The sequence below is a fragment of the Pseudomonas sp. PAMC 26793 genome (assembly GCF_000313235.1).
Taxonomy (GTDB): Bacteria; Pseudomonadota; Gammaproteobacteria; order Pseudomonadales; family Pseudomonadaceae; genus Aquipseudomonas; species Aquipseudomonas yamanorum.
Map to the genome: position 1 here is coordinate 170,345 of NZ_AMXG01000015.1, position 54,940 is coordinate 225,284.

Here is a 54,940-nt window from a genome sequence, read left to right on the forward strand (position 1 = left end):
CCCGGGGTGATTTCGATCAGGGTCTGGTTAGCCCGCAAGCCAAAGAATTCCAGGGTCTGTTGCGGATGGCGATAAACATCCCGTGCGCTGTTGGCCGGCAAGCGCCAACTGCCGGCGAGCACGCTTGCGTACTGCTCGGCGGAAACCGGCGTTTCGGCTGCCTGGCTTAAGGCCGGGGCGAGGAGGGCTGCAAGGGATAAGGCTGCAAGGGTCGCTTTCATGATCATCCTGTAATGGGCCGCTGGTGCCGTCGAGGCTAGCATGGGGCCCACAACGGCTGATCACACTTTATTGAAGGTCGTCCTCACCAACGGTTCTAAGCCCATCGCAATCATTGGCTTGTTACGTTTGTAACGCACCAAGCGCTCGGACAGCGACTGCGGCAGCAGCGTGTCCTGGGTAAAACCCAGGCGTTGGTAAAAGCCTTCCAGGTCCGGATGGCACAGCAGCCACACCGTCCCTTCAACGCCGGCCACCGAGGCTCGAATCAACTGCGCCGCCAGCCCCTGGCCACGCATCGCCGGGTCGACAAACAGCCCGGTCAACCATTGCCCGCCCACCACGGGCGTCAGGCACAGGCCCGCGACGATCTCGCTGCCTTTGGCCACCCACAACTGGCCGCCCTTGAGGGCCTTCATCGGTGAGTTATGGCTGCGGTAGAACTTGTTCAGCAGCGGCCACAGAGGCTCTGCCAGTCGGTCGATGTGCAACTCGGGCATGGTTTTCAAACACGCGAATTCAGGGGGCGAAGATTATAAGTCGGGCAAAGCGCCTTCTGTTGGGCAATCGGTGTTATACCCAGTGTTACATCCCCTGTAAGTGGAGCACGCATCATGGCCAAAGGTCTGAATTCCAAGAAAGCTGACAAGAAGAAACCGGCAAAGACCGCCGATGAAAAACGCGCCGAGAAAAAGGCCAAGAAAACCGACAGCAATCTGTTCGGCCACTAACGTTCTAAGCTAAGCACCAAACGATCTGCAAGATTTCCCCGCCTCATTGCACAGAGCAGGATGAAGCCGACTTTTTCGTCGGCCACGCCTGCCCTGAGCTGCCGATGTCCAACTACCTTGATGAAACCCACAGCCTCGAAATCGAAGCCCTGGCCCAGACCTTTACCGCTCGCACCGAGTGGCCGACCTGGCTGCTGTTGATCGGCGTGTATGCCGGCTGGTTTGCGGTGATGTTTGGCAGCCACTGGCTCGGCCCGTGGCTGAGTACTGCACTGTTGATTCCGCTCGTGGCGCTGTGGATGTCCCTGCAACACGAACTCCTGCACGGCCATCCCACCCGCTTCACTGCCCTGAACAAAGTCCTCGGCTACGCGCCGTTTGCCGTCTGGTACCCCTACACCCTGTACCGCAACTGCCACCTTGTTCATCACAATGACGAAGACCTGACGGTGCCCGGTGTTGATCCGGAAAGCCGCTACCTGAATCAGCGACAGTGGGACGCCAGTTCGCTGTTCGAGCGCACCTTGCATTGGCTGACCAAGACCGTCCTCGGGCGCTTCCTGCTGGGTTCGCCGATGGCGCTGTGGAAACTGGCCCGCAACGAATTCAGGCGCCTGCGCCAAGGCCAGCGCCAAGCCTGGTTGATGTGGCTGAGCCATGGCACCGTGACCGTGCTGATGCTGACCTTCATCGCCCACTACAGCGTGCTGCCGGTGTGGCACTACGTGGTGCTGGTCAGCGTGCCGGCCTTGTCGGTGGCGGCGATCCGTTCCTACTATGAACACCGCCCGCACCCACACCCGGAACAGCGCACGGTGCTCAATGAAGCCGCCTGGCCATGGACCTGGCTGTTCCTCAACAACAACCTGCACCTGGTGCATCACGACCTGCCGAAGTTGCCGTGGTACTTGTTGCCCACCGTGTACCGCGCGCGCCGGGAACAATGGGTGGCGCGCAGCGGCGGGTTCCTGGTGCAGGGTTACGGTCAGTTGATCGGGCGTCACGGCCTCAGGCCCATCGACAGCCCACGGCATCCCTTTGCTTGAGAGACGACCATGAGTGACCGCTACGCCGAACTGCTGATGTACGTGGCGCCACAAGAGGTGCAACAGGCCAATGAGTGTTGGCTTTCGCGCACCTTGGAACACCTGGGCCTGACCCGCCGCAATGCCGAACATCTCGACCTTCGCAGCCTGTGGCGCGCCCCCGAATTGCTGCTGACGCAAACCTGCGGCTACCCGCTGATGACCGAGCTGCGCGGGCAAGTCCAGGTGATCGGCCGCCCGCGCTACGAGCTGCCCCACAGCAGCGGCGGCCAGCATTGCAGCCTGCTGCTGACCCGCGACGACAATCCACGCAGCGCCTTGGCCGACTTCCACAACAGCCGCGGCGTGATCAACGGCCATGACTCCAACAGCGGCATGAACCTGCTGCGCGAACGCCTGGCGCCGCTGCAGGAGGGCGGCCGGTTCTTTGCGCAGGTCGGCATCAGTGGTGCTCATCGTGAAAGTCTGCGCTGGCTGCGGGAAGACCGCGCCGACCTGGCCGCCATTGACAGCGTGACCTTCGACTACCTCGCGCGTTTTGCGCCGCAGGAAGTGGCCGGGCTGCGGATCGTCACCCGCAGTGCGCCCAGCCCCACGTTGCCGTACATCACCGCGCCCGGCTCTAGTGAACCCCTGCGTGAAGCCATGAACCTTGCCTTGCAGGACCTGCCCGACGTGGTGCAAACCCTCGGCGTACACGAAGTGCTGCCGGCCACCGAAGCTGATTACCAGGTGCTGCTGGATTACCGGCAGCAGGCCGAAGCCCTGGGTTATCCAAGCCTCCAATGATCGTTCCCACGCTCCGCGTGTGAACGATCGGTTATATAAAAATGCTTTTTAAATATTATTAAAGAATAAGCAGCCTTGCTAGGATCGCTCCACCGGAACACCGGACATAACGCGCAACCTACTCAGATGGAGCCACTATGTCCGGCGCCGACACTTCTCACAGCGACTACGTGGGCGGATTATTCCGCAGTCATTACGACTGGCTGTGCAGCCGTTTGCACCGCCACCTCGATTCCCGCGCCCACGCCGAAGACATCGCCGCCGACACCTTCGTCCAGCTTCTGAGTTCCCCGGGCGTGGCGCCGATCCGCCAGCCTCGCGCCTTGCTCACCACCATTGCCCAACGCCTGATGTACCAGCTGTGGCGCCGCCGTGACCTGGAGCGCGCCTACCTCGACGCCCTCGATCAGGACGAAACCTCGCCCGCGCCATCCCCGGAATACCTGGCTCAGATGCTCGAAGCCCTGCAGGCCATCGACCAATTGCTCGACGGCTTGCCGGCCAAGGTCAAGGCGACCTTTCTGCTGTCGCAGCTCAACGGCCTGACCTACCCGCAAATCGCAGCTGAACTGGGCATTTCCCCGCGTTCGGTCAGCAACTACATGAGCCGTTTGCGCCAGACCCCGGGCCAGCAATACAGCTACCTGTCGCCGACGGCGCCTTTACTGCACGCGGCTCAGTGATGACTTTTAAACCCCCTACCGATCGTTCCCACGCAGAGCGTGGGAACGATCATCTCCAAGAGGCTATTGATGAGAACACTCAAAAACCTGCTCGGTGGCTCGCTACTGGCACTGACGGTCCTGGCACAGTCCGCCACAGCCGCCGAACCTGCCAAACCGATTCACTTCGGTGACATCACCTGGGAAAGCGGCAGCCTCATCACCGAAGTGCTGCGCCTGATCGTCGAGAAAGGCTATGGCCTGCCCACCGACACCTTGCCCGGCAGCACTGTGAGCCTGGAGGCCGCCCTGGCCAAGGACGATATCCAGGTAATCGGCGAGGAATGGGCCGGGCGCAGTCCGGCGTGGGTCAAGGCCGAAAGCGAAGGCAAGGTGTTCGGCCTGGGCGACACCGTCAAAGGCGCCACCGAAGGCTGGTGGGTGCCGGAATACGTGATCAAGGGCGACGCCGAGCGCGGTATCAAACCCCTGGCCCCGGAGCTTAAATCCGTGGCCGACCTGGCCCGCTACAAAGACGTGTTCCGCGACCCCGAAGACCCGACCCGCGGGCGCTTCCTCAACAGCCCCACCGGCTGGACCTCGGAGATCGTCAACAGCCAGAAACTCAAGGCCTACGGCCTGACCGACACCTTCGTCAACTTCCGCACCGGCTCCAGCGCGGCGCTGGATGCCGAGGTCGCTTCGTCGATCCGACGCGGCAAGCCGGTGCTGTTCTACTACTGGTCGCCGACGCCACTGTTGGGGCGCTTCAAGCTGATCAAACTGGAAGAGCCACCGTTCAACGCCGAAGCCTGGAAGACCCTGGCCGACGCCAACAACCCACACCCCATCGGCACCCGCTCGATGCCGGCACACCTGGCGATTGGCGTGTCGGCGCCGTTCAAGGCGCAGTACCCGCAACTGGTGACGTTCTTTGAAAAGGTCGACCTGCCGATTGACCTGCTCAACGGCATCCTCGCGCAAATGGCCGAGAAACGCACCGCGCCGCGCCAAGTGGCCGAAGCCTTCCTGAAAGAACAACCGCAGGTCTGGCAGCAATGGGTGCCGGCGGACGTCGCGGCCAAAGTCAAAGGGAGTCTCTGATGCGCAAACTCATCGCAGCCACACTGTTGGCGCTGTGCGCCGGGCCTCTGCTGGCGGCAGACCCGGCCATCCTGCGCATCGGGTACCAGAAAGGCTCGGTGAGCATGGTGCTCGCCCGTGAGCATCACCTGTTCGAAGAAGGGCTGCCGGGCACCAAGGTCGAGTGGATCGAATTTCTTGGCGGCCCGCCGCTGATCGAGGCCTTGAACGGCGGCAGTATCGACATCGGCAATATCGGTGACATCCCGCCGATCTTCGCCCAGGCCGCCGGCATCGACATTCGCTACATCGGCGTCGAACCCAATGACGGGCGCACCGAAGCGATCCTGCTGCCCAAGGACAGCACCGTGCAGAGCGTGGCCGAACTCAAGGGCAAGCGCGTGGCGCTGCTCAAGGGTTCCAGCGCCCACAACCTGTTCCTCAAAAGCCTGCTGCGTGCGGGCTTGCAGTGGAAGGATGTGAACGTGGTGTACCTGTCGCCCTCCGACGGTCGTGCCGCGTTTGAACAAGGCAAGGTCGACGCCTGGGTCGTATGGGACCCGTACTACTCGGCGGCGGTGGTGGACGGTTCGGCGAAGATGTTGGGGGATGGCCAGGGGCTGAACCCGGCGGGCAGTTTCTTCATCGCCAGCGGCCCGTTTGCCAAGCAGCATCCCCAGGCGATTGCCGCGATTCTCAAGGTGTTTGCCCAGGCCCAGCGGCTGTCCCTGGACCAACACGACGAAAGCGTCGCGCTCATGGCCAAGACCTTGGGCTTGCAGCCGGCGGTGGTGGACAGCTACTTCAAGCACCGCTCGCCGACCCCGAGCCGGCCACTGAACGCGACGGACATCGCCACCCAACAAGGCACGGCCGACGCGTTTTTTGCCAATGGCCTGATCCCGAAAAAGGTCGATGTGCAGCAAGTGGTGTTCAAGGCCCCGTAACGTTATCCCTGTGGTGAGGGAGTTACTGTGGGGGGGCTTGCTGTGGCGAGGGAGCTTGCTCCCGCTGGAGTGCGCAGCGCTCCCGCTTTTTTTGGGGCCGCTGCGCAGCCCAGCGGGAGCAAGCTCCCTCGCCACAGCAAGCCCCCCCCACCAGGAAGGCTATCCAGCGCGTTCAGCGCATTGGCGGCAAGCCATACGCCGCCAAATCAAACTCCGCCAGCTTGCGAATAATCTGGTCCGCATGGTGATACTTGCTGTCCGCCATCGCCTCATCCGGCACCGCAATCGCAGTCATGTGCGCAGCCTTGGCCGCCGTCACGCCAAACGGCGAATCCTCAAACACCAGGCAATCCTCCGGCGCCACACCCAAGCGCCGCGCCGCCGTGAGGAAGATATCCGGCGCAGGTTTGGCCGCCCCCACTTCCGGGTCATCCGCCGTCACGATAGTGTCGAACAGCCCAAACCACTCACGGTGCAGCGTGGTCTTGTGCCCAAACGAATTGCGCGACGAACTGGTGCCCACGGCAATCGGAATGTTATGCGCCTTCAAGTGCCGCACCAACGCTTCAGCGCCCGGCATGCCCAAGGCCTTGGGGAAACGCTCGCTCATCAGCGGCTCGCGGATCACCAGGAATTCTGCAGGCGTAATCGGCAGGTCCAAAGCCTTGACCACGTAATCCGCCAGGTCCTGGGCGCCGCGACCAATGATGTGCTGCTTGATCCCCCAGTCATAGATACGGCCGTAGCGTTCGGCGATGATCTGCGTGACTTCGGTGTAGATGCCTTCGGTGTCCAGCAACAACCCGTCCATATCGAAAATGACAGCCTTGATCGGGACAGCGGTACGCGGTGCATTCATCACTACAGATCCGTGGGCAAAAGGACTAAAAGGATTCAGCACAATAACGGCCAGCGTTGCCTGCAAGCAACCGTTAAGCTTCCGACCGGCAACACTGCCCTTTAGAATATTTACCTTCTCCCTGGAAGTGCCCCCAATGTTCTACCGCCTTTGCGCCGACGGCCTGGTGCTGTTTCATTTGTCGTTCATTCTGTTCGTGCTGTTTGGCGGTTTGCTCGCCCTCAAATGGCGGCCCGTGATGTGGCTGCATTTGCCCGCTGCTGCCTGGGGCGTTGCGGTGGAAGTGTTCCACCTGCCCTGCCCGCTGACCCGCTGGGAAAACCTGTTTCGTCATTTGGCCGGGCAGGAGGGTTACGGCGGTGGATTCATCGAGCACTACATCCTGACCCTGATTTATCCGGCCGGGCTGACGCCGCAGATTCAGTTGGGACTGGGCGCGTTGGTGTTGCTGATCAATATCGCGGTGTATGTGCGGTTGATCAGGCGCTCTTAGGCAAGCAGCCGATACCAGCCAATGTGGCCTCAACTGCCTCATCCAACGGTGTGTGGGGTTCGCTGCCCAACACCTGCACCAGACGACGGTTATCCATGCGTACTTCGGTTTGCCACAGGTAGCGCATTTCCTGCATCTCACGGAAGGTGGTGACAAAGGGCGCGGCCAGTTTCAGCAGCCACCATGGGAACGCCCTGACAGAAGGCTGGCGGCCGGTCCTGCGTGACACCACCCGCTGAATCGCCTGGCTCATCTGCCGACCATCGGCATCTATGTGCCCCGCCATATGAAAGCGGGCGAAGGCATCAAGGCTGTCGCGGCGTGCAATCAACTCGACCATGGTTCTCGCCACGTCAGGCAGGTAAGCCCACTGATGCCCCACGCCTGGCGCTCCTGGATAGCTCACGTTGGCCACCGGCTTTGCGGGCTTGACCAAGCCTTGGGAAAACCAGCTGCTGCCGGCCTTGGCGCCGAAAAAATCGCCCGCCCGCACGATCAGCGCCCGCGCGCCCTGCCGGGTCGCCTCAAGCAAACGCTGCTCCATCTCCACCCGGATCGCGCCCTTGCGGGTAAGTGGGTGCTGCGGCGAATCTTCCTCCAACCGCGTAAAGGCATCCGGCCCGAAGTTGTACACCGTGCCCGGCAGGACAATCGTCGCCCCTTCAGCGATAGCTGCTGCAACGCTGTTGTCGATCATCGGCAGCACCAGTTCCGCCCATCGCTGGTAACCGGGCGGATTGACCGCATGCACGATCACCGAACAACCCTTGGCCGCCGCGACGACTTCCTCACGGTTCAGCGCATCACCTTTTATCCAGGTGAAATCGGCGTTCTGCTTGTGAGCCTTATCCACATCCCTTGTCAGGACGCACACCTGCCAGCCCGCAGCAGACAACTGCCGTGCCACCTCACCACCAATCCCGCCCGTCGCACCCAACACCAGAACCTTGTTCATGCTTTTTCCCCTGACGGTTGTTTGATGGGGCGATTCTGTTCGTCGGCGAGCTATAGAGGAATTGCCGAAGATGATCCAGACGCTATACATTTATGCATGGCATCAAATATTGGTTGGGAGCTTTACCGGTCATTCCTCGGGGTACTCAAGGAAGGATCGTTGTCGGGAGCCGCACGGCAGCTCGGCATCACCCAGCCAACGGTCGGGCGGCACATCGCTGCGCTGGAGAAATCCCTGAACGTGGTGCTGTTCACCCGTTCCGCCAGCGGCCTGCTGCCTACGGCCGTCGCCCTCACCCTGCGCACCCATGCCGAAACCATGGAAACCACCGCCGCCGCACTCGAACGTGCAGCCTCGCCCCAAGGCCCGGAAGTAAGCGGCGTGGTGCGGGTGTCTGCAAGCGAAGTGATCGGCGTGGAAGTCCTGCCGCCGATCATCACCCGCCTGCGCCAGCAGCACCCGCACCTCAAGGTCGAACTGGTGCTGAGCAACCGTCTGCTGGACCTGCTGCAACTGGAAGCCGACATCGCGGTGCGAATGGTCCGACCCAGCCAGGAACAACTGCTGGCGAAGCGCATCGGCGTTATCGAAGTCGGCCTGCACGCGCGCAACGACTACCTGCAACAACACGGCACGCCCCAGAGCCTGAATGACCTGACAACCCACTCAGTCATCGGCTACGACCAGGAAAGCGCGTTCATCCGCAGCCTGGCCGTCAAAGGCTTCGACCGCAGCGCCTTTTCCCTCAGCAGCGATAGCGACCTCGCACAACTGGCCCTGATCCGCGCCGGCGCCGGTATCGGAGGTTGCCAGGTCAAACTGGCCCGGCAAGACACCCGCCTGAGCCGGGTCCTGCCGGACGCATTTGCCCTGCAACTGGACACCTGGGTCACCATGCACGAAGACCTGCGTAATAGCCCACGCTGCCGCGTCACCTTTGATGCCCTGGCGGCCGGTTTGCAGCATTACGTACAGGATTGAGACAGCTTCGCTGGTGAAGAATCAGAGTCCCTCAATCCCTTCATAGACGCCCCCATGTCCGAAGCCTTCGAAGTTCCCAGCCCCCACGAAAAACACGTTGAACATGCCACCGAACATGCCCACCGCAGCGGGGACAATTTCGCCAGCCGCATTGCCGTGATGACCGCCATCATGGCCACCGTCGGCGCCATGCTCAGCTACCAGGCTGGCTCCACCGAAAGCGAAGCGGCGATGGACAAAAACAACGCCGCCATCTTCAAGACCGAAGCCGCCAACCAGTGGAACTACTACCAGGCCAAATCCAGCCGGCAGAACCTCGCCGAGCTGGCGACCCATATTCCAGGGGTTGATGCCAAGCACTACACCGACGAGATCCAGCGCTATAAAACCCAGAAGGAAGACGTGCGCAAACAGGCCGAAAAGCTCGAAGCCACCTCGAAGGAATGGGATGAAAAGTCAGAGCAGGCGCTGCACCAGCATCACCGCTGGGCGCAGGCGATGACCGCGATTCAGATCGCGATTTCATTGGCGGCGATCACGTTGCTGACAAGGAAGGAATGGTTGAAGCGCATGGCGTATACCGCCGGTGGGGTGAGTGTGGTGTTGGGCGGGATGGCGTGGTTGCATATTTGAGAGCTGGATTTTCATCGCCCTTCGAACGTGGAGCGCGGAAAAAGCAGAAACACGACGTTACGTCACGTCGCGTTTCGCTGGTAGCTATCCCTAAACCAAACCGACTATAAAACTCGCCATCGCTCGCAACGTGCCGGAGGTACGAAATGCTTATTACGACTTCGCAAACAAAACCTTCCGAGACACTGCGGGCCGACAGCTTCTGGATGGAAATCTGGCAAAGTGGAGCTTTGAGCATCCAGGAAGCCGAAAGGCGGGCGCAGGGCTCGCGACGCTTAAAAGAGGCCTACTCGTCGGTACCCTTCTACGCGAAGAAGGCAGCTCGAGACTCTCAATTCTGGAGCAAATTTTACGCGAGCCGCGTGAATTCGTAGAAAAGGGCAATCTTGCGGGAATCTTCTACTGACCATCTGATACCCCCTCCTCCTAGACTCACTCATATTCACCAGACCCCTCGCGTCAGAAAACATCGGCATATTCCGGCATATCCGCTTGGGGTCCTACACCTACTCGCTATATAGTAAAACGCATAACGCCTGACACTATAAAGCCGAGGAAAAGCCGGTGACCGCACAATCATCCAAGGAAGCTGTGGGCTTCGCCTACAGCATCGACTCAATGCGGTACGCCCAGGCCATGACCTGGCGCGCCATCGAAGCACTGTCCAAACTCATCCGCCCCGGCATGCTCGAATCCGAAGCCCGCGAACTCGGCAAAAAAGTCCTCGCCGACCTCGACATGCAGCGCATCTGGCACCCGCTGCTGGTGCGCTTTGGCGCCAACACCCTCAAGACCTTCGAGGAACGCTCCGACGGCGACCCGGTGCTGGGGGAAAACGACATCTACTTCATCGACATGGGCGCCGTGTGGCAAGGCCATGAAGGTGATGCGGGGGCGACATTCAGCACCGGTAACGACCCCGAGATGAAGGCATGTGCGAGCGCGGCAAAAGCGCTGTTTGATCGGGTTGAGCGGCGCTGGAGGAACGACAAAGTCGTCGGCCTGGAGCTGTATCGTTTTGCCGAAGAGCAAGCGAAGGAAATGGGTTGGGTGCTGAACCTGGACATCAAAGGGCACCGCGTCAGCGATTTCCCCCATGCGATTTATCGTGGCGGTGACCTTGGGGATTTTGACCAGTATCCCAATGAAGGGCTGTGGATTCTGGAGATACAGATCGCGCACCCGAGCGGGGCTTATGGTGCGTTTTACGAAGATTTGCTGGCTTAATTTTTCAAGGAATAAAGATGGAACGCTCGACCGAATTTCCCGTGCTGTTGTTTTCCTACGGCACGTTGCAGGACAAGGCTGTGCAGTTGGCCAACTTTGGTCGGGAGTTGGTGGGCCAGCGGGATGCGATGCTGGGGTATTCGACAAGCTGGGTGGAGATTACCGATCCTGAAGTGTTGGCTGCGAGTGGCAAGACCCATCATCCGATTGTTTCGCCGAGCGGGCGGAATGAGGACAGTGTTGAGGGGATGGTGTTTCAGATTACCGAGCAGGAACTGGCGGCGGCGGACGCGTATGAAGTGTCGGACTATAAGCGGGTTTCGGTGGGGTTGGCTTCGGGGTTGACGGCTTGGGTGTATGTGCAGGCTTGAGGGGGTGCAGTTGGTCAGTCGGAGTGATTTCCTACAGATCAATCGGAAGGCATGCCCTGCCGGGTTTGTGAGGTGGGGCATATAGTTCGCCGGTCGCCTACATGGCGACCGGGTTTGGCGACTCGACTACTAAGACGGCAGAAGCTTCCCGGCTAATTTGCGGGATGCTCCTGCGCGCAATAAGCTACCCAATGGTAGCTGTGCGTGGGAGACCTTCGGGTCTGCCGGCATTGTCCGTCTTGTTCCGGTTCGCCAACCCGCGTACGGCTGCCACCTTTTGTTTGGCGACAAATGTGTGGCTGCTCTCCTCCATTAAGAGAACGGACATCACATATGAACCAATACATGGCCCTCACCAGCAACGATTGCGAGACACCTGCCCTTTTTGTAGATACCACTGCGCCGCTGGACGTTTTGCTGGACGCTGCTGGTTATCGAATTCGTGCTGTTACTCAAGTTCTTGAAAATCTGGCACTGCGTGCGGAAATCAGCAGCGATACGGTTGTGCTTAGCGATTTTTCGCTGCTGTGTTCGATTCCTTTGCGCGATGGTTGTGATTTGCTGGATGTTATTGGGCGACGTATGGCTACGCAGTGCTCCTAAACCCATTGGCTTAATTTTCCCTGGCACAACCACCTATTCAAACCCCAGAAACCACAAAACCCCTGATTTCTCTCGAAACCAGGGGTTTTGTTTACATCGAATTTGGCGGTGAAGGAGAGATTCGAACTCTCGATACAATTTCTTGTATACACACTTTCCAGGCGTGCTCCTTAAGCCACTCGGACACTTCACCGTATCTCGTCAAACTGATTCAGTCTGTCGAGGCGCGCTAATGTAGTCGAAAGCTTTTCCGATGGCAAAGGTTTTTTTCAGAATTTTCATGCGCTTAGGCGGTTATGCCGTTCCAGACCTCTGCGGCGCCATGCACACCACGGCGATTCTGCCATTCTCGGGCACTCGCGGCGCTTGTCTATAGTAGCTGCTGCGCCTTGCCGAAGGCCGCCTGCGGGCGGGCATGGGGGAAAAGTCTGACTGGGTAGTCAGTCATGGCGCTTTACCGGGGCGGGCGCGGTGGGTAACGTCTGCCGTCTGTCCTTCTATTACAAGCATTACAAGGAATCGCGTCATGAGTGAGTTGATTGCCTACCACCTCCAAGACGGTATCGCGACCCTGACCCTGAGCAACGGCAAGGTGAATGCCATTTCGCCGGCAGTGGTCAGTGCGTTTAATGAAGCGCTGGATCAGGCCGAGAAAGATCGGGCGGTGGTGATCATCACGGGCACGCCGGGGATTTTGTCCGGTGGCTATGATTTGAAGGTGATGACCGCCGGCCCTAAAGAAGCGGTGAGCCTTGTGACGTCGGGTTCTACCCTGGCCCGCCGCCTGTTGTCGCACCCGTTTCCGGTGATCGTGGCGTGCCCTGGGCACGCGGTGGCCAAGGGCGCGTTCCTGTTGTTGTCGGCGGATTACCGGATCGGTGTGGACGGGCCTTTCAGCATTGGCCTGAATGAAGTGATGATCGGCATGACCATGCACCACGCCGGGATCGAGCTGGCGCGGGATCGTCTGCGTAAGTCGGCCTTCCACCGTTCGGTGATCAATGCCGAGATGTTTAACCCGCAGGACGCGTTGAGCGCCGGGTTCCTGGATAAGGTGGTCGCGCCGGAAGAATTGCAGGCAGCCGCGCTGGAAGCCGCTCGCCAATTGAAGAAGATCAATATGAATGCCCACAAGCACACCAAGCTGAAGGTGCGCAAGGCGCTGCTGGAAGCCCTGGATGACGCGATCATTCAGGATCAGGGCCACTTGGGTTAAATCGAACCTACGCCTGCTGAATCGAAGCCCGACCTTGAGTCGGGCTTTTTCTTACAAAGAATTCCGGATTGCCTACAACCGCTCTAGGCGGTGTCTGTCACGGCGCGTTGAAACATGCGCTTAAACATCGCCTATCTTCCGACTCTATAGGGGCAATTGCCGAATACAGTGCACATCCGTACACTGCGCCACCTTTTGTCCCGATGGGCTGTGTCGATGCTTTTTTTGTTACGCATGTTGTTGATGGGCCTGCATTTTATGATTGCGGGCGTCCTGGGCGTGCTACTGGGGATCTGTCGGCCGTTCAATCCGGACAACAGCCGTTACTGTGCGCGTCTGTATGCCGTGCCGGCGATGTGGCTGTTGCGCCTGCGGGTGAAGGCTGAGGTCGACTCGCTGCGCAACAAGCCCAGCAGTTGCGTGATCATCGCCAACCATCAGTCCAACTATGACCTGTTTGTGTTCGGCACGGTGGTGCCCTACCGCACGGTGTGTATCGGCAAGAAGAGCCTGAAGTGGGTGCCGTTGTTTGGGCAACTGTTCTGGCTGGCGGGCAATGTGTTGATTGACCGGGGCAACGCCCACAAGGCGCGGCGCTCGATGCTGACCACCACACACACCTTGCAGCATGCAGACACCTCGATCTGGGTGTTCCCGGAAGGCACGCGCAATTTCGGCGAAACCCTGCTGCCGTTCAAGAAAGGCGCGTTCCAGATGGCGATCGCCGCGGGCGTGCCGATTGTGCAGGTGTGTGTCAGCACCTATGTGAAGCAGATGAAGCTCAACCGCTGGAACAGTGGCGATATTCTGATTCGCTCGCTGCCACCAATTCCTACGAAGGGGCTGACGATGGATGACATGCCGCTGTTAATGCAGACCTGCCGCGAGCAAATGAAAGATTGTATTGAAGCAATGGACCGAGAGTTGGAAATCGCCCCCTGTAGGAGCGAGCTTGCTCGCGAAGGACGTTAACGATTACGCGTTCATTCTGGATTAACCCGTCGCTCTCAGGTTTTTCGCGAGCAAGCTCGCTCCTACAGAGGGCGCGTTCAAGCTAAGCTGCGCAACAACTGTCATCCAATAAAGAAGCGATCAGCACTATGGGTAGAGTTGTTGCGGCCGCCGTCTATAGCGCCGGAAAGAAAGTCACCGATATCACCCTCGACGAAGGCGCTGCCTGGGCCGCCAAGCCCGACCACTTTGTGTGGATCGGCCTGGAAGAGCCCAGCGCCCTGGAGCTGGCCAACCTGCAACGCCAGTTCAACCTGCATGAATTGGCCATCGAAGACGCCCTGGAAAAACACAGCCGCCCCAAGCTTGAAACCTTCGGCGACGCGCTGTTTATCGTGACCTATTCGCCGGTGCGCGATAACGGCAAGCTGGAGTTTATCGAAACCCATATTTTTGCCGGCAGCGGCTACATCATCACCGCCCGCAACGGCCACTCGGCGTCCTATGGTTACGTGCGCCAGCGTTGTGAGGCGCGGCCTCTGTTACTGGAGCATGGGGAAGATTTCGTACTCTATGCGCTGCTGGACTTTGTTACCGAGAACTACCAGCCAGTGAGCGAGGCGATTCATGCCGAGGTCGATGAGCTGGAGCGCAACGTGTTGTGCAACTCCCTGAGCGAAGCGGATATCCAGAAGCTCCACGGCCTGCGCCGCGATGTGCTGCGGCTGAAGCGCTACGTGGCGCCGATGGTGGAGATCAGTCAGGAGTTGCAGAAACTGAGCTTCCCGTTTATCGACAAGAACATGCGTCCGTACTTTCGCGATGTGCAGATTCACGTCACCCGGCAGATGGAAGACCTGACCACCCTGCGGGATATCGCCAGCCAGACCATCGAGATAGGGGTGTTGCTGGAAGCGTCGCGCCAGAGTGTGGTGCAACGCAAGTTTGCCGCATGGGCAGCGATTCTGGCGTTCCCGACGGCGGTGGCCGGGATCTACGGGATGAACTTCCAGAACATGCCGGAGCTGCAATGGCACTACGGCTATTTTGCGGTGCTGGGGTTTATTGCGGTGGGGTGTACGAGTTTGTGGGCCAGCTTCAAGCGTTCAGGCTGGCTATAGGAAAACTGCTGTTGTGGCGAGGGAGCTTGCTCCCGCTGGGGTGCGAAGCGCCCCCAAGGCTTGCGACTGCTGCGCAGCCGAACGGGAGCAAGCTCCCTCGCCACAAAAAGCTCGTCAATCAACCCGATTCGTTAGGCCACGTCCGCTTTTGGTTTGTGCGCCACAAACCGCATCATCCATTCCGCCACGGTCACGCCGTGGTGATCTCTTTCCAGACTGGCCACACCATTGGTGTAGACCTTCTCCCCCAGGGTTGTCTGAAGAATCTCCAGCAGTTCGCGGGAATAGTCGTGGATAAATTCCGGGTGGCCCTGGAAGCACAGCACCTGGTCTTCGATGTGATACGCCGCATACGGGCAAAATTCGCTGGAAGCGATCACTGTGGCGTTTTCCGGCAGGGTGGTGACCTGGTCCTGGTGGCTGATCAACAGCGTCAACTCTTCCACCACCGGGCTCATCCACGGTGCCTTGGCGTTCAGTTTGTAGTCATGGATGCCCATGCCCCAGCCCTTGGTCGCCCGCTCGGTCTTGCCGCCCAACAGCAGCGCCAGCAACTGGTGGCCGAAGCAGATGCCGATCAGTTTGTCGCCGCGGGCATGGCGGTCCAGCAGGTAGGTCTTGAGGGTCTGGATCCAGGGATCGGTGCCGAAAGAGTCAGCTTTGCTGCCCGTCACGAGGTACGCGTCGAACACTTCTTCATCCGCCGGGTATTCGCCCTGCACCACGTTATAGATGACGAATTCGGCGGCAATCGGCTGTTTGGAAAACAGGCGCTTGAACATCTGCCCGTACCCTTGGTACTGATCGATCAGTCCAGGACGCAGGATATCGGTTTCCAGGATGCACACGCGTAACGACATAAAAAATACCTGACACGGCGATGGGAATAATGAACACCCCAGAGCCTGCCTTGAAATACCCTTCCAAGGCAAGCCCGCTCCCACATTTTGATCACCGAAACGCTTCAGCCTTTGCGGCTTTCTCCAACAGCAGCGCCGGTGGTGTGAAGCGCTCACCGTATTGCTCGGCCAGGTAACGGGCGCGGGCGATGAAGTCGTTCAGGCCGTACTGGTTGATGAATTGCAGCGCCCCGCCACTCCAGGCGGCAAAACCGATACCGAAGATCGAGCCGACGTTGGCATCCGCCGTCGACATCAACACGCCCTCTTCCACACAGCGCACGGTTTCAATGGCCTGGATGAACAGCAAGCGGTCACGTACGTCCTGGGCCGAGATCCGTTGCTCAGGCTTTTCAAAGCGGTTTTTCAGCTCAGGCCACAGGTGTTTCTGCCCGCCCGCCGGGTAATCGTAGAAGCCACCCCCCGCGGCCTTGCCCGGGCGTTTGTATTCGTTGAGCAACAGGTCGATCACGGCAAATGCCGGATGCTGGGGTAACGGCTTGCCCTCGGCCTGTAGGTCCTTGGCCGTCTGTTGGCGGATATGGCTCATCAGGCTGAGGGAAACTTCGTCAGAGACCGCCAACGGTCCCACAGGCATGCCGGCCTTGCGTGCCTCGGTCTCGATCATCGGCGCCGCCACGCCTTCGTCGAGCATGGCGATGCCTTCGTTGGTGAAGGTGCCGAACACCCGTGAGGTGAAGAAGCCGCGACTGTCGTTGACCACAATCGGGGTTTTCTTGATTTGCAGGACGAAATCGAAACCTCGGGCCAGGGTTTCGTCGCTGGTTTGGGTACCTTTGATGATTTCCACCAAGGGCATTTTGTCCACCGGGCTGAAGAAGTGCAGTCCGATAAACTTGCTCTGGTCGGGCACCGCCGTGGCCAACCCGCTGATGGGCAAGGTGGAAGTGTTGGAGGCGATCACCGCGTCGGCACCCACCACGCGTTGCGCGGCCGCCGAGACCTTGGCCTTGAGGTCCCGGTCTTCGAAGACGGCTTCGATGATCAGGTCGCAGCCGGCGAGGTCGGCATCGGATTCGGTAGGAATAATCCGCGCGAGGATGGTTTCCCGCTGCTCAGTGGTCAATTGCCCACGGCCGACCTTCTTGTCGAGCAACGTTGCCGAGTGGGCCTTGCCCTTCTCCGCCGCCGCCAGGTTGACGTCCTTCAGCACCACCTCAACGCCCGCCGAGGCGCTGACATAAGCAATGCCCGCGCCCATCATCCCGGCGCCAAGCACGCCGATCCTGTGTGTCACGTACGGCGCAAAACCCTTGGGTCGCGAGCTGCCGGCGTTGATTTCATTAAGTTGGAACCAGAAGGTACCCATCATGTTTTTCGCCACTTGCCCGGTAACCAGCTCGGTGAAGTAGCGGGTCTCGATCAGGTGGGCGGTGTCGAAATCCACCTGGGCACCTTCCACGGCGGCGCAGAGGATTTTCTCCGGAGCCGGGAAGCAGCCGTTGGTTTTGGCGCGCAGGATCGATGGCGCAATGGCGAGCATTTGCGCGACTTTCGGGTTGGACGGCGTGCCACCTGGGATCTGATAACCCTTGATGTCCCAACGCTGTTTCGCCTCGGGGTTGGCCAGAATCCACGCCCGGGACTTGGCCAGCAGCTCGTCTCGATCTGTCGCCAGCTCATCAACCAACCCGGCTTGCAGCGCCTGTTGCGGCGTAATCTTTTTGCCTTCCAGCAAGTAGGGCAAGGCCTTTTCCAGGCCCAGCATCCGCACCATGCGCACCACACCGCCGCCACCCGGCAGCAGGCCAAGGGTGACTTCCGGCAGGCCGATCTGTACCGACTTGTGGTCCAGCGCCACGCGGTGCTGGCACGCCAGGCAAATCTCCCAGCCACCGCCCAGTGCCGCGCCGTTGATGGCGGCCACCACCGGTTTGCCGAGGGTTTCCAGGGTGCGCAGTTGCGCCTTCAGCACCAGCACGCTGTCGTAGAAGTCCTTGGCGTGGGGCTGGTCGACCTTGATCAGTTCATTGAGGTCACCGCCGGCAAAGAAGGTCTTTTTCGCCGAGGTGATGATCACGCCCGCTATCGAATCCTTTTCGGCGTCCAGGCGGGCGACGGTGGCCGCCATGGCCTCGCGGTACACCCCGTTCATGGTGTTGGCGCTCTGGCCGGGCATGTCGATGGTCAGCACCACGATCTGGTCCTGGCCTTTTTCGTAACGAATGGCATCGGTCATGACTGATTCCTTAGGCTCAGAGGCGTTCGATGATGGTGGCGATACCCATGCCGCCGCCGACACACAGGGTGGCCAGGCCATACCGCTGCTGGCGCACCTCCAGTTCGTCGAGCAAGGTGCCGAGAATCGCGCAGCCGGTAGCGCCCAGCGGGTGGCCCATGGCGATGGAACCGCCGTTGACGTTGACCCGGGCGGCGTCGATGCCCATGTCCTTGATGAACTTGAGCACCACCGACGCAAACGCTTCGTTGACCTCGAACAGGTCGATGTCTTCAACCCGCAGGCCAGCCTTGGCCAGGGCCTTGCGGGTGGCCGGTGCAGGGCCGGTGAGCATGATGGTGGGGTCAGTGCTGGTGACCGCCGTAGCGACGATGCGCGCCCGGGGTTGCAGGCCGAGTTCGCGGCCACGGGCGGAAGAGCCGATCAGCATCAACGCCGCGCCGTCGACGATCCCGGAACTGTTGCCCGGTGTGTGCACGTGGTTGATACGCTCGACGTGGCTGTAGACCCGCAAGGCGGTGGCATCGAAGCCCATCTGGCCCATCATCTCGAAGCTGGGCTTGAGCTTGCCCAGGCCTTCGAGGGTGGAGTCGGCCCGGATGAACTCGTCCTGATCCAGCAGCACGATGCCGTTCTGGTCCTGCACGGCGATCAGCGACTTGCTGAAGGAACCGTCTGATCTGGCCCGCGCGGCTTTCTGCTGTGAGTGCAGGGCAAAGGCGTCGACGTCCTGACGGGTGAAGCCTTCCAGCGTGGCAATCAGGTCGGCGCCGATGCCCTGTGGGGTGAAGTGGCTGTGCATATTGGTTTGCGGGTCGAGTACCCAGGCGCCGCCGTCGCTACCCATGGGCACGCGGGACATGGACTCGACGCCGCCGACCACCACCAGGTCTTCAAAGCCGGAGCGCACTTTCATCGCGCCGAGGTTCACGGCCTCCAGGCCCGACGCGCAAAACCGGTTGATCTGCACACCGGCGACGCTGATATCCCAGTCCGCCACCAATGCGGCGGTCTTGGCGATGTCGGCACCTTGGTCGCCAATCGGTGTGACACAGCCGAGGACGATGTCATCCACTTGCCGGGTATCGAGGTCAGTGCGCTGTTGCAGCGCAGTCAACAACCCGGCCACCAGGTTCACCGGCTTGACGCTGTGCAAGGCGCCATCCGGCTTGCCTTTGCCACGGGGCGTGCGTATCGCATCAAAGATCAAAGCTTGGGTCATGACGTCCTCGAATTACTGGGCAACGGATCGTGCCCTTACCTTAGGCGCCGGGGCGGCGGATTCAATGACCGAACCGCTCATTGACCTTGACGCACACGCTCAGACGAACGGTAGGAGGCTACGGGATTCGGCTGATTAATCGTTTTAGCTGTCTAGCCCTAGGGCTGGCGTCTGGCTGGCAATTGGCCTCATGCCTTTTTAATAAGTTTTCTCCAGGTAATGAGATGAAATGGATCTAAGTCAAGCAGAACGAGGGCTCTAAGGTTGAATCTGTAGGAGAAGTAAATGGTTGCCGCCGGGTTTTGCTGGGGCACCTGTAAGAACTGTAAGAAAAGAGTCATGTAGCACCGTCATAGTTGAATCGACCGGCACGCATTTGACGCTCAGAAATAACAACAAAAGGCAGTCAGCCATGTTCAAGCATTCGAAAGTTCGTCAGGCGGGACTTATTCTTTTCGCCACCACACTGATTCTGATCTTGCCCAACCTCACCAAGGTCATTGGGTGACCTCTCACACCCCACGTTCTGCGCAGACACAGCGCCAGGATCGCAGCCTTTGGCAGCACCTTTCGGGATATTGCGCATAGCGATCCCGTCAGGGGCTGCCGTTTTGCGTGCCGGTTTCAGCTAGTTTTGCGGTATCGTGAACCCGCATCGCCACTCAAACACGGGCCCTTCCTTGAAACAGATCATCGTCCTCATGAGCCTGCTGCTCGCCTTGCCGGCGTCTGCCGCACAGCTGACCATCGAGTTGGATCACACCCGTAAAACCTGGGAAACCGCCGAGCTGCTCAAGCGCCCGGATGCACAGACGGTGCAGATCGTTGATGACGTTTCCTACAAGCGCAACATGACGTATCGCGCGGTACCGTTGGCAGCGCTGTTGCCGGGCATCACGCCGGAAAATCATCTGCAGGCGGTGGCGCTTGACGGCTTTGCCGCGGAACTGACGGCGGCGCCGCTGTTGTCAAAACGCGGCGCGCAGGCCTGGTTGGCGGTGGAAGACCCGGCGCATCCGTGGCCGCCACTGGCAGACGGCAAGCCCAGTGCCGGGCCGTTTTATCTGGTGTGGACGGACCCGCAGGCCGGGCCTATCAGCCCTGAGCAATGGCCGTTTCAGATCTCCGGCATCAAACAGATGAAGACGGTGGCGGAGCGCTTTCCGGCGTTGTTACCGGACCCCAAACTGGCGGCGGACGATCCGGTGAATCAAGGCTTCGCGCTGTTCCAGAAGAACTGCCTGGCGTGTCATCGCCTCAACGGTGCTGGCGATGCGCAGGTGGGGCCGGACTTGAATATTCCCTACAACCCCACTGAATATTTCGCCGGGGATTTCCTCAAGCGCTACATCCGCGATCCGCAAAGCATGCGGCATTGGCCACAGGCGAAGATGCCGGCGTTTGCGGCCAGCGTGCTGCCGGATGCGGACCTGGATCTGCTGGTGGGGTACTTGAAGCATATGGCAGGCAGAAAGCAGCCTTAAGGCTCGGGTAAACCTGTGGCGAGGGAGCTTGCTCCCTCGCCACAAAAAGCTTTCCTGCCACAGAGAGCTTTCCTGCTACACACAGCTCCCTCTCTCCCGGAATCCTACTGCTGCTGCACCGAAATCACCGGTGTCGGTGCCACAAATACCTTGGCATGCATCTGCTCATGCCCTCCCCCACGGCGCATGCCCCGCACCGGGCAGGCGTCCAGGTAATCCAGGCCCACCGCCAGCTTCAGATGCCGCTCCGGCCGGGCCAGTTGGTTAGTCACATCAAAGCTGTACCAGGCGTCATCCAGCCAGGCTTCGGCCCAGGCGTGGCTGGCCAGGTGCTCGCAGTCTTCGCTGTACAAATACCCCGAGACATACCGCGCCGGAATCCCCAGGCTACGGGCACAGGCGAGGAAGGCGTGGGTGTGGTCCTGGCACACCCCGGCACGCCCGGCAAACGCCTTGGCCGCACAGGTGTCGACTTCGGTAGAGCCGGGCGAGTAGGTCATGTACTGGTTCAGCGCATGCATCAGATCAATCAACGCACTGCGGTCGCGGCGCTGGTGGCAATGCTTTTCGGCAAAGCTGCGCAGGGCATCGTCCGGCTCAGTCAAACGGGTGCAGCGCAGGAACGGAAATGCCGACTGGCTTTCATGTTCCGCCTCGCGCAATTCATCGATATCCACCTGGCCACGGGCGCCGATGATGATGGCTTCGTGGGGCTCATCCAGGGTCAGCACGTGCAGGATGTTGCCGAAGGGGTCCAGTTGCGCCCGCACCGGCCGGGGCAGGTCCAGCTGCCAACTGAGGACGTGCTGGCGCTCGCTGTCGTGGGGCGTGAGACGCAGGTACTGGATGCTGGCACGCACCTGGTCTTCGTAGTGGTAGGTGGTTTCGTGGCTGATGGAAAGTCTCATGCCGCCTCCAGGTAGGAACTGTAAATAGCATCGCCCAGCTCGCGCACGAGCGGGATGAAGTCGGTCAGCCAAGCGTGCAGGCCTTCCTCGAGAATTTCGTCGATGGCGGTATAACGCAGCCGTGCGTCCATCTCGGCTGCCAGGCGCTGGGCCGGGCGACCGTTGATGCCGGGCAGGCTGCCAAGGATCTGATCAATCTCCTCACTGCACGCCCGCAGCGAACGCGGGACGTCGGCGCGCAGCAGCAACAGCTCGGCGACTTGCCGAGCGCCCGGGGCGTCACGGTAGATCTCGGTGTAGGCCTCGAACGACGACAAGGCGCGCAGCAACGCACTCCACTGATAGTAGGCGTGGGCGGTGCCATCGGTGACCGCTTTGGCCTGGTCACCGGCCATTTCATAGCGGGCATCCAGCAGGCGCAGAGTGTTGTCGGCCCGTTCGATAAAAGTGCCGAGGCGGATAAAACGAAAAGCGTCATTACGCATGATGGTGCCGTAGGTGGCGCCACGGAACAGGTGGGAGCGTTCCTTGACCCACTCGCAGAACCGGCTCATGCCATAACGGCTCAGGCCCTGCTGGGCGATGTCGCGAATTTCCAGCCAGGTGGCGTTGATGTTTTCCCACATGTCGGCGGTGATTCGCCCACGTACGGCGTGGGCACTGGCCCGGGCCGCACCGAGGCAGCTGTAGATGCTGGCGGGGTTGGCCGCCTCCAGGGCGAAGAAGTGCAGCAGGCGCTCGGCGTGCAGCTCACCGTGACGCTCGCGGTAATCGTCGAGGGTGCCGGTGATCAACAGCGGCATCGCCAGTTCATGCAGGCCATCGCCACGCCCGTCCTGGGGCATCAGCGACAGCGAATAACTGACATCGAGCATCCGCGCGAGGTTTTCCGCACGCTCCAGATAGCGCGACATCCAATACAAATCCGAGGCAGTTCTACTCAACATATTTCAATCCTCAACCACCCAGGTGTCTTTGGTGCCGCCGCCCTGGGACGAGTTGACCACCAGAGAACCCTCCCGCAGCGCCACGCGGGTCAGGCCACCGGGCACCACACGGGTTTCCTTGCCTTGCAGCACGAACGGGCGCAGGTCGATGTGGCGTGGGGCGATGCCGTTTTCGACGAAGGTCGGGCAGGTGGACAGGCACAGGGTTGGCTGCGCGATATAGGCGTGGGGCTTGGCCTTGATGCGTGCGCGGAAGGCTTCGATTTCCGCCGCCGAGGCCGCCGGGCCGACCAACATGCCGTAGCCACCGGAGCCCTGGGTTTCCTTCACCACCAGCTCCGGAAGGTTGGCCAGCACGTGAGACAGTTCACTGGGATTACGGCACTGGAACGTCGGAACATTCTTCAGGATCGGTTCTTCATCCAGGTAAAAACGGATCATCTCGGTGACGAAGGGATACACCGACTTGTCATCCGCCACCCCGGTACCGATGGCATTCGCCAGCACCACATTGCCCGAGCGGTACGCCGCCAGCAGGCCTGGCACCCCGAGCATGGAGTCCGGATTGAACGCCAGCGGGTCGAGGAAGGCGTCGTCGAGGCGGCGGTAGATCACATCCACCGCCTTGGGGCCGTCCGTAGTGCGCATGAACACTCGGTCATCACGCACAAAGAGGTCGGCGCCTTCCACCAGTTCCACGCCCATTTCCCGGGCCAGAAACGCATGCTCGAAGAACGCACTGTTGAAACGTCCCGGGGTGAGTACCACCACGCTGGGGTTATCCAGCGGGCTGGAGCTTTTCAGGGTGTCGAGCAATAGGTTGGGGTAGTGGTCGATGGGCGCGATGCGCTGGGCGGCGAACAGTTCGGGGAACAGGCGCATCATCATCTTGCGGTCTTCGAGCATGTAGCTGACACCGCTGGGGGTGCGCAGGTTGTCTTCGAGGACGTAGTAAGTACCGTCGCCATCGCGTACGAGGTCGACGCCGGAGATGTGGGAATAGATATCGCGGTGCAGGTCCAGGCCCTGCATCGCCAACTGGTATTGCTCGTTGGCCAGCACTTGCTCGGCGGGGATGATCCCGGCCTTGATGATCCGTTGTTCGTGGTACAGGTCGGCGAGGAACATGTTCAGCGCCTTGACCCGCTGGATGCAGCCGCGCTCGACGATCCGCCACTCACTGGCCGGAATGCTGCGGGGAATCGTGTCGAAGGGAATCAGGCGTTCGGTGCCTTGCTCATCGCCATACAGCGTGAAGGTGATGCCGGCACGGTGAAACAGCAAATCGGCTTCACGGCGGCGCTGAGCCAGCAGCTCGGCAGGCGTCTCGGCCAACCAGCGGGCGAACTCGCGGTAATGGGGGCGCACCTGCCCTGCCCCGTCGTACATCTCATCGTAATAAGTGCGGATCATGCCGTACTCCTTGTCACCCGGACGCCAGAACCATCGCAAGGCCCGTGCCAGCGGCATAAACACTTAAGTATCAATCAGTTGGAGATAGGCGCAGGTCTCACCGCACCGTCCCGGTGCAGCAAATGCCCGCTGTCATGGGCGGCGCCTCATTGCAATGCAGGCCATGACTATCACCAGCATAGTCAGAGTTGATTTCATCGCGCGGCAAACCCTGCGGATAATCACCTCCATCGGCTGAACAGGACATGTCCTACAGCCTGAACCTTTGCTTGATGGGTAACGTGATACGGCATGTACCGATCGGTTCCCCTTCGCTCCGATCTTCCCTTTGGCCACCCTGCTCGGGTGGTTTTTTTTGCGTCGGATTTTTCCTGCACCAGAAACAAAAACGGCCGACCCAAAGGTCAGCCGATACGCTGTGTTATTGCTCATGCCGCTACATGGGTAACCCACGCACCTCCTGTTTCACGCCCCATCCCTCGATGATCCCGCCCAAGGGCTCGACCACTGCCTCAAAGTCCTGCTCGAAGTCTCCTATGCCGTCGTAGGTGGCGAACATGATTTTGCTCAGTTCCAGGTACCAGGCGCCGTCATCCCGCGCGCTGACCTGGGCATTCAGGGATTCCCCACGAAACCGACCCGCAGCCCGGCGCGCACGTTCCTCATCCGGGAAAATGGCGTAGAACTCGATGGGGTGGAAACGTGAGAAGTCAAAGCCGCCCTCTTTCATGCGGCGCAACACGTTGGTGCTGACGTCTTCTTGATAGGCTGTGCTCATGAAACGTCCTCCTCACACCGATGGATAGACTTTCCGTGCTTCCCAAGCCCGCGCTGTAACGGCGCGGGTGTTACGGCAATGACGTCGCCGCTGGGAGACAAGCATGTAGCTGACAAGACCAGACCTTAGCGATTCATTCGCTGATCTCCGTTGCAGAGTAACGCGAAGTTTTCAGCTCCACCAGAGTCTGTTTAAGGGTATACAGGGAATGTTCAGGCGGCGGGGTCGACCTTGAGGTCTTTAATGCTGTTTTGATCTTTCAGGATCTTCACTGTGGGTTCGGCAACACGCCCTTCGAGATCGTTGAGATCCAATTCCTTCAGCACCGGGGACACGCGAGCGCGAACCAGGCGCGCAGCCTCTTCAAGGGTCGGTTTTTGCTCACATTCGAATTGCTCGACTACCGACTCACCATGATCATCAGTGAAGGAAACGTTCCACTTTGGCATCAGAGCCTCCTCGATAAAACCCATGGGTGGGCTTACCTCTATCTGGACCTTGAGGGCTAGGAAATCGTTCCACTCGAGGAAGGAGGCACCGGATGAATTGCGCTTACTGCTCGGCGCGTTCGCGCAAGGCTTTCAACGTATTGAAGGGAGCCTCCACCACGAACTTGTTGGCCAACCACGAAGGCACGCTGCCGCCTGGCTCGGTGTGGACCTGGTAAGTGACTTCGGTCTGGTTATCGCCCTTGGGCACCAGTTTCCAGAAGCCGTCGACCTGGGCGACGCGAACGAAGCCCTTCTCTTCCGGCAAGTAAGTCGGCACTTCTTCCAGCTTGCGGGTGACCGTACCGTCCGCCGCCTTGCTGGTGGTGATATGCAGGATCGAATCACGGTTAGACACCGGGAACGGAGCGTTAAACTGGGTGTAGGTCCAGTTCTGGTCACCGTCCTGCTTCAGTGATTTTTGTGATTTGCACTCGTGGATCCATTTGCAGGCCCCGGCAGCATCCTCTTGCAAGGCCAGCACCTTGGCGATTGGCGCCTTGATCACGGTAACGCCGCGATAGGCTTTGTACTTGGAGCCTGCGATGTCACTCAAGGAGACTTTGATGCCGTCCTCATCCTTGGCAATCTGCCAATCTTCAGCGTGCGCTGCGCCGGCAAACAACACGGTAAAACCGCACAACACCGCAATTCGTTTCAGTGAACCCATGGTCTTATTCCTTATTGTTGAAGTTCAGTACTTTGAACAGCCCACTAAGCCGCCGTCATCTGTTCCCACCAGCCGATCAATTTGATCGCTTCTGCCTGGCTGTTGCCACACACCTCGATATCCGGCTGGAACGAACTGCACACCGCTGGCCGCTCAGGCTGGCCAAACAACTGGCACAGTTGTTCGACCGAAAGATGCAAGCAGCGTTCGCCCGCCGGTTTGCCGGCAGGCATTCCCGGCAACGGAGAACTGATGGATGGGGCAATGCAGCAAGCGCCACAGCCTTCACGGCATTTCATGACGAACGGATCCTCGACAGCTCAGTGTTGATGGCCACGTAAGACTACGCGCTTAAACAGACGTTTTAAATTGGCCTAATAGGGGTTTTTCACCGAAAACAAAAGTGACTGACCAGTCTGCGACAGAAGGTCAGGGGGGCACGTCACTTTCAGTCGCCGGGTTTATTGCTTGAACTGGAAATCCAGCGCCGCGCCTTCTACCTCGCGGCGCTCTTCGTTGCGCAGTTGCAGCTGCATTTCATTGCTGAGCAGGCGCCCGTTGATCTGGAACGCACTGTTATCGGTGGGCTTCTCGGCAAACATCGGCGGCAGCAGCGGCACGTTCTTCGGCTGCGGCATGGTGCCGAGGGGTTGCAGGTGGCGAACCATGTTCGACGGCAGGCTCAAATCCAATTCGGCGGGCGGCAATTGGGTCTTGGCCACTTCGTGGGCCGATTTTGATTTACTGGCGATAGGCGCACGTTTTTTCACGGGTGCTGCTTTCTTCACGGGTGCTTTCTTCGCCACCGGTGTCTTCTTTACCGCAGCGGCTTTCTTCGCCGGTGCCTTCTGCTGGGTGCTGGCAGCAGGTGCCGTTTCACCGGCGGAAGCCGCCAGGACGGCGCCAGCGTTACACAGGCTTAACACGCAGATCAGCAGCGCAGCAGGAAAGGTATAAGTCATATCGCCAGCAGCATTAACGGCAGAAGGCCATATGCTCGCTTGTTGAGGGCGGTATGACAAGCATGGTAATTAGCCAGCTACCCTTCGTGTCCCCTTTCCATGCCTCAGAAACCCGCCGCAGTCTCATGACACAGCTGGCTCGCTAGCATACCGAGGGTCATCAGCGCGCGCTCCGCCTCGCGGTTCCACGGCGTGCCGCAGTTCAGGCGAATACAGTGGTTGAACTGTTCCGTATTACTGAAGATCAGCCCCGGTGCAATGCTGATGCCCTGCTGCAAAGCGCGCACGTGCAGTTCCTGGGTATTGACCCGTCCCGGCAAACTGACCCACAGGATAAAACCGCCGGTCGGCCGGGTCATCTGGGTGCCTTCGGGGAAATACTGTTGCACTGCCAGTTGGAACGCGCTGAGGTTCTTGCGGTATTCCTGGCGGATATAGCGCAAGTGCCGGTCGTAACCGCCGTTTTCCAGGTATGCCGCCGTGCCCATCTGGGTCACGCTGCACGCAGAATGGGTGCTGAACATTTGCAGGCGCTGGATTTCCTGCTGGTACTTGCCGGCGATCATCCAGCCGATGCGGATGCCCGGTGACAAGGTCTTGGAAAAACTGGAGCAATAGATGACACGGTCCAGGCGGTCGTAGGCTTTGAGTGCCTTGGTGCGACCCAGTTCGAACATCAGTTCGCCGTAGATATCGTCCTCGACCACCTGGATATCGAAATCCGACGCCAAGCGCAGCAACTGTTTCTGCCGCTCTTCGGGCATGGTGCCGCCCAGGGGGTTGCTCAGGCGCGTGGTCAGCACCAGGGCCTTGATCGACCATTGGTTGGCCGCCAGTTGCAAGGCCTCCAGGCTCATGCCGGTGGCCGGGTCGCTGGGGATTTCGATGACCTTCAGGCCGAGCAAATCCGCCAGTTGCAGCAAGCCGTAATAGGTCGGCGATTCGGCGGCGATCAAGTCGCCGGGACGGGTCAGGACCCGTAGCGACATCTGCAATGCGTCGACACACCCGTGGGTGATCACCACTTCGGACGGGTCCACCACCACCCCAGCATCCCGCATACGGATCGCCACCTGGCGCCGCAGCGGTTCAAAACCCGGGCTGAACATGTAACTGAACGCCCGCGGGCTCTGGAAGCGCGTGACCTTGGCCAGTTGCTGGTGCAATGCACGCACCGGCAAGTAGTCGACACTCGGCACGGCGGCCCCCAACGGGAACACGCCCTCGCGACGGGATTCGACCAACACCTGTTGAATAATGCTGCTGCGGGTGACCAACCCTGGACGCTCGACCCGGGCAATGTCTGGCGTAGGCGCGGTGAGCGCCGGCGTCTGGTGCACGTAATACCCGGACTGCGGCCGCGCGCGAATCAAACCCTGGTCTTCCAGGTTCGCGTAGGCCTGCAACACGGTGGCGTGGCTGACATTGAGCTGGGAGCTCATTTTGCGCACCGAAGGCACGCGCTCGCCCGGTTGATAGACACCGCGGCGGATATCCTCAGCCAGTTGCTGGGCGATACGTTGGTAAAGCAACAGATTGGTCATGACGCAGCACTCGATTTCACGGGTATTTTATTTTTGTGTGAAACATACCGGCACAGTTTAGAAGTGTACGGGGACAGTTGCCACAATAGTCGAGCGCGGGCGGCAGTGATAGAAAAAACTGTAAGGGTGGCGCACTGAGTGGCGGGCATAAAAAAACCCGATCACTGATCGGGCTTTTGTGGGAGCTGTTGAGCTTCAGCGAGGCTGCGATGCAGGCGCCGCGATCTCGCAGGTCCACCGAGGCGATCCTATCGCAGCCTCGCTGGGGCTCGACAGCTCCCACAGGAATCGCCTTTTAGCTTGAGTACCTGGTTTAGCGAGCAGCGCCCAGTTGGCCTTTCTCGTCGGAGAACACAATCTCGACCCGACGGTTCTGCGCCCGGCCACGCTCCGAAGCGTTGACGTCAACCGGGTACTGATCGCCGTAGCCTTCGACCTGGATGCGTTTTTCATCGATACCCAGGTCGCTCAGTACATCGGCCACCGCTTGGGCGCGGTCCCGAGACAGTTTGAGGTTTTCCTGCTGGCCACCGGTATTGTCGGTGTAACCCTCGATACGCACCACGCGCTTGGGGTTCAACTGCAGGAACTGTACGACTTTGAGCACCGTGCGGTTGGCCGAGTTTTGCAGCTCTGCCTCGCCAGTGTCGAACAGCACGTCACCCAGCGTCATCACCAACCCGCGATCAGGCTGGACGGTGGTCAGGCTGGAAATCTGCGCCTCAATCCATTTGCCCTGTTGCTGCACGCTGGCCAGCTTGGCTTCACGCAGGGCCAGTTGCAGACGCTGGCGTTCCAGCTCCAGCTTGACCCCGCGCTCCTGATTGAGCGCCTGCTCGGTGTGTTCCCGGGCAATCGCGCTGTAGCGCTGGCTCAGGTAGGCGTAATGCGCTACATCGGCGCCGCTGCCCCAGAAGCTGGAGAACCGGTCGGCGCGGGCCAGGGACTCACCCGCACGGATTACGTCTTTGGGCGCGATACGCAGCACATTCGAGTCTTCCTTGACCTTCTGGAAGTCAGTGCTGGCCTGTTGCAAGGCGAGGTTACTGTCGGGATGGGTCGCACAACCACCGAGCGCACTGCCCAGCAACACCACACAGCTCAACCCACGCATCAACCGGCTCATTGGGCGTCTCCCAACTGCAACTGCTTGCGCAGGCGGGTGATACGGGTGTTGAGCACGTTCAGTTGCTCCTGGCTTTTGCGAGTCAGCACCCGCGCTTCCGCCAGGCGGGCGTCCAGCTCGGCTTCTTCAGCCTGCATGCGGGCGTCCTTGTAGGATTCATTGGCCATGTCGGCACGGGCCTGGGTGAACTTGTCTTCAGCCAGCTTCAGCTCGGGCGAGTCATCGGCGACGGCGCCCACGGCGTTGGCTTGTTCCAGGGCTTGCTGGGTCAGGCGCATTTGTTCATTCGGCGCAGGATCGGCTGCACATCCCGCCAGAGCTACAACGGCGAGGGCCGCGAAAAGAGGTCGAATAGTCACTGAAAATCCCTACTTTGTTGGGGTGCCGACGGGTTGCTGCAACTGCGCTTTCCAGCGCTCGAGATTGCGCTGCAGCGCGGTTTCCGCCAGACCGGACGCGGGCAATTCTGTCATCTTTTTGGCGAGCTGTCCGCGCAACCACGGATCGTTGCAGGCGGAGTTGTGGGAAATCGCCAGGTAGAGGCCCGGCTGGTCGATGGGGATTTCCCGCGCCACCAGGTCGTTGCTCATACCCAGGGTCTGGGCCATGGCCATGCCGGAGTAACGTCCGGCGAGCACGTAGTCCACTTCCCCCAGCAGCAACTTCTGAAACGCCGGGGTCAAGGTGGGCAGGCGTTGCAGAGTCAGTTGCTCACCGGCGAAGGCTTCAAAGTCACGGCTCAGGCGCGCCCTTTCCGACACCGCACCCTTGTGGCCATGCAGGTCGCTGGGCTGGTTGTAGGCCAGGGTCGAATCCTTGCGGGTCCAGACCAGGTAATCGGTTTGCACCAATGCCGGGTGTATGTAATCGAGGGCATCCAGGGCGTCGAGGGTCAACGGCGCATCGGCAAGGATGTCCATGCGTCCGCTGCGCACTTCGTCCAGGGCCACGGAGCGCTTGCCGCCGTACAGCAGGTCGATTTTCACCCCGAGGTCCTTGGCCACTTGCTGCAACATATCGGCGGTGGCGCCGATCAAGTGCGTGGGGTCCTGGGGATCACGCCACAGATAAGGCGGTGCGTCCGGGCTGCCGGTGATCACCAGGCGATCACATTTGCCAGCCGCCAGCGACACCGTCGGCAACAGCGACAGGGCGAGCAGTACAGTCCAGGGACGCAATTCCATGGCAGGGTTCTCCCATTCAAAAATTACCGGGCAAAAAAAAGCCCGGTCAAAAGACCGGGCTCTTTATAAGTGAAGCGACTGGATTAGACCAGCTTCTCCAACTCGGGTACGGCTTCGAACAAGTCTGCCACCAGGCCGTAATCAGCCACCTGGAAGATCGGCGCTTCTTCGTCCTTGTTGATCGCAACGATCACCTTGGAGTCTTTCATACCGGCCAAATGCTGGATCGCGCCGGAGATACCGACGGCGATGTACAGCTGTGGCGCAACGATCTTGCCGGTCTGGCCGACCTGCATGTCGTTCGGTACAAAACCTGCGTCGACGGCAGCGCGGGAAGCGCCGACCGCAGCGCCCAGCTTGTCAGCCAGGGCGTACAGGTGCTTGAAGTTGTCACCGTTCTGCATGCCGCGGCCGCCGGAGACGACGATCTTGGCAGCGGTCAGTTCCGGACGATCGGACTTGGCCAGCTCTTCACCCACGAAGCTGGAAGTGCCAGCGTCGTGAACAGCAGCCACAGCTTCAACCGCGGCCGAACCACCTTCAGCAGCAACCGGGTCGAAACCGGTGGCACGCACGGTGATGACTTTTACCGAGGCAGTGGACTGCACGGTAGCGATGGCGTTACCGGCATAGATCGGACGCTTGAAGGTGTCGGCGCTTTCAACCGAAACGATCTCGGAGATCTGGTCAACGTCCAGCTGCGCAGCAACGCGCGGCAGGATGTTTTTGCCGTTGGAGGTAGCGGCAGCCAGGATGTGGCTGTAGCCAGCGCCCAGCTCTGCTACCAGCGGCGCAACGTTTTCCGGCAACTGATGAGCGTAGGCTGCGTTGTCGGCAACCAGTACTTTGCTCACGCCAGCGATTTTGGCAGCGGCCTCAGCCACGGCACCAACGTTTTGGCCGGCGACCAGCACGTGGATATCACCACCGATTTTGGCGGCGGCGGCAACAGTGTTCAGGGTGGCCGGAGCCACGACCTTGTTGTCGTGTTCTGCGATTACCAAGATAGTCATGGTTAGATTACCTTCGCTTCGTTTTTCAGTTTCTCGACCAGTTCAGCCACCGACTTGACCTTGATGCCCGCGCTGCGTGCAGCCGGCGCTTCGACTTTGACGGTCTTGTTGGTGGAGGCGGTGGAAACGCCCAAAGCATCCGGAGTCAGCACTTCGAGAGGCTTCTTCTTGGCTTTCATGATGTTTGGCAGGGACGCGTAGCGCGGCTCGTTCAAACGCAGGTCGGTGGTGACGATGGCTGGCAGTTTCAGGGAAACTGTTTGCGCGCCGCCGTCGATTTCGCGGGTCACGGCAACCTTGTCGCCGCTCACTTCGACTTTCGAGGCGAAGGTGCCCTGGCCGTAACCGGTCAGTGCAGCCAGCATCTGGCCAGTCTGGTTGTTGTCGCTGTCGATGGCTTGTTTGCCGAGGATCACCAGCGATGGCTGTTCCTTATCGACAACAGCTTTCAACAACTTGGCAACGGCCAGGGAAGTCAGCTCTTCAGCGGATTCGACGAGGATGGCGCGATCGGCACCCAGCGCCAGGGCGGTACGCAACTGCTCTTGAGCAGTGGTCGGACCGATGGAAACGACGACGATTTCAGTCGCAACGCCTTTCTCTTTCAGGCGTACGGCTTCTTCCACGGCGATTTCGCAGAAAGGGTTCATCGACATCTTGACGTTAGCGAGGTCGACGCCGGAATTGTCCGCCTTGACGCGAACTTTCACGTTGTAATCGACAACGCGTTTGACAGCTACAAGAACCTTCATGGATTCCTCGTTACTCTCCGGTGAAAAGAAAGTCGCCTAGGCGAACCTGGCGGTTGATGCTCATCGGCACACAAGGGCACCTCCAAAAACACCGGCGATCGTCGGCGGGGGACCTTGCTCACGGGAGTGATGACCGTTCGTCAGCGGTGACTGAGAGGTCATTCATTATCGTGGCGTGTAAACTGCGCGCCATCGTGGCTCGCGCGTCACCCTTATTTGCCTTCAGCCTGTCTTTCGAGGTGGCCTTGAAACCCACAGTCTGCCTACGGGATGCGCAAAACCGACCGTATATTGACCGGAACGCCTATTCCGGTCAATACGGCAAAATGGTCAGTTATAAGCCGCGTTGCTTTGATTTACCTAGCTTGCGGGCAATTCAAACAAACGTTTGTATTGGACGCTGAGAGTGGTGTAGATATAATGCGCCACCTAGAGAGAAAGGTGGGTCGTCCCCTGCCCCTTGCATGAGATTTATGCAGGCATTGCCGGACGAATTACCGAACCTCCACCCATTAGAAAAAAAAGCCGTTGAGCCTTGAGTAGGAGATAGCCTGTGGAACGCGAATACATGGAATTCGACGTGGTCATCGTCGGCGCTGGCCCGGCAGGCCTGTCTGCCGCCTGCCGATTGAAGCAGAAGGCCGCCGAAGCCGGTAAGGAAATCAGCGTCTGCGTGGTCGAAAAAGGCTCCGAAGTCGGCGCTCACATCCTGTCCGGTGCCGTGTTTGAACCCCGTGCCCTGAACGAACTGTTCCCGGACTGGAAAGAACTCGGTGCACCGCTCAACACGCCTGTTGTGCGTGATGACATCTATGTACTGCGCTCCAGCGAAGCGTCCACCAAGGTCCCTGACTTCTTTGTGCCCAAGACCATGCACAACGAAGGCAACTACATTATCTCCCTGGGCAACCTGTGCCGCTGGCTCGCTCAGCAGGCCGAAAACCTGGGGGTGGAAGTCTACCCGGGCTTCGCCGCCCAGGAAGCGCTGTTCGACGAAAACGGCGTGGTGCGAGGGATCATCACCGGTGACCTCGGCGTCGACCGTGAAGGCCAGCCAAAAGAAGGCGTCTACACCCCGGGCATGGAACTGCGTGGCAAGTACACGCTGTTCGCCGAAGGTTGCCGTGGCCACATCGGCAAGCAACTGATCCAGCGCTTCAACCTGGACAGCGACGCCGACGCCCAGCACTACGGCATCGGCCTGAAAGAAATCTGGGAAATCGACCCGGCCAAACATCAGCCAGGCCTGGTGGTGCACACCGCCGGTTGGCCGCTGGACATCATGAGCAACGAGAACACCGGCGGCTCATTCCTCTATCACCTGGAAAACAACCAGGTTGTAGTGGGTTTGATCGTCGACCTGTCCTACAGCAACACTTTCCTGTCGCCGTTCGACGAGTTCCAGCGCCTCAAGCATCACCCGGTGCTGGCCCAGTACCTGGAAGGCGGCAAGCGCATCAGCTACGGCGCCCGCGCCATCTGCAAAGGCGGCCTGAACTCGCTGCCGAAAATGGTGTTCAAGGGCGGCGCGTTGATCGGTTGCGATCTGGGCACCCTGAACTTCGCCAAGATCAAGGGCAGCCACACCGCCATGAAGTCCGGCATGCTCGCCGCTGACGCCGTGGCCGACCGCCTGTTCGCCGAATCCGAAGGCGGTGACGAACTGACCGCTTACGTCGACAGCTTCAAGAACAGCTGGCTCTACGAAGAACTGTTCGCCAGCCGCAACTTCGGCCCGGCGATGCACAAGTTCGGCCCGATCCTGGGTGCCGGCTTCAACTGGTTCGACCAGAACATCCTCGGCGGCAAAATGCCGTTCACCCTGCACGACACCAAGCCGGACTACGCCTGCCTCAAGCTGGCCAAGGACAGCAAGAAAATCGACTACCCGAAACCCGACGGCAAGCTGAGCTTCGACAAGCTGAGCTCGGTGTTCATCTCCGGTACCAACCACGAAGAAGAACAGCCGTGCCACCTGAAGCTGAAAGACCCGAGCATCCCGATCGGTACCAACCTGCCGCTCTACGATGAACCGGCGCAGCGCTACTGCCCGGCCGGCGTGTATGAAGTGATCACCAAGGAAGACGGCGAGAAACGCTTCCAGATCAACGCCCAGAACTGCGTGCACTGCAAGACCTGTGACATCAAGGACCCTTCGCAGAACATCACCTGGGTGACACCGGAAGGTGCGGGCGGGCCGACTTACCCGAACATGTAAGGCATTGGCTTGAAAAACGAGGCCCCCGAATGGGGGCCTTTTTTATCGCCCGGAAAAAAGCCCCATCGACTCGGTCAAATGTGGGAGCTGGCTTGCCTGCTCCCACATTTTTGACCGCGTTGTGCCTGGGAGAGTTATGCCGCCCGCTCATCCCCGGGGCTGCGCTCGAAATAGCGCTTATATTCCCGGCTGAACTGCGACGTACTCTGGTACCCCACACTGTGGGCCGCCTGCGCCACGCTCATGCCCTCCACCAACAGCAACTGCTGCGCCTTGAGCAGCCGCAGCCGCTTGAGGTACTGCACCGGCGACAACAGCGTGCAGCGCTTGAAGTGTTCGTGGAACGTCGACGCGCTCATGTGCGCATAACCCGCCAATGTCTCGATATTCAGCGGCTCGGCGTAATGGGCATGCAGGTGATTCAACGAGGTCGCCACCCGGGAAAACTGCCCCTGCTGTTCTACCAACGCCCGCAACACATCCGCCTGGGGCCCGCGCAACGCGGTGAACAATAATTCCCGCACCCGCGCCGGGCCCATGATCCGGCTCTCCAGCGGATCGTGCAGGCACTGCAACAGCCGTTCGACACAGCCACGCATGGCGTCATCCAGCACCACCGAACTCATGGACTCCAACGTCTGCGCCGCCGGCGGTGGCCCGGACTGGATACCCATCGCCATCACCAACTCACCCAGCACCACCCGGTCAATGCCCACCGTCACCCCCAACAGCGGCGCATTGGGCATGGCAAAGGTCTCGCATTCGAACGGCACCGGCATCGCCTGGATCAGGTAATGCCCGGCGCCGTACTCCAGAGTTCGCGGGCCCAGGTACGCGACCTTGCTGCCCTGGGCGACGATCATCAGGCTCGGTTCGTAAATCTGCGGGCCCCGCGCCACATCGCAACTGGCGCGCAACACCTGCACGCCCGGCAGGTTGGTGGGGGAGAAACCATCACGGGGCGTCAGTGGTTCGATCAGGGCAACCAACGCAGCATTGGCATCGACATGGCGGGTCAACAACATGGCAAAAACTTCGCGGAAAAAGGGATGACACCATCATCGCAGGTCTGGCGCCACAGTGATCCAATCCAGGGGCACTCCCGGAGGAATAGGCATGAGACTCGGAGCAATCGCCATGGCCGCACCCCGGCACGGCGCGGAGAATGCGCCACCTCACCTGTTACTGCACCTGCGAGGTTTCTCCATGTACACCGCCATCGGTTATGCCGCTCAATCGGCCACCACTCCCCTCGCCCCCATGTCCTTCGAACGCCGCAGCCCGCGCGCCGATGACGTGGCGATCGAAATTCTCTACTGCGGCGTCTGCCATTCCGACATTCACCAGGCACGCAACGAATGGGGCATTGCCGTGTACCCGCTGATGCCGGGCCACGAGATCGTCGGCAAAGTCACCGCCGTCGGCGCCAGCGTCACTGCGCACAAAGTCGGCGACCTGGTAGGTGTTGGCTGCATGGTCGACTCCTGCCGTCACTGCGACGCCTGCCACGCCGACCTCGAGCAATACTGCCTCGAAGGCCCGACCATGACCTACGCCACCCCGGACCGGGTCGACGGCAGCAACACCATGGGCGGCTACTCCGACAGCATCGTGGTCAGCGAGCACTTCGTGGTGAAGATCCCGGCCAAGCTCGACCTGGCCAGCGCCGCGCCGATCCTCTGCGCCGGCATCACCACCTACTCACCACTCAAGCACTACGGTGTGAAGGCTGGCGACAAGGTTGGCGTTCTGGGCATGGGCGGTCTGGGCCATATGGGCATCAAGTTCGCCAAGGCCATGGGCGCGGAAGTGACATTGTTCACCCGCTCCGCGAGCAAGGCTGAAGAAGGCCGTCGCCAGGGCGCCGATCACGTGATCGTGTCCACCGATGCTGAACAGATGAAAGCCGCTGCCGGGCACTTCGACTTCCTGCTGGACACCATCCCGGTGCAGCACGACTTGAACCCCTACCTCGACGTGCTGCGCTTTGACGGCGTGCACATCCTGGTGGGCCTGATCGAGCCGGTCGACCCGCCCGTCAACGCCGCCAAGCTGGTGCTGGGCCGCAAGGTACTGGCCGGTTCATTGATCGGTGGCATTGCCGAAACCCAGGAAGTCCTGGATTTCTGCGCCGAGCATGGCATCACCTGCGACATCGAAATGCTCGACATCCGCCAGATCAACGAAGCCTACGCCCGCATGATTGCCGGTGATGTGAAGTACCGTTTCGTGATCGACATGGCGACCCTGAAGGCCTGACCATGATCGTTCCCACGCTCTGCGTGGGAACGCATGCTGTGACGCTCTGCGTCACCGTTGCGCAGGGCTCAAGTGCTGCTGGACGCAGAGCGTCCGAAGCGGCATTCCCACGCGGGAGCGTGGGAACGATCAGGCCTGATCAGGCCTTCGCGCCCAACTCCGCTGACAGCCGCGCTGCGACCTGTTTGATCACAGGAATCAGCTCGGCCATTTTCTCCAGCGGCATGTAGGGCACGGTACTGGCGATGCTGATGCCGGCGACGATTCGCCGGCTGGCATCGCGCACCGGTGCCGCGACACAACGGATCGACGGTTCGTTGTCTTCCAGATCGAACGCATAACCGCCCGCCACGTATTCCTGCATGCGCTGTTCAAACTGCGCCCAGGATTGCTCGGGGTGCTGCGGCCACTGCAAGTTCTTCCCGCCCGTGGGCAGGCTGACCTGATACAGGCGCTGCCACTCGTCCACGCTGTCATCCAGCAGCAACGCCTTGCCGATCCCGGTGCGCGCCAGCGGCATGCGATGGCCGACGCGCGAGCGCATTTCCGGGCCGTTGCGACCAGGGTTCTTGTGCAGGTACAGCACGTCGTCGTATTCGCGGATCGCCAGGTGGATGGTGTCGCCGGTCAGCGCCGACAGCTCATCCAGGTACGGCACCGCCAGGCTTACCAACGGCAATTCCTCGCGCGCCTGAAACCCCAACTCGATCAACTTGGGCCCCAGCAGATAGCCGACTTGCGGCACCACGCGCAGGTAGCGCTCTTCCACCAGGCAACTGGCCAGGCGGTGAGTGGTGCTGCGGGTGGTGCCGATGCGCTTGGCAATCTCCTTGAGATCCCGCGCGCCGGCGGCCACTGCCTGCACCACGCCCAATCCGCGAAGCAGGGTCTGGGTGCCGGTGGGGGCGGCGTCTTTGACGGGAATGTGGGCGTTTTCCTGCATATCGGGCCTATTGGGAAGTACGAAAACGGCGAGCATTATGGCAAATGCGGACCAGCAAAACAGAGGAGATCAACATGTGGGAGCGGGCTTGCTCGCGAATGCGGTTTTCCAGTGAGTGCATAGGCTGACTGACACACCGCTTTCGCGAGCAAGCCCGCTCCCACATTGGTCTTGTGGCGCCCTTTTTATCGTTGCTTCATCCTGTCGATAATCACCGCCAGCAACAGGATCGAGCCGCGAATCACGTATTGGTAGAAGGTGTCGATGTTCTTCAGGTTCATCGCGTTCTCGATGATCGCCAGAATCAGCACCCCGGCAATCACATGCCGGATCATCCCAATCCCGCCGCTCAGCGACACCCCGCCCAGCACGCACGCCGAGATCACCGTCAACTCGAACCCCTGGCCAATCATCGGTTGCCCCGAGGTCATCCGCGACGCCAGGATCACCCCCGCCAACGCCCCGATCACTCCGTGCACGGCAAAGATGATGATCTTGGTGCGGTCGACGTTTACCCCGGCCAACAGCGCTGCTTCCTGGTTGCCACCGATGGCCATGGTGTTGCGCCCGTAGGTGGTGTAGTTCAGCAGCCAGCCAAAAAACACAAAGCACAGCACGGTGATGATGATCGGCACCGGCACGCCAAACAGCTGGCCGTTACCGAAGACGAAGAAGTTTTCGTCCATCACGCCCACCGCCTTGCCGTTGGAAAAGATATACGCCAGCCCGCGCACGATCTGCATCGTCGCCAGCGTCGTGATCAATGCGTTGATCCGCAGCTTGGCAATCACGATGCCGTTGATCAGCCCCACCACCAGGCCCATGGCCAACGCCGCCGACACGCCGAAGAACACGCTGTCGGTGTCGCGAATCACGATCCCCGCCACCACGCCCGAACAGGCGATCACCGAGCCCACCGACAAGTCGAAGTGCCCCGACGCCAGGCAAAACAGCATGGTGCAGGCCGCAATGCCCACGGTGGAAATCGCCAGCCCCAGGCCGCGCATGTTCAGCGGCGAAAGGAAGTTGTCGATGAAAATGGCGCTGAGCACAAAGATGCTCAGGGCCGCCAGCAGCATGACCCAATCATCAAGAAACTTGCGCTGGTTGAACCCCGGCCAGAAGCTTCTTGCGGTTTTTACCTGTGACATACCTACCCCTCGTATTCTTCAGTCCCGCGTACGCGGAAGAGCCAGTTGCAGCAGCCGTGCTTCGTCCGCTTGATCGCGGGTCAATTCGCCGGTCAGGGCGCCTTCGCTCATCACCAGGATGCGGTCGGAGATGCCCATCACTTCCATCAGGTCGCTGGACACCACGATCACGGCAATGCCACTGGCCGCCAGGTTGTGGATGATCTGGTAGATCTCCGACTTGGCACCGATATCAATGCCACGCGTAGGCTCGTCCAGCAGCAATACTTTCATCGGCATCGACAGCCAGCGACCGAGAATCGCCTTCTGCTGATTGCCCCCCGACAGGAACAGAATCGGTTGGTCGGCCGACGGCGTGCGCACTTTCAACGCGCTGATTTGCCGCTGGGCATTGGTGCGTTCCCAGCCGCCCTGGATCAGCCAACCGAAGCGCGCATGGTCGCGCCGCGCACTGATATTGATGTTCTCCGCAACGCTGGCGCGGGGCACGATGCCTTCCTTCTTGCGGTCCTCGGGGCAGAGCAACACGCCCGCCGCAATCGCATCCCGCGGCGTCTTGAACGTCTGCGCCTGGCCATGCAACACCAAGGCACCCTGAGTACTGCGGGACAGCCCGGCGAGCAGGCGCAACAGCTCGGTGCGCCCTGCCCCGACCAGGCCAAACAGCCCAAGAATCTCGCCCTTGCTTACCTGCAGACTCACCGGCTCCTGCAAGCCTGGCCCGAGCAACCCTTCGACTCGCAGCGCTTCACCGGAGTGCTCACGCGGCCTGTAGTCGTAGATGTCCTGGATATCCCGCCCGACCATGCAGTTGACCAGTTGGTCGACGTTCAACTGCGCCATGTCCTCGAAGGTGCGCACGAAGCGCCCGTCCTTGAACACCGTCACTGCATCGCAAATCCGGAACACTTCTTCCATGCGGTGCGACACGTAAAGGATCACCCGGCCTTCATCCCGCAGCCGGGCGATGATCACCATCAGCCGCTCGATCTCACGGGCCGAGAGGCTGCTGGTGGGTTCGTCGAACGCAATCACATGGGCGTTGCGCGACATGGCCTTGGCGATTTCCACCAGTTGCCGCTGGCCGAGGGACAGGCTGCCCAGGCGCATGTTCGGATCGATTTCATCCGCCAGGCCCTTGAGCAATTCCCGCGCCTTGCGCACCATCGCGCCGCGATTGACCACGCCAAAGCGCGACGGCATATGCCCCAGCAGCAGGTTCTCGGCGACGGTCATTTCCGGCACCAGTTGCAGCTCCTGGTGAATCACCGCGATGCCGCTGGCGATGCTGTCGGCCGCCGATTTGAAACTCACGCTGCGTTCGCCCAACTGCAAGCTGCCGCTGTTGGGCGGATAAAAACCGCCGAGGATTTTCAGCAAGGTCGACTTGCCCGCGCCGTTTTCGCCCATCAGCGCATGCACCGAATGGGGCCGCGCTTCAAAGCTGATCTGCGCCAGGGCCTTCACCCCGGGAAATTCCTTGCCGATGCCGTTGAAGCGCAGGCTCTCTGCGGCGGCGCTGTTCATTTCCACAGACCGATCTTGCTCAACTCTTCCTTGAAGTTGGCGCGGGTGATCAGGGTCACGTTATCCAGTGCGGTGAACTTGGCCGGCTCCGTGCCTTTGGTCACCCACTCGAACATCGCGGTAGCGGTTTTATAGCCGGACGCATCGGGGCTGAGCAGCATCGAGCCGTAGAAACCGGTGTCGGATTTTTTCAGCTCTTCGATGGCGTCGGTGCCGTTGATGCCCACGCCGATCACATTCAGCGCCTTGAAGCCGGCGCTTTCGGTGGCGCGTACGCCGCCCAGTACGGTGCTGTCGTTCATGCCGCCAATCAGCAGGTTTTTCGCGCCGCTGGGCAGTTTCACCAGGGCCGAGTTGGTGGAGTCCATGGCGCCCGGCACGTCGAGGGTTTTCTGCGCGGTGAACAGGATGTGGTCAACCGGCAGGCCGGCGGCCTTGAGGCCCTCTACCGAACCGTCGGTGCGTTTCTTGCCGGTTTCCAACTCGTCAAACGTATTGATGACGGCGTAGGTGTCCTTCCAGTCCCAGTTACGATGCTTGGCTTCGGTGGCCATGGCCTCGCCTTGTTTCTGGCCGATCTTGTAGGCGTCCAGGCCGACGTAAGGCACGTCTTCCATGGGCTTGCCCTTGGCGTCGACGAATCGGTCGTCCACTGCCAGCACTTTGAGGTTATTGAGCTTGGCCTTGGCCATGATCGCAGGGCCCAGGGACACGTCCGGCGGGCAGATCACGAAGCCCTTGGCGCCGTTGGCAGCGAGGGTATCGATGGCGGATAGGGTTTTCTCGCCATCGGGTACCGCGATCTTGATCACGGTGAAACCATGGTCCTTGCCGGCTTTTTCGGCAAAGGCCCATTCAGTCTGGAACCAGGGTTCTTCGGCTTGCTTGACCAGGAAGCCGATCTTTACTTCTTCGGCAGAGGCCAAGCCGCTGAGTGCCATCGTGAGGGCAAGGGTGCCTAGAGTCTTCTTGAGCATGAACCACCTCTTCTTGTTATTTGGAAACCTGTTATTCGTGGTACATCACCGACCGCCCGCCATCGATCATCAGGCAGGTGGCATTGATAAAGGGCGCCTCATCGGTCGCAAGAAACAGTGCCGTCATCGCCACTTCAATCGGCTGGCCGATGCGCTTGGGCGGGTGCAGGTCGAAGGCACGCTGACGCTCGGCGTGGGGGTCGGCAAAGCCGTTCCAGTAATCGACGTTGAGCTGGGTTTCGATATAGCCCGGCGCGATGGCATTTACGCGGATGCCCTTGGGCGCGTATTCGATGCCCAGTGCGCGGGTCAGCCCCAGCAGGCCGTGCTTGGCCACCGGGTACGGGAAGCAACCGGGAATGATGTGGCTGGAATGGGTGGAGGCGATATTGATGATGTTGCCGATGCCCTGCTCGATCATGTGCGGCAATACGGTGCGGCAGCCGTACCAGGCGCCGTCGAGGTCGATGGCGAAACAGCGGCGCCAGTCTTCGTCGGTCATTTCCAGCGGGTCGCGGAACACGTTGACGCCGGCGCAGTTGACCAGCACATCCACCCGGCCAAAGCGTTCGATGGCCACGTCCACCAAAGCGCGCCAATGATCCTTGGACGTGATGTCGACGGCTTGCGCGTAAATCTCGGCGCCGCGTTCGCGCCAGTGGACCGCGACTTTCTCGACCTTTTCGCCCTGGATATCACCGATCACCAGGCGCGCCTGCTGGGCCTGGAAGCAAACGACGATAGCCTCGCCAATGCCTTGGGCGGCACCGGTGATGACCACGACTTTGTTCTTCAGTCGCTCGCCGTAAGTCGGCTCGGGCACCGGCGGTAAGGACAACGGTTGTGCCTGCATCGCTTCACCTGTTTTGTTTTTGGTAGTGAGTGCTGATGCGCAAGACTATAAACCCAGAAACCAAAACATCTCAATATATAAATTATCATCCCATATAGTGAGCAAGCGTATAAAAAAACCGGCTGTGATAGCCGGCTCTTTATGGGCCTTCAACCTTGGGCGAAATCCCTCAAGGCATCGCCTTCCATGCGGTAGCGCACCCACTCTTCCTGTGGCTGAGCGCCGATGGATTTGTAGAACGCAATGGCCGGCTCGTTCCAGTCCAGCACGCTCCACTCGAAACGCCCACAGCCGTTGTCGCAGGCGATTTTCGCCAGGTGGCGCAGCAACTTCTTGCCCGCCCCGCCGCCGCGTTGTTCGGGGTTGATGTACAGGTCTTCGAGGTACAGGCAGTTGCTGCCGAGCCAGGTGGAGTAGCTGAAAAAGAACACCGCAAAGCCGATCGGCAAACCGTCCCGCAGGCAGATCAGGCCGTGGGCGGTGGCGCCTTCGCTGAACAGGCTGCGCTCGATGTCCACCACGCTGGCGATCACTTCGTGGCGGGCTTTTTCGTAGTCGGCCAGCTCGGTGATGAAAGTCAGGATCTGCGCAGCATCGCTGGGCACGGCGGGGCGAATCTCGATGGTCATGGGCAGGCCTTGTCAGGGAATGAGAGCACACATACTAAGGTGCTTTAATGACCGATTGCAGTGCAATTTCAATCGCGGCTAACCTGCAGGCTATCGACCTTTGAGAATCCCCATGCCCTTCACGCCCTTGACCGACCTCGCCGCGACGTTATTGCCTCACGCCCTTGAGCCTTCGGAAGACGGCGCCCACGACCTGTCCCATTTGCAACGGGTGTGGCACAACGTGCGGTCGATCCAGGCAGAGGAAGGCGGCGATCTGGAGGTGCTGCTGGCGGCGGTGCTGCTGCATGACTGCGTCGCGGTGGAGAAGAATTCACCGTTGCGGTCCAAGGCCTCGACATTGGCGGCGGACAAGGCCGGGGAGATTTTGCAGGGGTTGGCGTGGCAGCCCGAGACGATTGCAGCGGTGACGCATGCCATCGAGACCCACAGTTTTTCGGCAGGCCTGACGCCGCTGACGCTTGAAGCAAAGATTATGCAGGATGCCGACCGCTTGGACTCCCTGGGCATGATCGGCGTGGCCCGCACGTTTTACATCGCCGGGCGCATGGGCAGCGGGCTGTATGACCCGGCGGACCCAACAGCACAGCGCCGTGAGTACGACGACAAGCGCTTTTGCCTCGACCATTTCCAGACCAAGCTGCTGCATCTGGCGGGCGGATTTCAGACGCCGACGGGGCAACGCATGGCCCTGGCGCGCCATGAGCGGCTGAAGGGATTCATGGACCTGTTCATCGAAGAAATCGGCACGCCATACTCCGCTGCGGGCTAACGCAAGCACCGCGAACCACAGAACAATCCCACACGCCGTGCTGGGTAAAAAGTCACACAAATTCTTACAAGCGACCTAAGACCGTTCGTCGGTATCGAGGCACGAATCGCAAACAGGGGCGGACCAATACCAGGTAAGGACATCAATCATATGGAGACACCATCATGACGACTTCCAAATTTGCCGCCCTCGCCCTCACCGGTTTGCTGTCTGCAGTTTCGCTGAGCAGCTTTGCCGCCACCACAGGTTCCAGCACCGACCCTGTTGGCAGCCCGGCCAACCCGGCCACCCAGGAGTCGAAGGACTCGATGGGCACCGGCATGGACACCAACGGCGGCGCCATCATCGACAACAGCAGAGACCCACGCACCCAGGGCGACGACACCAATCGCAACAGCGGTGCGGTGCCTAACGGCAAAATGGGCCCTGGCGCCACTTCGCCTTCGATCAATAAAGGCGATGACTCCAACATCCCAGGTGCGCCAAAACAGCCAGCGCCTTAATCCGCCACACAGACGAACACCCAACCATTTCCCAGTGAAGAGGTATGCATGAACGTCGATCACAACCTTGAAAAAGAAGTCCTCACCCGTCTGCTCCACGCTCATCCCAGTGGGTTGGGCAAGGAAGTGCTGGACAATTACCGAGGTGAAAAAGTGGTGGCCAGCGCCTTGGCCACCTTGCAGGACCGCGGGTGGATCAAGGAAGGCCATGTGACCTGCAACGATGCCGGGGAACACGCGCTGAACCTGCCGATCAAGCTCACCGCATCCGGCGTGGAAGCGGCTCGCAAGCTGGAAAGCGAAGCGGGCCAGTAACTTGAAGCGCTGAAACGAACCGGTTAACGCGGATCAAAATGTGGGAGCGGGCTTGCTCGCGAAGGCGGTGTATCAGTGCCAGATTCATTGGCTGACCCACCGCCTTCGCGAGCAAGCCCGCTCCCACATTTTTTGATCGGGTTTTCAGCCACGGAATCAGCGGTGGGCGGCCACCAGTAGCATCATTGGGCGCTCAAGCTCTTCTGCCAGTGCGGGACGGGCCTTGAGGTCCGCTTCGCTGGGGCCCCACTCGTCGACATGAGTCAGGGTGAACCCCGCCTGGATCAACAGCGTCAGCAACGTGCCTACCGTGCGATGCTGCTTGATCACGCCATCCGCCAACCAGTTGGTCACCCGTGGCCCTTCCAACTGATAGCTGTCCACCGGCCAGCGCTTGCGCCCTTGCTCATCAAGCAGCCAGCCCGGTTGCCGAGGCGCCATGAAGATCGGGTGCTCGATGGAAAATACCAACCGCCCGCCCGGCACCAACGCCTGATGGATGCGCGCGAACAGGCCTTTCAGATCGACGATGTAATGAAACGCCAATGAGCTGTAGGCCAGGTCGAAAGCGGCATCCGGAAGGTCGAGTTTTTCCAGGTCGGCGATGCCATAGGTGATGGCCGAAGAGGACGTCATCTCCTTTGCCCGCGCCAGCATCTTTTGCGAAACATCCAGCCCCAGCACCTGTTCGGCGCCCTGCTCCTGCGCCCAGCGACTGAACCAGCCGTAGCCGCAACCCAGGTCCACCACTTTCAACCCTGGCATCGGCGGTAGCATGGCTTGCAGAGCCGGCCACTCCGGCGCGCCGGCGAGGCCTTCTACCGAGCGGCCCATCTTGCTGTAGCCCTCGAAGAAAACCTCGGTGTCGTAGATGTTCTGGGTCATGACGCTGCTCCGTGCTGAATGGCGACTATTCTGCCGAATCAGCCCGCGCTCAACAACGCATCCACTTCAGCCGTGCCCGGTGAGGTGGCCGGCCCCCAGCGCGTGACCGCCAATGCCGCCGCCGCATTCGCGCGACGTGCCGCGACAACTGGCGCCAAACCGTTGGCCAGGCCGGCGATAAACACTCCGGCGTGGGCATCTCCCGCACCATTGCTGTCCACCGCCTGGACCTTGAATCCCGGCACATGCTCGGCCTGCCCGTTACGGCTGACCCAACAGCCATTCGGCCCATCGCGCACCACCAGCAAGGAGTTGGCGGACAGGTGGTCGTTGAGCTTGAGCAATGCGCCAGCAAGGTCGCTGGCACCGGTGAAGGCCAGCGCTTCAGGACCGTTGCTGGTCCAGATATCAATGCGCGGCAACAAGGCGACCATCAAGGCCGAGTCCGGCGCCTTCACCAACGGGCCCGGATCGAACACCACCGTGATCTGGCGCGGCAACGCCAACAGCCAATCGAGCAACGCTTGCGCCTTGCCTTCCAGCAGCAGGCTGTAGCCGCTGACGTACACATAGTCGTCGTCGCGTGGTACCGCATTGGCCAGGTCTTGCGCGAGCAAATCACCTTCGGCGCCGATATGGGAGATGAAAGTGCGCTCGGTAGTGGCTTCGGTCAGGGACACGCACAGGCCGGTGTCCTTGTCGTCGCTGGCGGCCAGGGCCATTTCAATGCCTTCGGCCTGCATGGCCGCACGTGCCAGGTCGCCGAAGCGGCCGTTGCCGTGACGGCCCAGATACACCACCGGCAACCCGTTGCGCCGGGCCGCAGCCATCACGTTGAACCCGCCGCCGGCTTCGAAGCTGGCGGAGTTGGCCAATACATCGCCACCGGTGGCAGGCAATGTGTCGAGGGACATGACCAGGTCGACGATGACCTGGCCGCTGTGCAGCAATCTAGACATTAGCGCTCTCTACCAAAGCCGGGCGACGATCAGCCGCGCCACCCAGTACCGCATAAATCCCGCCGGCCACCAGGAAGGTGACGATCCAGCCCAGGCCGTTGTGACCCAGCCACGAATCGGACAACGGCCCGGCGAACCAGATGTTTTCGGCCGTGGTGCCGATGGTGGTGAAGCTGAAGCCCAGCACAATCGCAATCGCCCAGGCGCCAAATGCACGCCACTCAACCCCGCCGCGATACCAGTAGGCGCTGCTTGGCGTCACGTCCAGCAGGTCTTTGGGGCTGTAGTAATGGCGATGGATCAGGTCGACCACAAAGATCCCGACCCAAGCGGTGATTGGCACCGCCAGCAACGAGATGAAGGTAATGAACGGACCATAGAAACTGTCGGCGATCAGCATGAAGTAGATCGAACCGGCGAGGATCGCAACGATGTCGACGATCACCGCGTGCACGCGCTTGACCTTCAAGCCGAGGGTCAAGGTAGTGAGGCCCGCCGAATACACCGACAGGTTGTTGGACAGCAGCAGCCCGCCAAACGCGGTGATCAGGTACGGCACTGCCATCCAGGTCGGCAGCATGTCGCGGATCGCGATGATCGGATCAGTGGCCGACGCCAGGTCGTTGTTGCCCACCGATAGCAAACCGCCGAGGGTGATCAACAGCACCAGCGGAATCCCCGCCCCGAAGGCGGCAGAGGCCACCAGGCGCACGGACTTGACGCTGCGGTGCTGGTAACGCGACATGTCGGCACCGGCGTTGGCCCAGCCGATACCGGTACCGGCCGCCATGGTGCCGATGCCGATGATCATCGCGCTCAACGGCGCTGGCGTGGCGTTGAACACCGCGCTCCAGTCAATGGTGGCGCAGAGGAAACCGCCCACCAGGATATTCAGTGCGCCGAACACGTAGGTGGCCCACTTCTGGATCACCAGTAAGGTGGCGTGGCCCAGGCCCGATACGGCGAGGGTCAACAGCACGAAGATGCCAATGAACAGCAGGGTCAGTACCGGGGCGCTTTTGGCGGCAACCGGCGAGTTGAACAGGATCGAGCACAACGACAGCAGCACGAATGCCGCCGTGGTGGTGTTGACGGTTTCCCAGCCCAGGCGCGACATCAGTGACACCAGGGTCGGGCCGATATTGCCGCGTACGCCGAAGATCGCCCGGGACAGGGTCAAGCTCGGTGCACGGCCACGACGGCCGGCGATGGAGATGATGCCCACCACCGCAAACGAACCGGCAGCGCCGAGGATTGCGACGATGATCGCCTGCCAGATTGCCAGGCCGCGAAACGCCACGAGGGTCGCGCCCAGGGGCAAACCGAGGATGCTGATGTTGGCCGCGAACCAGACCCAGAACAGTTGCAGCGGATGGCCGTTGCACTCGCCTTCCGGGACCGGCTCGATGCCGCGTGTTTCCAATTGCCCGGCGCTTTGGCCGGAAGAGGACGTACTCATGGTGGGGTGCTCCTGATGCCTGTTTTTTTGTGGTTGTGGCAGGTTGGCAAGTTGAATCTGTGTTCCGGTCTTCCTGACTCGACTGGATCAATGTGGGAGCGGGCTTGCTCGCGAAAGCGGTGTGTCAGGCAACGCATGTGTCACTGATGCACCGCTTTCGCGAGCAAGCCCGCTCCCACATTTTTTGATCTGCGGTGCTCAGCGCAGATCGAGCAGGCCTTGGACCAAGGGCTCCAGGTCCAGTCCGTTCACCTGCTTGACCTGTTCAATCATCGCCTCAGGCCAGCACTGCATCCCCAGGCACGCACCGAGCATTGCGCCGAGAATCGCGGCGATGGTGTCGGTGTCGCCGCCAAGGCTGGCGGCCATGCACAGGGCTTCGAAGGCATTCACTTCACCCACCGCGACTTGCTGTGCGAGGGCAAACGACACCACCACCGATTCCTGGGACGCCACCGAGGTGCCGATCAATTCATAGAGCAGGTCGGTAAACAGCGCCTTGTCGCCGCTGTCGACGCTCAAGGTGCGCGCCCAACTGATACGGGTGGCGATACGCCCGCCGGCAATCCAGTGGCCGTGGTTTTCCGCCTGTTGGGCGATCTGGGTGCCGATGTTCAGCGCTTCGCCCAGGTCGACACCGTTGATGCCGGCGGAAACCACCGCCGCCACGGCTGCCGCGCTGGAGATCCCCAGATTGGTGTTGTGGGTGACTTGGCACGCCTGGATCACCGCCTGGATAAACCGCGCAGGGTCGTTGACGTTCGCCGCGATGCCCACCGGGGTGATGCGCATGGCGGCGCCGTTGGTGGTGCCGTAGCGCCCGGATTCTTCCGGGGTATGGCCCGCCAGGATCATGTCGATCGCACGCTTGGTGGACGGGCCCAGCAAATCCTGCGAACCCTTGGCGCGCATCACCGCTTCCCAGTCGATCAGGCGCTGGGCCAGTTCGGTGGGTTCGATCTTGCCTTGACCGTCTACCAGCAATTGGCCGACGAGAATCGCCTGCTCAGTGTCATCGGTGATCGAGCCCTTGGGCATGTTCGGCGCGATTGGCTGATCGGCGTCGGCATCTTCCAATGCGGTGATCGCGCCGAAACACGCCTTGACCTGCTCGCGGCTCAGGGACTGGGTGGGCATGCCCAACGCATCGCCCAGGGCCAGGCCGTAGAAGGCGCCGAGGGCGCGGGTGGTGGCGGTCATGTCGGTGTTCCAAATTGAAGGTGCAGGCGAAAGTGCAGCGGGTCGAGCAGGCTTTCGACGGATTCCATGAACCGGTCTTGCCGGTCGTACGTGGTGCGCAGGGCCTTGAGGAACACCGTGCCCACCGGTCGACCCAGCAGTTGGGCGTCTTCTTCGTTCAACGGCTCGGCACCGATCCATTGGCTGCCGGTGGCGCCGACGTAGCCGTAGGCTGCCAGGGTGATGGTCAGGGAGTTATCGATCAGGCCGACTTGCGGCAGGCTCTCGAGGCCACCGGAGGCCGGCATCAGCGAGCGCTCCAGGGACACGAACGTGCCGTCGGCGGCGCGACGGCGGCGATCGAGGGCGATAAATTGGTCAGTGCCGTGACGGCTGAGCAGGTCCGGGCGGGTGACCGCTTCCAGGCGCAGGATTTCGGAGGTGACCACCGCGCCGGTGTCGGCCAGAGCTTGGGCCCAGCCGCTGCGCTGGTCGAGCACCATGCCGTCGAAGGTGACGATGGAGCCGACACCGCTTTGGGTAGCGATGTAACTACGGCGCTTGAGCTCGGCCAAGGCCTCACGCAGGGTGCCGCGGCTGACGGAAAACTCTTCGGCCAACTGATGCTCGCCCGGCAACAGGACACCGTCAGCCATCACTCCACCCTCGATACGGCGGATCAGCTCATCGACGACGCGTTTTTTCTTATCAAATCGGACATGTCTAATCATGTACAAATTGATAACCGAAAGCGCCCGGCTACAGCAAGCGAATTATTTCAGGGGAAGGAAGAAATCAGCCTCAGGGTTCCAGGCCGATGGGGAAAAATACCCCGCCGCTCCAGACCCCAAGCCAGTTCTGACCGTTGATCGGGCGGGTCACGGCCAACTCCACCAACTGATAGAACGCATTGCGGTGGACCAAGGCTTCGAGGTTGGTGCGCACCCGCAAGTACGGCGAGGGCTCCTGGGTGTCCGGGTCAATCACCACCCGCAGCGGATGTTCAATACCGGCCTCGACCGATTCATCCACGTTGGTGGTAAAGCGCAGGACCTGGCTCTCGCCCTGCCCTTCGACTTCCAGGGTAACGGCGACAAAGGGCGCGTCATCGACCTTGATCCCGACCTTTTCCACCGGGGTGATCAGGAAGTAATCATCGCCATCGCGGCGGATGATGTTGGAGAACAGCTTGACCATCGGCTTGCGGCCAATCGGCGTGCCCATGTAGAACCAGGTGCCATCGCGGGCAATACGCATGTCGATATCGCCGCAAAACGCCGGGTTCCACAGATGCACCGGTGCGGGCCCCTTGCCCTTGGGCAATTGCGCCAACAGGTCATTGGCCTTGGCCGAATCGGTCATGCAGCTCTCCTTGTGACTTACTGATCGCTCATGCCCAACAGGCTGCGCGCGTAGTGCGCCAGGGGCTTGCCGATCAGATCTTCAGGCTTGTTGTCGTGGAACGTCAGTAAACCGCCACGGCTGTGAATCCGCACAGTATCAATCAAATACTGGGTGCTGGTCTCGATCAACATGACCTGAATGGTGCCGGTGTCGATACCCAGGCGATCCACCGCCTCCTGGTCAGACCATTCATCGGCGTTGCCGATCCGATCATCTGCCTGGGCAAAGCGGCAGTACAGGAGGTAATGCGCGCCGGCTGCACGGGCCTCAGACATCGCCTGTTCCAGGCCTTCGGGCTTGCGGGCGCGGCGGACCATTGGGAAGTATTCGACAAAGCCGTTGAAGGCCTCCTCGGCCACCACGTTAGGCCGTGGATAAGCACTGCCCGGCGGGGTGAAGGCGCCCTGGGCGATGAAGACAAAGGAGTCCGGCTGTATGCGGACCGAATTGACGCGGCGGGTATCGCTGTGGTCCAGCAGCCCGGCGTCGCTCATCTGATAGCGCGTGCCTTCGGCCATATCACTGACGGTCATGCAGCCACCCAGCGCGAGTGACGCCAGCACCAAAACCAGACTACGCATCCTAATTCTCCAAAGGCCGGTGACGGAAAACCGGCGAATGGGCACGAGATGCAGATTTTGCGCCAGCTTGCGGGACTAGCCGCCGATGATCTTCATGATGGTGGCGCCGCCGGAGAATGCCACTTCCTGCTTGTCGCCCAAGGCCTTGACCAGCAAGCGCTGCAAGGCCGGCAGAGCCTGGTGGCGGGGTTTGTCCAGCAGGTCGCCGACGTAGTGGCGGTTGCTCGACGACAGGCAGCCATGCAGCCAGCCGGTGGACGACAGGCGCAAACGCGAGCAGGTCCGGCAGAACGGCACGCTTTCATTGGCGATCACACCGAAGAAGCCCTTGCCGGGCACTTCGTAGCGCACCGCAGTGGCGTCCACCGGAGCGTTGGCTTGCAGGTATTCGTGCTGTTCGCCGATCAGGCTGAGCAGTTGCTGGAGGCTGACGAACTGCTGGAGGAACGCGTTGGAGTCAGTGGCCAGGTGGCCCATGCGCATCAATTCGATAAAGCGCAGCTCATAGCCACGCTCCAGGCAGTAGTCGAGCAACGGCATCACCTGGTCGAGGTTCTGGCCGCGCAACGGCACCATGTTGACCTTGATCTTGATTCCGGCGGCGCTGGCCTGGTCCATGCCATCAAGCACCGTGGCCAGGTCGCCACCGCGAGCGATGCTGCGGAAGGCATCGGCATCCAGGGTATCGAGGGACACGTTGATCCGGCGAATCCCGGCGTCCACCAGCAACGGCAGTTTGCGCGCCAGCAGTTGGCCGTTGGTGGTCAGGCTGATATCACTGAGGCCCATCTGCCCCACTGCGCCCATGAAGGCTTCCAGCTTTGGACTGACCAACGGTTCACCGCCGGTAATGCGCAGGCGCTCGATGCCGGCGGCCTCAATCAGGTACTCAACGCCGCGCGCCATCGCCTCGGCCGACAATTCGTCCTGCGCAGCCACCAGCCGCTTGCCGTTGGGCACGCAGTAGGTACAGGCGTAATTGCAGGCTGAGGTCAGGCTGATCCGCAAATTGCGGAAACGCCTGCCTTGACGATCAACGATCATGGATCACTCCGGCAGAGGATAATTCGGGCACGCCAAAACCTGACTGAAAAATCAAGTTTTAGCAAGATCCTTGCCTGAGTATATTCCTGGGTTACTGCGCTGGGCAGGAAATCATATCGCCATCACGCTGGCGAATGATTCAAGTGGCCGGCGCTTCGGCGTTCGGCAAATCGGTGCTGTGCTTGCGCTTGTTGCCCATGCGCACGCCGATGTCCATCAGGAATTGGAAAAACCCTTCCTGGTCTTCCAGCACATTGCTCCAGAACGGCGAGTGGTACAGCGCCACGGCGCCGTGCACCAACGCCCAGGCGGCGCAGTAGTGGAAATACGGCGGCACGTCTTCGAGCTTGCCTTCGCTGATGCGGCCCTTGATGAGCAGGGTCAGGCGCTCGAAGTTCGAGGCGCGGATCTTGTGCAGCTCCTCGACCATTTCCGGCACCTGATGGCCCTTGACCACTTTTTCTTCCAAGCGATCAAACAGACGGTAGCGCTGCGGGTCACGCATGCGGAACTCAAAGTAGGCGCGGGACAGCGCTTCCTTGTCCTTGTCGACATCGGCCGAGTGCAGCAACTCGTTCAGGTCGCGCTCGTAGTCGAGCATCAGGCGCAGGTAGATCTCGGCCTTGGACTTGAAGTGCTTGTAGATGGTGCCTTTGCCGATACCCACGGCATCCGCAATCATCTCGACGGTGACGCTGTCCTCACCCTGGTCGAGGAACAGCTTGAGTGCGGTGTCGAGAATTTCCTGCTCGCGGCGGCGAAACTCACGGACCTTGCGGGGTTCTTTGTGCATAAGAAAAAGGTCTGCAGAGATGGATATTGGGAGGGTGGCGTGCCCCAAGCCGTGCTTGTCGGAACGTTTTACCCGGTGCGCGGGATTATCCCGACTGAACGGTCGTTGGGCAACGCCTATATGAACAACCTTTGCACTTAACTTACAGCGCGCCAACGAATCAGCCGATTTGAGTCAGAAATAAAACAGGTGATTGCCACCTGTGCATCGCAACCCATGAGAACTCAACCGAAGCGCGCGTATTCCAAATCTGTTTAAAAAACGATCAGAAGCGGCTGGACTGAATCGGATACTGATCAATACTTGAAATGTCGGCGTGGCATCTCCCCCAAGTGACGCGTCGACCTGGGTACCGACGGACTGCGTGCCCTTGTTTTACTCCTAATGGTCTTAGCCCGGATTCACCCCCCCAGAACCCGGGTTTTTTTTGCCTGCGATTTAGTGGCCGACGTGGGCCAGCGGGAACAGACGCTTGAAGTTCTCGGTGGTCTGTTCGGCGAAGCGCTCGTAGGACTCGCCCCGCAACATCGCCAGGTAATCCGCCACATCCCGTACGTATTCCGGCAGGTTGGGTTTGCCGCGATGAGGGATTGGCGCCAGGTACGGCGAATCGGTTTCCACCAGCAGGCGGTCTGCCGGGACCTGACGCGCGACATCCCGCAGGGCATCGGCATTGCGGAAGGTCACGATGCCCGACAAGGAAATGTAGAAACCGAGGTCGAGGGCGGCCTTGGCCATGTCCCAGTCTTCCGTGAAGCAATGCAGCACACCGGCCTGGGGCAGCGCGGCCTCGCGCAGCAGGGTCAGGGTGTCGGCACGGGCGCCACGGGTGTGGACGATCACGGGTTTGCCAGTCTGCTGAGCGGCTTGCAGGTGCAGACGGAACGACGCCTGCTGCAACTCGGCGGCTTCCGGTTCGTAGTGGTAATCCAGGCCGGTCTCACCGATGGCGACGACACGCGGGTGATTGAGTTCGCCGAGCAGCCAGTCGAGGGCCGGGGCTTCGCCAGGCTTCAGGTCCAGCGGGTGGATGCCCACCGAGCAGTCGACGTCGGCATAACGATCGGCCAGGGCTTTGACGTCGGCGGCGTTTTCCGCGCTGACGCCGATGCACAGGAAGTGCCCTACCCCGCGCTGGCGCGCGGCTTCGAGGGCGGCGTCGAGGGAGCCGCCGTGCTGGGCCAGGTCGAGGCGATCAAGGTGGCAATGGGAATCTACGAGCATAGGGGTCTACAACTTGAGTCACGGAAAGTGTCAGGCCAACGATACACCCGTCGGCCACTGAAATTAACGGCGGCCGAGCAAGCCGACCCATTGCACCAGCAAGGCCTCAAGCAACAGCACGCGGTTGAGGTTGGCCTTGCCCAGGACCTTCTGGCGTTGGGCGAGGATCCAGTCCTGAATGTTCAGGACCTTGTCCTGGGCACTTTTCTGCGCGAGGTACTGCACCACCTTGCGCATGTCCGCCAGGCCCAGGCCGTTTTCGTCCTGGGTCAGCTGGTAGCGCAGGATCAGGCTCGACCAGTCGCAAAACCAGTCAAACAGCAGCAACAAGGGAATGTCTTTCCAGGCGCTTTCGGCCAGTTGTGTGGCAGACAGTTCCTGCTTGAGCAGCTTCTTCACCCCATCCACCACCAACGCGCGCTGTTCCCGCACGCCCTGGGCCTGAAGTTTGACCGCCGCCAAGGGCGACCCGGCCGCCAGGGTCAGCAACTCGACGCGCTCGGCCTCGCCACACTCCGGCAGTGCCTGGGCCAGCCACTGCAGGCTCATGGCTTCGCTCGGCAACGGGCAGGCCTGTTGCACGCAGCGGCTGCGGATGGTCGGCAGCAGGCGGCTGGACTGGTGGCTCACCAGCAGCAGCACGGTATCGCCGGACGGTTCTTCCAGGCTCTTGAGCAAGGCGTTGGCCGCGTTGATGTTCATCGACTCCACCGGCTCGATCAGCACCACCTTGCGCCCGCCCATCTGCGCGGTCTGCACCACGAAGCTGACCAGATCACGCACCTGGT

60 protein-coding genes and 1 tRNA gene (2 of these 61 cut by a window edge) are annotated in these 54,940 nt (G+C 60.6%); 21 read left to right on the plus strand and 40 right to left on the minus strand.

Going from position 1 to position 54,940, the window contains the following annotated elements; all coding sequences use genetic code 11:
- Positions 1-221, minus strand: the beginning of a protein-coding gene (locus D109_RS0103845) for a class I SAM-dependent methyltransferase (RefSeq protein ID WP_017475752.1). 598 nt of this gene lie to the left of the window's left edge; the window shows 221 of its 819 coding nt (coding positions 1-221); its start codon is at positions 219-221; its stop codon lies beyond the left edge, outside the window.
- 60 nt (positions 222-281) lie between these two features.
- Positions 282-719 (minus strand): GNAT family N-acetyltransferase, encoded by a 438-nt coding sequence (locus tag D109_RS0103850; protein ID WP_017475753.1) that lies wholly within the window; start codon positions 717-719, stop codon positions 282-284.
- A 335-nt stretch (positions 720-1,054) separates the two neighbouring features.
- On the opposite strand from D109_RS0103850, the gene D109_RS0103860 reads away from it, so the two are divergent.
- From D109_RS0103860 to D109_RS0103880, 5 genes are all read left to right on the plus strand, one after another.
- Positions 1,055-1,996, plus strand: a complete 942-nt coding sequence (locus D109_RS0103860) for a fatty acid desaturase (protein ID WP_017475754.1) — start codon at positions 1,055-1,057, stop codon at positions 1,994-1,996.
- 9 nt (positions 1,997-2,005) lie between these two features.
- Positions 2,006-2,785: a phosphate/phosphite/phosphonate ABC transporter substrate-binding protein gene (locus D109_RS0103865; protein WP_017475755.1), complete on the plus strand. Its 780-nt coding sequence runs from the start codon at positions 2,006-2,008 to the stop codon at positions 2,783-2,785.
- 137 nt (positions 2,786-2,922) lie between these two features.
- Complete coding sequence (locus tag D109_RS0103870) at positions 2,923-3,468, plus strand: sigma-70 family RNA polymerase sigma factor (RefSeq protein ID WP_017475756.1); 546 nt, start codon at positions 2,923-2,925, stop codon at positions 3,466-3,468.
- Positions 3,469-3,537: 69 nt separating this feature from the next.
- Positions 3,538-4,551: an ABC transporter substrate-binding protein gene (locus D109_RS0103875; RefSeq protein WP_017475757.1), complete on the plus strand. Its 1,014-nt coding sequence runs from the start codon at positions 3,538-3,540 to the stop codon at positions 4,549-4,551.
- Positions 4,551-5,477, plus strand: coding sequence for an aliphatic sulfonate ABC transporter substrate-binding protein (locus tag D109_RS0103880; RefSeq protein ID WP_017475758.1), 927 nt, complete (start codon positions 4,551-4,553; stop codon positions 5,475-5,477). The genes D109_RS0103875 and D109_RS0103880 overlap by 1 nt, the downstream gene beginning before the upstream one ends.
- A 172-nt stretch (positions 5,478-5,649) precedes the next feature.
- Here D109_RS0103880 and D109_RS0103885 read toward each other — a convergent pair whose 3' ends face one another.
- A complete protein-coding gene (locus D109_RS0103885; RefSeq protein ID WP_017475759.1) occupies positions 5,650-6,336 on the minus strand; it encodes an HAD-IA family hydrolase in 687 nt (228 codons plus the stop codon).
- Between the two features lie 136 nt (positions 6,337-6,472).
- Here D109_RS0103885 and D109_RS0103890 point away from each other — a divergent pair, with 136 nt between their 5' ends.
- A complete protein-coding gene (locus D109_RS0103890; RefSeq protein ID WP_017475760.1) occupies positions 6,473-6,829 on the plus strand; it encodes a DUF2784 domain-containing protein in 357 nt (118 codons plus the stop codon).
- Here D109_RS0103890 and D109_RS0103895 read toward each other — a convergent pair.
- Positions 6,816-7,784, minus strand: coding sequence for an SDR family oxidoreductase (locus D109_RS0103895; RefSeq protein ID WP_017475761.1), 969 nt, complete (start codon positions 7,782-7,784; stop codon positions 6,816-6,818). The genes D109_RS0103890 and D109_RS0103895 overlap by 14 nt on opposite strands.
- 96 nt (positions 7,785-7,880) lie before the next feature.
- On the opposite strand from D109_RS0103895, the gene D109_RS0103900 reads away from it, so the two are divergent.
- From D109_RS0103900 to D109_RS1000000132530, 6 genes are all read left to right on the plus strand, one after another.
- Complete coding sequence (locus D109_RS0103900; protein ID WP_026077762.1) at positions 7,881-8,765, plus strand: LysR family transcriptional regulator; 885 nt, start codon at positions 7,881-7,883, stop codon at positions 8,763-8,765.
- A 54-nt stretch (positions 8,766-8,819) separates the two neighbouring features.
- Positions 8,820-9,398 (plus strand): DUF4337 domain-containing protein, encoded by a 579-nt coding sequence (locus D109_RS0103905; RefSeq protein ID WP_017475763.1) that lies wholly within the window; start codon positions 8,820-8,822, stop codon positions 9,396-9,398.
- 130 nt (positions 9,399-9,528) lie between these two features.
- On the plus strand, positions 9,529-9,804 hold the full coding sequence (locus D109_RS1000000135190; RefSeq protein ID WP_161635744.1) for a hypothetical protein: 276 nt from the start codon (positions 9,529-9,531) through the stop codon (positions 9,802-9,804).
- Positions 9,805-9,962: 158 nt separating this feature from the next.
- Positions 9,963-10,625, plus strand: coding sequence for a M24 family metallopeptidase (locus tag D109_RS0103915; protein WP_017475764.1), 663 nt, complete (start codon positions 9,963-9,965; stop codon positions 10,623-10,625).
- Between the two features lie 17 nt (positions 10,626-10,642).
- Positions 10,643-10,996, plus strand: coding sequence for a gamma-glutamylcyclotransferase family protein (locus D109_RS0103920; RefSeq protein ID WP_017475765.1), 354 nt, complete (start codon positions 10,643-10,645; stop codon positions 10,994-10,996).
- A 333-nt stretch (positions 10,997-11,329) separates the two neighbouring features.
- On the plus strand, positions 11,330-11,599 hold the full coding sequence (locus tag D109_RS1000000132530) for a hypothetical protein (protein WP_004371186.1): 270 nt from the start codon (positions 11,330-11,332) through the stop codon (positions 11,597-11,599).
- A gap of 103 nt (positions 11,600-11,702) precedes the next feature.
- On the opposite strand, the gene D109_RS0103930 is transcribed toward D109_RS1000000132530, so the two are convergent.
- Positions 11,703-11,792, minus strand: a tRNA-Ser gene (locus tag D109_RS0103930).
- Between the two features lie 333 nt (positions 11,793-12,125).
- On the opposite strand from D109_RS0103930, the gene D109_RS0103935 reads away from it, so the two are divergent.
- The 3 genes from D109_RS0103935 to D109_RS0103945 all read left to right on the plus strand — a co-directional run bounded on the left by D109_RS0103935 (position 12,126) and on the right by D109_RS0103945 (position 14,887).
- Positions 12,126-12,815: a crotonase/enoyl-CoA hydratase family protein gene (locus D109_RS0103935; protein WP_017475767.1), complete on the plus strand. Its 690-nt coding sequence runs from the start codon at positions 12,126-12,128 to the stop codon at positions 12,813-12,815.
- 216 nt (positions 12,816-13,031) lie between these two features.
- Positions 13,032-13,787 (plus strand): 1-acyl-sn-glycerol-3-phosphate acyltransferase, encoded by a 756-nt coding sequence (locus D109_RS0103940; protein WP_017475768.1) that lies wholly within the window; start codon positions 13,032-13,034, stop codon positions 13,785-13,787.
- A 128-nt stretch (positions 13,788-13,915) separates the two neighbouring features.
- Positions 13,916-14,887, plus strand: coding sequence for a magnesium and cobalt transport protein CorA (locus D109_RS0103945; RefSeq protein WP_017475769.1), 972 nt, complete (start codon positions 13,916-13,918; stop codon positions 14,885-14,887).
- Positions 14,888-15,018: 131 nt separating this feature from the next.
- Here the strand turns inward: D109_RS0103945 and D109_RS0103950 are convergent, their stop codons facing one another.
- The 3 genes from D109_RS0103950 to D109_RS0103960 form a co-directional block, all read right to left on the minus strand.
- Positions 15,019-15,747, minus strand: coding sequence for an amidotransferase (locus D109_RS0103950; RefSeq protein ID WP_017475770.1), 729 nt, complete (start codon positions 15,745-15,747; stop codon positions 15,019-15,021).
- Between the two features lie 91 nt (positions 15,748-15,838).
- Positions 15,839-17,986 carry a 3-hydroxyacyl-CoA dehydrogenase NAD-binding domain-containing protein gene (locus D109_RS0103955; RefSeq protein ID WP_017475771.1) on the minus strand — a complete coding sequence of 716 codons (2,148 nt, stop codon included), beginning with the start codon at positions 17,984-17,986 and terminating at the stop codon, positions 15,839-15,841.
- A gap of 16 nt (positions 17,987-18,002) precedes the next feature.
- Complete coding sequence (locus tag D109_RS0103960; RefSeq protein ID WP_017475772.1) at positions 18,003-19,208, minus strand: acetyl-CoA C-acetyltransferase; 1,206 nt, start codon at positions 19,206-19,208, stop codon at positions 18,003-18,005.
- A gap of 701 nt (positions 19,209-19,909) precedes the next feature.
- On the opposite strand from D109_RS0103960, the gene D109_RS0103975 reads away from it, so the two are divergent.
- Positions 19,910-20,692 carry a c-type cytochrome gene (locus tag D109_RS0103975; protein WP_017475774.1) on the plus strand — a complete coding sequence of 261 codons (783 nt, stop codon included), beginning with the start codon at positions 19,910-19,912 and terminating at the stop codon, positions 20,690-20,692.
- A 104-nt stretch (positions 20,693-20,796) separates the two neighbouring features.
- On the opposite strand, the gene D109_RS0103980 is transcribed toward D109_RS0103975, so the two are convergent.
- The 14 genes from D109_RS0103980 to D109_RS0104045 all read right to left on the minus strand — a co-directional run bounded on the left by D109_RS0103980 (position 20,797) and on the right by D109_RS0104045 (position 32,477).
- Positions 20,797-21,600: a transglutaminase family protein gene (locus tag D109_RS0103980; RefSeq protein ID WP_010165966.1), complete on the minus strand. Its 804-nt coding sequence runs from the start codon at positions 21,598-21,600 to the stop codon at positions 20,797-20,799.
- The gene (locus tag D109_RS0103985; RefSeq protein ID WP_026077764.1) at positions 21,597-22,547 is read right to left on the minus strand and encodes an alpha-E domain-containing protein; all 951 of its coding nucleotides are present in this window, start codon (positions 22,545-22,547) and stop codon (positions 21,597-21,599) included. The genes D109_RS0103980 and D109_RS0103985 overlap by 4 nt, the downstream gene beginning before the upstream one ends.
- Before the next feature lie 3 nt (positions 22,548-22,550).
- Positions 22,551-23,960: a circularly permuted type 2 ATP-grasp protein gene (locus D109_RS0103990; protein WP_017475776.1), complete on the minus strand. Its 1,410-nt coding sequence runs from the start codon at positions 23,958-23,960 to the stop codon at positions 22,551-22,553.
- Between the two features lie 436 nt (positions 23,961-24,396).
- A complete protein-coding gene (locus D109_RS0103995; protein ID WP_017475777.1) occupies positions 24,397-24,738 on the minus strand; it encodes a ribonuclease E inhibitor RraB in 342 nt (113 codons plus the stop codon).
- 212 nt (positions 24,739-24,950) lie between these two features.
- Complete coding sequence (locus D109_RS0104000) at positions 24,951-25,211, minus strand: hypothetical protein (protein WP_017475778.1); 261 nt, start codon at positions 25,209-25,211, stop codon at positions 24,951-24,953.
- Positions 25,212-25,290: 79 nt separating this feature from the next.
- On the minus strand, positions 25,291-25,896 hold the full coding sequence (locus D109_RS0104005; RefSeq protein ID WP_017475779.1) for an START domain-containing protein: 606 nt from the start codon (positions 25,894-25,896) through the stop codon (positions 25,291-25,293).
- A 44-nt stretch (positions 25,897-25,940) separates the two neighbouring features.
- Positions 25,941-26,195 (minus strand): YkgJ family cysteine cluster protein, encoded by a 255-nt coding sequence (locus D109_RS0104010; RefSeq protein WP_026077765.1) that lies wholly within the window; start codon positions 26,193-26,195, stop codon positions 25,941-25,943.
- Positions 26,196-26,357: 162 nt separating this feature from the next.
- Positions 26,358-26,858 carry a hypothetical protein gene (locus D109_RS0104015; RefSeq protein WP_017475781.1) on the minus strand — a complete coding sequence of 167 codons (501 nt, stop codon included), beginning with the start codon at positions 26,856-26,858 and terminating at the stop codon, positions 26,358-26,360.
- A 104-nt stretch (positions 26,859-26,962) separates the two neighbouring features.
- Positions 26,963-28,402: a PLP-dependent aminotransferase family protein gene (locus D109_RS0104020; protein ID WP_017475782.1), complete on the minus strand. Its 1,440-nt coding sequence runs from the start codon at positions 28,400-28,402 to the stop codon at positions 26,963-26,965.
- Between the two features lie 313 nt (positions 28,403-28,715).
- Positions 28,716-29,528, minus strand: coding sequence for an OmpA family protein (locus tag D109_RS0104025; RefSeq protein ID WP_026077766.1), 813 nt, complete (start codon positions 29,526-29,528; stop codon positions 28,716-28,718).
- Positions 29,525-29,887 carry a DUF4398 domain-containing protein gene (locus tag D109_RS0104030; protein WP_026077767.1) on the minus strand — a complete coding sequence of 121 codons (363 nt, stop codon included), beginning with the start codon at positions 29,885-29,887 and terminating at the stop codon, positions 29,525-29,527. Before D109_RS0104030 ends, D109_RS0104025 begins: the two co-directional genes overlap by 4 nt.
- A gap of 9 nt (positions 29,888-29,896) precedes the next feature.
- Positions 29,897-30,712, minus strand: coding sequence for an ABC transporter substrate-binding protein (locus D109_RS0104035; RefSeq protein WP_017475785.1), 816 nt, complete (start codon positions 30,710-30,712; stop codon positions 29,897-29,899).
- 83 nt (positions 30,713-30,795) lie between these two features.
- Positions 30,796-31,725, minus strand: a complete 930-nt coding sequence (locus D109_RS0104040) for an electron transfer flavoprotein subunit alpha/FixB family protein (protein ID WP_017475786.1) — start codon at positions 31,723-31,725, stop codon at positions 30,796-30,798.
- A 2-nt stretch (positions 31,726-31,727) separates the two neighbouring features.
- On the minus strand, positions 31,728-32,477 hold the full coding sequence (locus D109_RS0104045; RefSeq protein ID WP_004371224.1) for an electron transfer flavoprotein subunit beta/FixA family protein: 750 nt from the start codon (positions 32,475-32,477) through the stop codon (positions 31,728-31,730).
- Between the two features lie 553 nt (positions 32,478-33,030).
- Between D109_RS0104045 and D109_RS0104050 the strand changes: the two genes are divergently transcribed.
- Positions 33,031-34,695 (plus strand): electron transfer flavoprotein-ubiquinone oxidoreductase, encoded by a 1,665-nt coding sequence (locus D109_RS0104050; protein WP_017475787.1) that lies wholly within the window; start codon positions 33,031-33,033, stop codon positions 34,693-34,695.
- 134 nt (positions 34,696-34,829) lie between these two features.
- On the opposite strand, the gene D109_RS0104055 is transcribed toward D109_RS0104050, so the two are convergent.
- Positions 34,830-35,720, minus strand: coding sequence for an AraC family transcriptional regulator (locus D109_RS0104055; protein WP_017475788.1), 891 nt, complete (start codon positions 35,718-35,720; stop codon positions 34,830-34,832).
- A 181-nt stretch (positions 35,721-35,901) separates the two neighbouring features.
- Here D109_RS0104055 and D109_RS0104060 point away from each other — a divergent pair, with 181 nt between their 5' ends.
- Positions 35,902-36,954 carry an NAD(P)-dependent alcohol dehydrogenase gene (locus D109_RS0104060; protein WP_026077768.1) on the plus strand — a complete coding sequence of 351 codons (1,053 nt, stop codon included), beginning with the start codon at positions 35,902-35,904 and terminating at the stop codon, positions 36,952-36,954.
- Positions 36,955-37,093: 139 nt separating this feature from the next.
- Here the strand turns inward: D109_RS0104060 and D109_RS0104065 are convergent, their stop codons facing one another.
- From D109_RS0104065 to D109_RS0104090, 6 genes are all read right to left on the minus strand, one after another.
- Entirely contained in the window at positions 37,094-37,897 is an 804-nt protein-coding gene (locus D109_RS0104065; RefSeq protein WP_017475790.1) for an IclR family transcriptional regulator, read from the minus strand.
- Positions 37,898-38,082: 185 nt separating this feature from the next.
- Positions 38,083-39,048 (minus strand): L-arabinose ABC transporter permease AraH, encoded by a 966-nt coding sequence (araH, locus tag D109_RS0104070; RefSeq protein ID WP_026077769.1) that lies wholly within the window; start codon positions 39,046-39,048, stop codon positions 38,083-38,085.
- An 18-nt stretch (positions 39,049-39,066) separates the two neighbouring features.
- Positions 39,067-40,575 carry an L-arabinose ABC transporter ATP-binding protein AraG gene (araG, locus tag D109_RS0104075; protein WP_017475792.1) on the minus strand — a complete coding sequence of 503 codons (1,509 nt, stop codon included), beginning with the start codon at positions 40,573-40,575 and terminating at the stop codon, positions 39,067-39,069.
- A complete protein-coding gene (locus tag D109_RS0104080) occupies positions 40,572-41,552 on the minus strand; it encodes a substrate-binding domain-containing protein (protein WP_026077771.1) in 981 nt (326 codons plus the stop codon). The genes araG and D109_RS0104080 overlap by 4 nt, the downstream gene beginning before the upstream one ends.
- A 31-nt stretch (positions 41,553-41,583) precedes the next feature.
- The gene (locus tag D109_RS0104085; RefSeq protein WP_017475794.1) at positions 41,584-42,405 is read right to left on the minus strand and encodes an SDR family oxidoreductase; all 822 of its coding nucleotides are present in this window, start codon (positions 42,403-42,405) and stop codon (positions 41,584-41,586) included.
- Positions 42,406-42,554: 149 nt separating this feature from the next.
- The gene (locus D109_RS0104090; RefSeq protein WP_004371239.1) at positions 42,555-43,034 is read right to left on the minus strand and encodes a GNAT family N-acetyltransferase; all 480 of its coding nucleotides are present in this window, start codon (positions 43,032-43,034) and stop codon (positions 42,555-42,557) included.
- A gap of 112 nt (positions 43,035-43,146) precedes the next feature.
- Here D109_RS0104090 and D109_RS0104095 point away from each other — a divergent pair, with 112 nt between their 5' ends.
- From D109_RS0104095 to D109_RS0104105, 3 genes are all read left to right on the plus strand, one after another.
- Positions 43,147-43,806 carry an HD domain-containing protein gene (locus tag D109_RS0104095; protein WP_017475795.1) on the plus strand — a complete coding sequence of 220 codons (660 nt, stop codon included), beginning with the start codon at positions 43,147-43,149 and terminating at the stop codon, positions 43,804-43,806.
- A gap of 164 nt (positions 43,807-43,970) precedes the next feature.
- Positions 43,971-44,309, plus strand: a complete 339-nt coding sequence (locus tag D109_RS0104100) for a hypothetical protein (RefSeq protein ID WP_017475796.1) — start codon at positions 43,971-43,973, stop codon at positions 44,307-44,309.
- Positions 44,310-44,357: 48 nt separating this feature from the next.
- Positions 44,358-44,624, plus strand: coding sequence for a hypothetical protein (locus D109_RS0104105; protein ID WP_017475797.1), 267 nt, complete (start codon positions 44,358-44,360; stop codon positions 44,622-44,624).
- Positions 44,625-44,780: 156 nt separating this feature from the next.
- Here D109_RS0104105 and D109_RS0104110 read toward each other — a convergent pair whose 3' ends face one another.
- The 11 genes from D109_RS0104110 to D109_RS0104160 all read right to left on the minus strand — a co-directional run.
- On the minus strand, positions 44,781-45,509 hold the full coding sequence (locus D109_RS0104110) for a bifunctional 2-polyprenyl-6-hydroxyphenol methylase/3-demethylubiquinol 3-O-methyltransferase UbiG (RefSeq protein WP_017475798.1): 729 nt from the start codon (positions 45,507-45,509) through the stop codon (positions 44,781-44,783).
- A gap of 38 nt (positions 45,510-45,547) precedes the next feature.
- Positions 45,548-46,468 carry a PfkB family carbohydrate kinase gene (locus D109_RS0104115; protein WP_026077772.1) on the minus strand — a complete coding sequence of 307 codons (921 nt, stop codon included), beginning with the start codon at positions 46,466-46,468 and terminating at the stop codon, positions 45,548-45,550.
- Positions 46,461-47,927, minus strand: a complete 1,467-nt coding sequence (locus tag D109_RS0104120; protein WP_017475800.1) for a cytosine permease — start codon at positions 47,925-47,927, stop codon at positions 46,461-46,463. Before D109_RS0104120 ends, D109_RS0104115 begins: the two co-directional genes overlap by 8 nt.
- Positions 47,928-48,125: 198 nt before the next feature.
- Positions 48,126-49,127: an ADP-ribosylglycohydrolase family protein gene (locus D109_RS0104125; RefSeq protein ID WP_017475801.1), complete on the minus strand. Its 1,002-nt coding sequence runs from the start codon at positions 49,125-49,127 to the stop codon at positions 48,126-48,128.
- Entirely contained in the window at positions 49,124-49,837 is a 714-nt protein-coding gene (locus D109_RS0104130) for a GntR family transcriptional regulator (RefSeq protein WP_081585314.1), read from the minus strand. Before D109_RS0104130 ends, D109_RS0104125 begins: the two co-directional genes overlap by 4 nt.
- 70 nt (positions 49,838-49,907) lie before the next feature.
- A complete protein-coding gene (locus D109_RS0104135) occupies positions 49,908-50,468 on the minus strand; it encodes a DUF1285 domain-containing protein (RefSeq protein ID WP_017475803.1) in 561 nt (186 codons plus the stop codon).
- A 17-nt stretch (positions 50,469-50,485) separates the two neighbouring features.
- Positions 50,486-51,091, minus strand: a complete 606-nt coding sequence (locus tag D109_RS0104140) for a DUF4823 domain-containing protein (RefSeq protein WP_004371272.1) — start codon at positions 51,089-51,091, stop codon at positions 50,486-50,488.
- 75 nt (positions 51,092-51,166) lie between these two features.
- Complete coding sequence (locus tag D109_RS0104145) at positions 51,167-52,135, minus strand: GTP 3',8-cyclase MoaA (protein WP_017475804.1); 969 nt, start codon at positions 52,133-52,135, stop codon at positions 51,167-51,169.
- 139 nt (positions 52,136-52,274) lie between these two features.
- Positions 52,275-52,928 carry a TetR/AcrR family transcriptional regulator gene (locus tag D109_RS0104150; RefSeq protein WP_017475805.1) on the minus strand — a complete coding sequence of 218 codons (654 nt, stop codon included), beginning with the start codon at positions 52,926-52,928 and terminating at the stop codon, positions 52,275-52,277.
- A 438-nt stretch (positions 52,929-53,366) separates the two neighbouring features.
- Positions 53,367-54,152, minus strand: coding sequence for a TatD family hydrolase (locus D109_RS0104155; RefSeq protein ID WP_017475806.1), 786 nt, complete (start codon positions 54,150-54,152; stop codon positions 53,367-53,369).
- Between the two features lie 63 nt (positions 54,153-54,215).
- Positions 54,216-54,940 carry the 3' portion of a DNA polymerase III subunit delta' gene (locus D109_RS0104160; RefSeq protein ID WP_017475807.1) on the minus strand. The gene runs 265 nt beyond the window's last position, so 725 of the gene's 990 nt are visible here — the last part of the coding sequence; its start codon lies beyond the right edge, outside the window; the stop codon is at positions 54,216-54,218.

Excerpts from the sequence above, each read along its gene's own strand:
- D109_RS0103870 (WP_017475756.1), top strand. The coding sequence starts at position 2,923 with ATGTCCGGCGCCGACACTTCTCACAGCGACTACGTGGGCGGATTATTC.
- D109_RS0104125 (WP_017475801.1), bottom strand. The coding sequence starts at position 49,127 with ATGACCGCCACCACCCGCGCCCTCGGCGCCTTCTACGGCCTGGCCCTG.
- D109_RS0104035 (WP_017475785.1), bottom strand. The coding sequence starts at position 30,712 with ATGGAATTGCGTCCCTGGACTGTACTGCTCGCCCTGTCGCTGTTGCCG.
- D109_RS0103990 (WP_017475776.1), bottom strand. The coding sequence starts at position 23,960 with ATGATCCGCACTTATTACGATGAGATGTACGACGGGGCAGGGCAGGTG.
- D109_RS0103960 (WP_017475772.1), bottom strand. The coding sequence starts at position 19,208 with ATGACCCAAGCTTTGATCTTTGATGCGATACGCACGCCCCGTGGCAAA.
- D109_RS0104090 (WP_004371239.1), bottom strand. The coding sequence starts at position 43,034 with ATGACCATCGAGATTCGCCCCGCCGTGCCCAGCGATGCTGCGCAGATC.
- D109_RS0103940 (WP_017475768.1), top strand. The coding sequence starts at position 13,032 with ATGCTTTTTTTGTTACGCATGTTGTTGATGGGCCTGCATTTTATGATT.
- D109_RS0103885 (WP_017475759.1), bottom strand. The coding sequence starts at position 6,336 with ATGAATGCACCGCGTACCGCTGTCCCGATCAAGGCTGTCATTTTCGAT.
- D109_RS0103920 (WP_017475765.1), top strand. The coding sequence starts at position 10,643 with ATGGAACGCTCGACCGAATTTCCCGTGCTGTTGTTTTCCTACGGCACG.
- D109_RS1000000132530 (WP_004371186.1), top strand. The coding sequence starts at position 11,330 with ATGAACCAATACATGGCCCTCACCAGCAACGATTGCGAGACACCTGCC.
- D109_RS0104080 (WP_026077771.1), bottom strand. The coding sequence starts at position 41,552 with ATGCTCAAGAAGACTCTAGGCACCCTTGCCCTCACGATGGCACTCAGC.
- D109_RS0104055 (WP_017475788.1), bottom strand. The coding sequence starts at position 35,720 with ATGTTGTTGACCCGCCATGTCGATGCCAATGCTGCGTTGGTTGCCCTG.
- araH (WP_026077769.1), bottom strand. The coding sequence starts at position 39,048 with ATGTCACAGGTAAAAACCGCAAGAAGCTTCTGGCCGGGGTTCAACCAG.
- D109_RS0103905 (WP_017475763.1), top strand. The coding sequence starts at position 8,820 with ATGTCCGAAGCCTTCGAAGTTCCCAGCCCCCACGAAAAACACGTTGAA.
- D109_RS0103955 (WP_017475771.1), bottom strand. The coding sequence starts at position 17,986 with ATGACCGATGCCATTCGTTACGAAAAAGGCCAGGACCAGATCGTGGTG.
- D109_RS0103865 (WP_017475755.1), top strand. The coding sequence starts at position 2,006 with ATGAGTGACCGCTACGCCGAACTGCTGATGTACGTGGCGCCACAAGAG.
- D109_RS0103945 (WP_017475769.1), top strand. The coding sequence starts at position 13,916 with ATGGGTAGAGTTGTTGCGGCCGCCGTCTATAGCGCCGGAAAGAAAGTC.
- D109_RS0104140 (WP_004371272.1), bottom strand. The coding sequence starts at position 51,091 with ATGCGTAGTCTGGTTTTGGTGCTGGCGTCACTCGCGCTGGGTGGCTGC.
- D109_RS0104005 (WP_017475779.1), bottom strand. The coding sequence starts at position 25,896 with ATGGGTTCACTGAAACGAATTGCGGTGTTGTGCGGTTTTACCGTGTTG.
- araG (WP_017475792.1), bottom strand. The coding sequence starts at position 40,575 with ATGAACAGCGCCGCCGCAGAGAGCCTGCGCTTCAACGGCATCGGCAAG.
- D109_RS0104010 (WP_026077765.1), bottom strand. The coding sequence starts at position 26,195 with ATGAAATGCCGTGAAGGCTGTGGCGCTTGCTGCATTGCCCCATCCATC.
- D109_RS0104095 (WP_017475795.1), top strand. The coding sequence starts at position 43,147 with ATGCCCTTCACGCCCTTGACCGACCTCGCCGCGACGTTATTGCCTCAC.
- D109_RS0104020 (WP_017475782.1), bottom strand. The coding sequence starts at position 28,402 with ATGACCAATCTGTTGCTTTACCAACGTATCGCCCAGCAACTGGCTGAG.
- D109_RS0104015 (WP_017475781.1), bottom strand. The coding sequence starts at position 26,858 with ATGACTTATACCTTTCCTGCTGCGCTGCTGATCTGCGTGTTAAGCCTG.
- D109_RS0103900 (WP_026077762.1), top strand. The coding sequence starts at position 7,881 with ATGGCATCAAATATTGGTTGGGAGCTTTACCGGTCATTCCTCGGGGTA.
- D109_RS0104155 (WP_017475806.1), bottom strand. The coding sequence starts at position 54,152 with ATGCTCGTAGATTCCCATTGCCACCTTGATCGCCTCGACCTGGCCCAG.
- D109_RS0104025 (WP_026077766.1), bottom strand. The coding sequence starts at position 29,528 with ATGAGCCGGTTGATGCGTGGGTTGAGCTGTGTGGTGTTGCTGGGCAGT.
- D109_RS0104130 (WP_081585314.1), bottom strand. The coding sequence starts at position 49,837 with ATGATTAGACATGTCCGATTTGATAAGAAAAAACGCGTCGTCGATGAG.
- D109_RS0103935 (WP_017475767.1), top strand. The coding sequence starts at position 12,126 with ATGAGTGAGTTGATTGCCTACCACCTCCAAGACGGTATCGCGACCCTG.
- D109_RS0103860 (WP_017475754.1), top strand. The coding sequence starts at position 1,055 with ATGTCCAACTACCTTGATGAAACCCACAGCCTCGAAATCGAAGCCCTG.
- D109_RS0103985 (WP_026077764.1), bottom strand. The coding sequence starts at position 22,547 with ATGTTGAGTAGAACTGCCTCGGATTTGTATTGGATGTCGCGCTATCTG.
- D109_RS0103850 (WP_017475753.1), bottom strand. The coding sequence starts at position 719 with ATGCCCGAGTTGCACATCGACCGACTGGCAGAGCCTCTGTGGCCGCTG.
- D109_RS0103995 (WP_017475777.1), bottom strand. The coding sequence starts at position 24,738 with ATGAGCACAGCCTATCAAGAAGACGTCAGCACCAACGTGTTGCGCCGC.
- D109_RS0104040 (WP_017475786.1), bottom strand. The coding sequence starts at position 31,725 with ATGACTATCTTGGTAATCGCAGAACACGACAACAAGGTCGTGGCTCCG.
- D109_RS0104110 (WP_017475798.1), bottom strand. The coding sequence starts at position 45,509 with ATGACCCAGAACATCTACGACACCGAGGTTTTCTTCGAGGGCTACAGC.
- D109_RS0103980 (WP_010165966.1), bottom strand. The coding sequence starts at position 21,600 with ATGAGACTTTCCATCAGCCACGAAACCACCTACCACTACGAAGACCAG.
- D109_RS0104000 (WP_017475778.1), bottom strand. The coding sequence starts at position 25,211 with ATGGGTTTTATCGAGGAGGCTCTGATGCCAAAGTGGAACGTTTCCTTC.
- D109_RS0103890 (WP_017475760.1), top strand. The coding sequence starts at position 6,473 with ATGTTCTACCGCCTTTGCGCCGACGGCCTGGTGCTGTTTCATTTGTCG.
- D109_RS0104060 (WP_026077768.1), top strand. The coding sequence starts at position 35,902 with ATGTACACCGCCATCGGTTATGCCGCTCAATCGGCCACCACTCCCCTC.
- D109_RS0104085 (WP_017475794.1), bottom strand. The coding sequence starts at position 42,405 with ATGCAGGCACAACCGTTGTCCTTACCGCCGGTGCCCGAGCCGACTTAC.
- D109_RS0104135 (WP_017475803.1), bottom strand. The coding sequence starts at position 50,468 with ATGACCGATTCGGCCAAGGCCAATGACCTGTTGGCGCAATTGCCCAAG.
- D109_RS0104120 (WP_017475800.1), bottom strand. The coding sequence starts at position 47,927 with ATGAGTACGTCCTCTTCCGGCCAAAGCGCCGGGCAATTGGAAACACGC.
- D109_RS0104100 (WP_017475796.1), top strand. The coding sequence starts at position 43,971 with ATGACGACTTCCAAATTTGCCGCCCTCGCCCTCACCGGTTTGCTGTCT.
- D109_RS0103895 (WP_017475761.1), bottom strand. The coding sequence starts at position 7,784 with ATGAACAAGGTTCTGGTGTTGGGTGCGACGGGCGGGATTGGTGGTGAG.
- D109_RS0103875 (WP_017475757.1), top strand. The coding sequence starts at position 3,538 with ATGAGAACACTCAAAAACCTGCTCGGTGGCTCGCTACTGGCACTGACG.
- D109_RS0103975 (WP_017475774.1), top strand. The coding sequence starts at position 19,910 with ATGAGCCTGCTGCTCGCCTTGCCGGCGTCTGCCGCACAGCTGACCATC.
- D109_RS0104105 (WP_017475797.1), top strand. The coding sequence starts at position 44,358 with ATGAACGTCGATCACAACCTTGAAAAAGAAGTCCTCACCCGTCTGCTC.
- D109_RS0104145 (WP_017475804.1), bottom strand. The coding sequence starts at position 52,135 with ATGATCGTTGATCGTCAAGGCAGGCGTTTCCGCAATTTGCGGATCAGC.
- D109_RS0104115 (WP_026077772.1), bottom strand. The coding sequence starts at position 46,468 with ATGTCTAGATTGCTGCACAGCGGCCAGGTCATCGTCGACCTGGTCATG.
- D109_RS0104150 (WP_017475805.1), bottom strand. The coding sequence starts at position 52,928 with ATGCACAAAGAACCCCGCAAGGTCCGTGAGTTTCGCCGCCGCGAGCAG.
- D109_RS0104065 (WP_017475790.1), bottom strand. The coding sequence starts at position 37,897 with ATGCAGGAAAACGCCCACATTCCCGTCAAAGACGCCGCCCCCACCGGC.
- D109_RS0103880 (WP_017475758.1), top strand. The coding sequence starts at position 4,551 with ATGCGCAAACTCATCGCAGCCACACTGTTGGCGCTGTGCGCCGGGCCT.
- D109_RS0103950 (WP_017475770.1), bottom strand. The coding sequence starts at position 15,747 with ATGTCGTTACGCGTGTGCATCCTGGAAACCGATATCCTGCGTCCTGGA.
- D109_RS0104045 (WP_004371224.1), bottom strand. The coding sequence starts at position 32,477 with ATGAAGGTTCTTGTAGCTGTCAAACGCGTTGTCGATTACAACGTGAAA.